The 57,671-nt window shown below is 41.4% G+C and carries 60 protein-coding genes; 10 read left to right on the forward strand and 50 right to left on the reverse strand.

All coding sequences use genetic code 11. The features are described from left to right. Positions 1 to 205: 205 nt before the first annotated feature. Entirely contained in the window at positions 206 to 751 is a 546-nt protein-coding gene (locus EBQ12_RS17875; protein WP_125590937.1) for a GNAT family N-acetyltransferase, read from the reverse strand. A 185-nt stretch (positions 752 to 936) separates the two neighbouring features. On the opposite strand from EBQ12_RS17875, the gene EBQ12_RS17880 reads away from it, so the two are divergent. Then, positions 937 to 1,239, forward strand: a complete 303-nt coding sequence (locus EBQ12_RS17880) for a hypothetical protein (RefSeq protein WP_007501268.1) — start codon at positions 937 to 939, stop codon at positions 1,237 to 1,239. 106 nt (positions 1,240 to 1,345) lie between these two features. Further along, on the forward strand, positions 1,346 to 2,461 hold the full coding sequence (gene ispG, locus EBQ12_RS17885) for a flavodoxin-dependent (E)-4-hydroxy-3-methylbut-2-enyl-diphosphate synthase (RefSeq protein ID WP_008342357.1): 1,116 nt from the start codon (positions 1,346 to 1,348) through the stop codon (positions 2,459 to 2,461). 48 nt (positions 2,462 to 2,509) lie between these two features. Here ispG and EBQ12_RS17890 read toward each other — a convergent pair whose 3' ends face one another. Next, the gene (locus EBQ12_RS17890) at positions 2,510 to 2,872 is read right to left on the reverse strand and encodes a DUF308 domain-containing protein (protein ID WP_008342359.1); all 363 of its coding nucleotides are present in this window, start codon (positions 2,870 to 2,872) and stop codon (positions 2,510 to 2,512) included. Positions 2,873 to 3,011: 139 nt separating this feature from the next. Between EBQ12_RS17890 and EBQ12_RS17895 the strand changes: the two genes are divergently transcribed. Beyond that, complete coding sequence (locus tag EBQ12_RS17895) at positions 3,012 to 3,590, forward strand: 5' nucleotidase, NT5C type (RefSeq protein ID WP_125590939.1); 579 nt, start codon at positions 3,012 to 3,014, stop codon at positions 3,588 to 3,590. Positions 3,591 to 3,817: 227 nt separating this feature from the next. Here EBQ12_RS17895 and EBQ12_RS17900 read toward each other — a convergent pair whose 3' ends face one another. The 5 genes from EBQ12_RS17900 to EBQ12_RS17920 all read right to left on the reverse strand — a co-directional run bounded on the left by EBQ12_RS17900 (position 3,818) and on the right by EBQ12_RS17920 (position 7,937). Next, positions 3,818 to 4,735 (reverse strand): ROK family protein, encoded by a 918-nt coding sequence (locus tag EBQ12_RS17900; protein ID WP_125590941.1) that lies wholly within the window; start codon positions 4,733 to 4,735, stop codon positions 3,818 to 3,820. A 141-nt stretch (positions 4,736 to 4,876) separates the two neighbouring features. Then, the gene (zur, locus tag EBQ12_RS17905; protein ID WP_003217433.1) at positions 4,877 to 5,305 is read right to left on the reverse strand and encodes a zinc uptake transcriptional repressor Zur; all 429 of its coding nucleotides are present in this window, start codon (positions 5,303 to 5,305) and stop codon (positions 4,877 to 4,879) included. Further along, positions 5,283 to 6,143, reverse strand: a complete 861-nt coding sequence (locus EBQ12_RS17910; protein WP_007501274.1) for a metal ABC transporter permease — start codon at positions 6,141 to 6,143, stop codon at positions 5,283 to 5,285. Before EBQ12_RS17910 ends, zur begins: the two co-directional genes overlap by 23 nt. Continuing rightward, positions 6,143 to 6,919 (reverse strand): metal ABC transporter ATP-binding protein, encoded by a 777-nt coding sequence (locus tag EBQ12_RS17915; RefSeq protein WP_017367616.1) that lies wholly within the window; start codon positions 6,917 to 6,919, stop codon positions 6,143 to 6,145. The genes EBQ12_RS17910 and EBQ12_RS17915 overlap by 1 nt, the downstream gene beginning before the upstream one ends. Positions 6,920 to 7,055: 136 nt before the next feature. After that, entirely contained in the window at positions 7,056 to 7,937 is an 882-nt protein-coding gene (locus EBQ12_RS17920) for a YitT family protein (protein ID WP_007501276.1), read from the reverse strand. 140 nt (positions 7,938 to 8,077) lie between these two features. On the opposite strand from EBQ12_RS17920, the gene EBQ12_RS17925 reads away from it, so the two are divergent. Beyond that, entirely contained in the window at positions 8,078 to 8,332 is a 255-nt protein-coding gene (locus tag EBQ12_RS17925) for a DUF2624 domain-containing protein (protein ID WP_099496609.1), read from the forward strand. A 49-nt stretch (positions 8,333 to 8,381) separates the two neighbouring features. Here the strand turns inward: EBQ12_RS17925 and EBQ12_RS17930 are convergent, their stop codons facing one another. Both EBQ12_RS17930 and EBQ12_RS17935 read right to left on the reverse strand, forming a co-directional pair. Continuing rightward, complete coding sequence (locus EBQ12_RS17930; RefSeq protein ID WP_017358005.1) at positions 8,382 to 9,275, reverse strand: deoxyribonuclease IV; 894 nt, start codon at positions 9,273 to 9,275, stop codon at positions 8,382 to 8,384. A 9-nt stretch (positions 9,276 to 9,284) separates the two neighbouring features. Then, complete coding sequence (locus tag EBQ12_RS17935) at positions 9,285 to 10,604, reverse strand: DEAD/DEAH box helicase (protein WP_024718822.1); 1,320 nt, start codon at positions 10,602 to 10,604, stop codon at positions 9,285 to 9,287. 155 nt (positions 10,605 to 10,759) lie between these two features. Between EBQ12_RS17935 and vrrA the strand changes: the two genes are divergently transcribed. Beyond that, the gene (vrrA, locus tag EBQ12_RS17940; RefSeq protein ID WP_125590943.1) at positions 10,760 to 11,479 is read left to right on the forward strand and encodes a VrrA/YqfQ family protein; all 720 of its coding nucleotides are present in this window, start codon (positions 10,760 to 10,762) and stop codon (positions 11,477 to 11,479) included. A gap of 156 nt (positions 11,480 to 11,635) precedes the next feature. Further along, on the forward strand, positions 11,636 to 12,580 hold the full coding sequence (locus EBQ12_RS17945) for a 4-hydroxy-3-methylbut-2-enyl diphosphate reductase (protein ID WP_007501283.1): 945 nt from the start codon (positions 11,636 to 11,638) through the stop codon (positions 12,578 to 12,580). A gap of 36 nt (positions 12,581 to 12,616) precedes the next feature. Here EBQ12_RS17945 and EBQ12_RS17950 read toward each other — a convergent pair whose 3' ends face one another. The 25 genes from EBQ12_RS17950 to rpsU form a co-directional block, all read right to left on the reverse strand. Then, complete coding sequence (locus tag EBQ12_RS17950; protein WP_125590945.1) at positions 12,617 to 13,738, reverse strand: Nif3-like dinuclear metal center hexameric protein; 1,122 nt, start codon at positions 13,736 to 13,738, stop codon at positions 12,617 to 12,619. Further along, a complete protein-coding gene (locus tag EBQ12_RS17955) occupies positions 13,731 to 14,447 on the reverse strand; it encodes a tRNA (adenine(22)-N(1))-methyltransferase (RefSeq protein WP_048001529.1) in 717 nt (238 codons plus the stop codon). Before EBQ12_RS17955 ends, EBQ12_RS17950 begins: the two co-directional genes overlap by 8 nt. A gap of 120 nt (positions 14,448 to 14,567) precedes the next feature. Further along, the gene (gene cccA, locus EBQ12_RS17960; protein ID WP_008342390.1) at positions 14,568 to 14,927 is read right to left on the reverse strand and encodes a cytochrome c550; all 360 of its coding nucleotides are present in this window, start codon (positions 14,925 to 14,927) and stop codon (positions 14,568 to 14,570) included. Positions 14,928 to 15,228: 301 nt separating this feature from the next. After that, positions 15,229 to 16,350 carry an RNA polymerase sigma factor RpoD gene (gene rpoD, locus EBQ12_RS17965; protein WP_008342392.1) on the reverse strand — a complete coding sequence of 374 codons (1,122 nt, stop codon included), beginning with the start codon at positions 16,348 to 16,350 and terminating at the stop codon, positions 15,229 to 15,231. Between the two features lie 203 nt (positions 16,351 to 16,553). Next, positions 16,554 to 18,383 carry a DNA primase gene (gene dnaG / locus EBQ12_RS17970; protein WP_008342393.1) on the reverse strand — a complete coding sequence of 610 codons (1,830 nt, stop codon included), beginning with the start codon at positions 18,381 to 18,383 and terminating at the stop codon, positions 16,554 to 16,556. Between the two features lie 33 nt (positions 18,384 to 18,416). After that, positions 18,417 to 18,917, reverse strand: a complete 501-nt coding sequence (locus EBQ12_RS17975) for a YaiI/YqxD family protein (RefSeq protein ID WP_008342395.1) — start codon at positions 18,915 to 18,917, stop codon at positions 18,417 to 18,419. A gap of 261 nt (positions 18,918 to 19,178) precedes the next feature. After that, positions 19,179 to 20,000 (reverse strand): pyruvate, water dikinase regulatory protein, encoded by an 822-nt coding sequence (locus EBQ12_RS17980; protein ID WP_008342399.1) that lies wholly within the window; start codon positions 19,998 to 20,000, stop codon positions 19,179 to 19,181. 25 nt (positions 20,001 to 20,025) lie between these two features. Further along, on the reverse strand, positions 20,026 to 20,664 hold the full coding sequence (gene ccpN / locus EBQ12_RS17985) for a transcriptional regulator CcpN (protein WP_024423017.1): 639 nt from the start codon (positions 20,662 to 20,664) through the stop codon (positions 20,026 to 20,028). Positions 20,665 to 20,830: 166 nt separating this feature from the next. Further along, entirely contained in the window at positions 20,831 to 22,876 is a 2,046-nt protein-coding gene (glyS, locus tag EBQ12_RS17990) for a glycine--tRNA ligase subunit beta (protein ID WP_017367621.1), read from the reverse strand. Continuing rightward, positions 22,869 to 23,756, reverse strand: coding sequence for a glycine--tRNA ligase subunit alpha (glyQ, locus tag EBQ12_RS17995; RefSeq protein WP_125590947.1), 888 nt, complete (start codon positions 23,754 to 23,756; stop codon positions 22,869 to 22,871). The genes glyS and glyQ overlap by 8 nt, the downstream gene beginning before the upstream one ends. A gap of 329 nt (positions 23,757 to 24,085) precedes the next feature. Continuing rightward, positions 24,086 to 24,856 carry a DNA repair protein RecO gene (recO, locus tag EBQ12_RS18000; protein WP_008342406.1) on the reverse strand — a complete coding sequence of 257 codons (771 nt, stop codon included), beginning with the start codon at positions 24,854 to 24,856 and terminating at the stop codon, positions 24,086 to 24,088. A gap of 35 nt (positions 24,857 to 24,891) precedes the next feature. Beyond that, positions 24,892 to 25,035 carry a YqzL family protein gene (locus EBQ12_RS18005; protein WP_008342408.1) on the reverse strand — a complete coding sequence of 48 codons (144 nt, stop codon included), beginning with the start codon at positions 25,033 to 25,035 and terminating at the stop codon, positions 24,892 to 24,894. A 147-nt stretch (positions 25,036 to 25,182) separates the two neighbouring features. Then, entirely contained in the window at positions 25,183 to 26,088 is a 906-nt protein-coding gene (gene era, locus EBQ12_RS18010; RefSeq protein ID WP_007501305.1) for a GTPase Era, read from the reverse strand. Next, the gene (locus EBQ12_RS18015; protein ID WP_008342410.1) at positions 26,081 to 26,479 is read right to left on the reverse strand and encodes a cytidine deaminase; all 399 of its coding nucleotides are present in this window, start codon (positions 26,477 to 26,479) and stop codon (positions 26,081 to 26,083) included. The genes era and EBQ12_RS18015 overlap by 8 nt, the downstream gene beginning before the upstream one ends. A gap of 112 nt (positions 26,480 to 26,591) precedes the next feature. After that, positions 26,592 to 26,978 carry a diacylglycerol kinase family protein gene (locus EBQ12_RS18020; protein WP_008342413.1) on the reverse strand — a complete coding sequence of 129 codons (387 nt, stop codon included), beginning with the start codon at positions 26,976 to 26,978 and terminating at the stop codon, positions 26,592 to 26,594. After that, positions 26,956 to 27,435, reverse strand: a complete 480-nt coding sequence (gene ybeY, locus EBQ12_RS18025; protein WP_007501310.1) for an rRNA maturation RNase YbeY — start codon at positions 27,433 to 27,435, stop codon at positions 26,956 to 26,958. Before ybeY ends, EBQ12_RS18020 begins: the two co-directional genes overlap by 23 nt. Next, entirely contained in the window at positions 27,436 to 29,550 is a 2,115-nt protein-coding gene (locus tag EBQ12_RS18030; protein ID WP_430384055.1) for an HD family phosphohydrolase, read from the reverse strand. Between the two features lie 114 nt (positions 29,551 to 29,664). Further along, positions 29,665 to 30,624 carry a PhoH family protein gene (locus tag EBQ12_RS18035; RefSeq protein ID WP_008342419.1) on the reverse strand — a complete coding sequence of 320 codons (960 nt, stop codon included), beginning with the start codon at positions 30,622 to 30,624 and terminating at the stop codon, positions 29,665 to 29,667. A gap of 3 nt (positions 30,625 to 30,627) precedes the next feature. Beyond that, positions 30,628 to 31,818 (reverse strand): sporulation protein YqfD, encoded by a 1,191-nt coding sequence (gene yqfD, locus EBQ12_RS18040; RefSeq protein ID WP_041090989.1) that lies wholly within the window; start codon positions 31,816 to 31,818, stop codon positions 30,628 to 30,630. Between the two features lie 18 nt (positions 31,819 to 31,836). Continuing rightward, positions 31,837 to 32,118: a sporulation protein YqfC gene (gene yqfC / locus EBQ12_RS18045; RefSeq protein ID WP_003217398.1), complete on the reverse strand. Its 282-nt coding sequence runs from the start codon at positions 32,116 to 32,118 to the stop codon at positions 31,837 to 31,839. A 206-nt stretch (positions 32,119 to 32,324) separates the two neighbouring features. Further along, positions 32,325 to 32,822 carry a hypothetical protein gene (locus EBQ12_RS18050; protein ID WP_125590951.1) on the reverse strand — a complete coding sequence of 166 codons (498 nt, stop codon included), beginning with the start codon at positions 32,820 to 32,822 and terminating at the stop codon, positions 32,325 to 32,327. 31 nt (positions 32,823 to 32,853) lie between these two features. Then, positions 32,854 to 33,846 (reverse strand): flotillin-like protein FloA, encoded by a 993-nt coding sequence (gene floA, locus EBQ12_RS18055; RefSeq protein WP_007501317.1) that lies wholly within the window; start codon positions 33,844 to 33,846, stop codon positions 32,854 to 32,856. Positions 33,847 to 33,873: 27 nt separating this feature from the next. Next, a complete protein-coding gene (locus EBQ12_RS18060) occupies positions 33,874 to 35,187 on the reverse strand; it encodes an NfeD family protein (protein WP_007501318.1) in 1,314 nt (437 codons plus the stop codon). A gap of 141 nt (positions 35,188 to 35,328) precedes the next feature. After that, positions 35,329 to 35,778, reverse strand: a complete 450-nt coding sequence (locus EBQ12_RS18065; protein WP_017358018.1) for a GatB/YqeY domain-containing protein — start codon at positions 35,776 to 35,778, stop codon at positions 35,329 to 35,331. A gap of 14 nt (positions 35,779 to 35,792) precedes the next feature. Next, entirely contained in the window at positions 35,793 to 35,966 is a 174-nt protein-coding gene (gene rpsU / locus EBQ12_RS18070; RefSeq protein WP_003152957.1) for a 30S ribosomal protein S21, read from the reverse strand. A 182-nt stretch (positions 35,967 to 36,148) separates the two neighbouring features. Between rpsU and EBQ12_RS18075 the strand changes: the two genes are divergently transcribed. Further along, positions 36,149 to 37,078, forward strand: coding sequence for a Na/Pi symporter (locus EBQ12_RS18075; protein ID WP_125590953.1), 930 nt, complete (start codon positions 36,149 to 36,151; stop codon positions 37,076 to 37,078). Between the two features lie 40 nt (positions 37,079 to 37,118). Here EBQ12_RS18075 and mtaB read toward each other — a convergent pair whose 3' ends face one another. From mtaB to gpr, 12 genes are all read right to left on the reverse strand, one after another. Beyond that, entirely contained in the window at positions 37,119 to 38,477 is a 1,359-nt protein-coding gene (mtaB, locus tag EBQ12_RS18080) for a tRNA (N(6)-L-threonylcarbamoyladenosine(37)-C(2))-methylthiotransferase MtaB (RefSeq protein ID WP_017367626.1), read from the reverse strand. Beyond that, a complete protein-coding gene (locus EBQ12_RS18085) occupies positions 38,477 to 39,247 on the reverse strand; it encodes a 16S rRNA (uracil(1498)-N(3))-methyltransferase (RefSeq protein WP_079919488.1) in 771 nt (256 codons plus the stop codon). Before EBQ12_RS18085 ends, mtaB begins: the two co-directional genes overlap by 1 nt. Before the next feature lie 23 nt (positions 39,248 to 39,270). Further along, positions 39,271 to 40,206: a 50S ribosomal protein L11 methyltransferase gene (gene prmA, locus EBQ12_RS18090; RefSeq protein WP_017358022.1), complete on the reverse strand. Its 936-nt coding sequence runs from the start codon at positions 40,204 to 40,206 to the stop codon at positions 39,271 to 39,273. A gap of 22 nt (positions 40,207 to 40,228) precedes the next feature. Continuing rightward, on the reverse strand, positions 40,229 to 41,362 hold the full coding sequence (gene dnaJ / locus EBQ12_RS18095) for a molecular chaperone DnaJ (RefSeq protein ID WP_008342467.1): 1,134 nt from the start codon (positions 41,360 to 41,362) through the stop codon (positions 40,229 to 40,231). 165 nt (positions 41,363 to 41,527) lie between these two features. Continuing rightward, a complete protein-coding gene (gene dnaK, locus EBQ12_RS18100) occupies positions 41,528 to 43,366 on the reverse strand; it encodes a molecular chaperone DnaK (protein WP_008342469.1) in 1,839 nt (612 codons plus the stop codon). Positions 43,367 to 43,390: 24 nt separating this feature from the next. Beyond that, positions 43,391 to 43,948, reverse strand: a complete 558-nt coding sequence (grpE, locus tag EBQ12_RS18105) for a nucleotide exchange factor GrpE (RefSeq protein WP_008342471.1) — start codon at positions 43,946 to 43,948, stop codon at positions 43,391 to 43,393. Positions 43,949 to 44,011: 63 nt separating this feature from the next. Continuing rightward, positions 44,012 to 45,043: a heat-inducible transcriptional repressor HrcA gene (gene hrcA, locus EBQ12_RS18110; RefSeq protein ID WP_008342473.1), complete on the reverse strand. Its 1,032-nt coding sequence runs from the start codon at positions 45,041 to 45,043 to the stop codon at positions 44,012 to 44,014. 81 nt (positions 45,044 to 45,124) lie between these two features. Further along, positions 45,125 to 46,264, reverse strand: coding sequence for a radical SAM family heme chaperone HemW (hemW, locus tag EBQ12_RS18115; protein ID WP_125590955.1), 1,140 nt, complete (start codon positions 46,262 to 46,264; stop codon positions 45,125 to 45,127). 114 nt (positions 46,265 to 46,378) lie between these two features. After that, on the reverse strand, positions 46,379 to 48,217 hold the full coding sequence (gene lepA, locus EBQ12_RS18120; protein WP_008342476.1) for a translation elongation factor 4: 1,839 nt from the start codon (positions 48,215 to 48,217) through the stop codon (positions 46,379 to 46,381). Between the two features lie 165 nt (positions 48,218 to 48,382). Then, positions 48,383 to 48,715 (reverse strand): YqxA family protein, encoded by a 333-nt coding sequence (locus tag EBQ12_RS18125; protein WP_017358024.1) that lies wholly within the window; start codon positions 48,713 to 48,715, stop codon positions 48,383 to 48,385. Between the two features lie 13 nt (positions 48,716 to 48,728). Continuing rightward, positions 48,729 to 49,937, reverse strand: coding sequence for a stage II sporulation protein P (locus EBQ12_RS18130; RefSeq protein WP_007501337.1), 1,209 nt, complete (start codon positions 49,935 to 49,937; stop codon positions 48,729 to 48,731). Positions 49,938 to 50,003: 66 nt separating this feature from the next. After that, on the reverse strand, positions 50,004 to 51,119 hold the full coding sequence (gene gpr / locus EBQ12_RS18135) for a GPR endopeptidase (RefSeq protein ID WP_008342483.1): 1,116 nt from the start codon (positions 51,117 to 51,119) through the stop codon (positions 50,004 to 50,006). 198 nt (positions 51,120 to 51,317) lie between these two features. On the opposite strand from gpr, the gene rpsT reads away from it, so the two are divergent. Beyond that, positions 51,318 to 51,584, forward strand: a complete 267-nt coding sequence (gene rpsT, locus EBQ12_RS18140) for a 30S ribosomal protein S20 (RefSeq protein ID WP_008342485.1) — start codon at positions 51,318 to 51,320, stop codon at positions 51,582 to 51,584. 134 nt (positions 51,585 to 51,718) lie between these two features. Here rpsT and holA read toward each other — a convergent pair whose 3' ends face one another. Further along, on the reverse strand, positions 51,719 to 52,738 hold the full coding sequence (gene holA / locus EBQ12_RS18145) for a DNA polymerase III subunit delta (protein ID WP_081114324.1): 1,020 nt from the start codon (positions 52,736 to 52,738) through the stop codon (positions 51,719 to 51,721). Positions 52,739 to 52,976: 238 nt separating this feature from the next. Between holA and EBQ12_RS18150 the strand changes: the two genes are divergently transcribed. Then, the gene (locus EBQ12_RS18150) at positions 52,977 to 53,111 is read left to right on the forward strand and encodes a YqzM family protein (RefSeq protein WP_008342491.1); all 135 of its coding nucleotides are present in this window, start codon (positions 52,977 to 52,979) and stop codon (positions 53,109 to 53,111) included. Positions 53,112 to 53,150: 39 nt separating this feature from the next. Here EBQ12_RS18150 and EBQ12_RS18155 read toward each other — a convergent pair whose 3' ends face one another. From EBQ12_RS18155 to EBQ12_RS18165, 3 genes are all read right to left on the reverse strand, one after another. Beyond that, positions 53,151 to 55,478, reverse strand: coding sequence for a DNA internalization-related competence protein ComEC/Rec2 (locus EBQ12_RS18155; RefSeq protein WP_125590962.1), 2,328 nt, complete (start codon positions 55,476 to 55,478; stop codon positions 53,151 to 53,153). Beyond that, positions 55,471 to 56,040 carry a ComE operon protein 2 gene (locus EBQ12_RS18160; protein ID WP_008342495.1) on the reverse strand — a complete coding sequence of 190 codons (570 nt, stop codon included), beginning with the start codon at positions 56,038 to 56,040 and terminating at the stop codon, positions 55,471 to 55,473. Before EBQ12_RS18160 ends, EBQ12_RS18155 begins: the two co-directional genes overlap by 8 nt. 65 nt (positions 56,041 to 56,105) lie before the next feature. Continuing rightward, positions 56,106 to 56,732 (reverse strand): ComEA family DNA-binding protein, encoded by a 627-nt coding sequence (locus tag EBQ12_RS18165; RefSeq protein ID WP_125590957.1) that lies wholly within the window; start codon positions 56,730 to 56,732, stop codon positions 56,106 to 56,108. Between the two features lie 90 nt (positions 56,733 to 56,822). On the opposite strand from EBQ12_RS18165, the gene comER reads away from it, so the two are divergent. Continuing rightward, positions 56,823 to 57,671: a late competence protein ComER gene (comER, locus tag EBQ12_RS18170; RefSeq protein WP_125590958.1), complete on the forward strand. Its 849-nt coding sequence runs from the start codon at positions 56,823 to 56,825 to the stop codon at positions 57,669 to 57,671.

Consider the following 57,671-nt stretch of genomic DNA (forward strand, 5'->3'; position numbering starts at 1 on the left):
ACCAATTGATCTAGCAAAACAAATTCGGCTTCGTGCTGAGAAGAATTTCTAGTGTGGAACATGAGAAAAACACCTTCCTTTAGTATGCTTTTCTCTATTATAAAATGGGATAGTGGAAAATTTAAGGGAAAAAATAAAGCTGTCGAGATTTTCTCGACAGCCTGAAGCTCCCTCATTTTGGGGAGCTTTTTTATTTGTTTTGACCCTATGACTCATCTGGATGGATGATCGCAAACCAATAGTGATCTTCCCACTTATCATTGATCTTTACTTTTTTACGATGAAGTCCCTCATTTTCAAACCCTGTCTTCTCAAGCACACGAATGGAACCAATGTTAGATGGTTTTACGCCAGCCTCAATACGGTGAAGGTACAGTTCATAAAAGGCATAATCGATAATCAAACGAATCGCCTCTGTCATATACCCCTTCCCGCCTTGCTTTTCATCAAGTACATATCCAAGCAAAGCCCCTTGAATCGGTCCTCTTTCAACAGAATGGAGTGAGATCGTTCCAATTAATGCATCTGTTTCATTTAAGAAAATACCGTGCATATAGGCTTCATCTTTTGCACGCCTTTGCATACTGCGGTTAATCCGTTCCTTTTGACGAGGTACAGTAAAAAAATCATCCTGAACCAAAGGTGTAAATTGCTGAAAATAAGTGCGGTTTTCTCGTTCAAGTGTTAATAGAGCTTCTGCATCACTTTCTGTTAGTGTTCTTACATATATATTCTGACTGATTTTCTTCATATACTCTCCCCCCTTTTTTTATTTTATCATAATAAAGAAAGCGCTTTGGCTTATCAAAGATTTTTCCGATTACAAGTCATAATAGAACTCACTAGAACCACCCTTCCTAGCTTTTTCACTCTTTTTGTTCTATCAACTCAGGGACAAACATACACTGAAGTAAACTCTTAAAAGCGGTGAGTAAAATGCGGCGAATTATTTTTTTACTAGTCAGTTTGTTTGTCCTCTTTATTATCTTTTTTGATTTGAAAAATGGAACGATCCCCGTTCAGGAAGGACCTGCTGTTCCCGCCAGCGCCTTTCAAACAGCTGAAAAACAGGCATATAAAACTGTCACTGTTAAACAAGGTCAAACCGTCGTCTCTATCGTACATACAAGTAAGCCATTAGATGAAGTGATCGAAGACTTTGAAGCACTGAATCAAGGCGTCAAAGCGAACGAAATTCGGGCAGGCAGCACATACAAGTTTCCGGTCTATAAGAGATAAAACGTTAATTCCTTGTCATTCATATAAAGAGACTGTTACAATATGAGATGTAAAACACGTCGTACACTGCAAACGAATTGCATGTACACTAAGGAGCGATTGACAAGTGAGTGAAGTCACACATCGTACAAAAACGCGTCCCGTCAAAGTGGGACCTTTAACTATAGGTGGAAACAATGAAGTCGTCATTCAAAGTATGGCGACAACCAAAACACATGATGTCGAAGCGACAGTAGCTGAAATTAAACGTTTAGAAGAAGCTGGCTGTCAAATCGTGCGTGTCGCATGCCCAGATGAGCGTGCAGCAAATGCGATTGCGGACATTAAAAAACAAATCAACATTCCCCTTGTTGTCGACATTCATTTTGACTACAAGCTTGCACTGAAAGCGATTGAAGCAGGTGCAGACAAAATTCGTATCAACCCAGGAAACATCGGAAGACGAGAAAAAGTCGAAGCTGTTGTGAAAGCGGCAAAAGAAAAAGGCATTCCAATTCGTATTGGGGTAAACGCCGGTTCACTCGAGAAAAAGATTCTTGATAAATACGGCTATCCAACAGCAGATGGTATGGTTGAAAGTGCACTGCATCACATTAAAATTTTAGAAGACCTAGATTTTCATGACATCATTGTCAGTATGAAAGCATCTGATGTAAACCTTGCGATTGAGGCATACGAAAAAGCAGCAAAAGCCTTTGATTATCCTCTTCATCTTGGGATTACAGAATCAGGTACGTTATTTGCAGGTACGGTCAAAAGTGCTGCTGGTCTTGGCGCAATCTTGAATATGGGGATTGGTAACACACTCCGTATTTCATTAAGTGCTGACCCGGTCGAAGAGGTCAAAGTGGCACGTGAATTATTAAAATCATTTGGTCTTGCATCAAATGCAGCAACACTCATCTCTTGTCCAACTTGTGGACGAATTGAAATTGACCTCATTAGCATTGCAAATGAAGTCGAAGAATATATTTCTAAAATCAAAGCACCAATTAAAGTAGCTGTTCTCGGATGTGCTGTAAACGGTCCGGGTGAAGCGCGTGAAGCTGATATCGGCATCGCTGGCGCTAGAGGTGAAGGCCTTTTATTCCGCAAAGGTGAAATTGTTCGGAAAGTGCCAGAAGAAACAATGGTCGAAGAACTGAAAAAAGAAATCGATAAAATCGCTGAAGAACATTATGCAAAAATGGAAGCTGAAAAAGCAAAACAAGCGAACGCATAACAAAGAACGCCTGACATCACTGTCAGGCGTTTTTCTGTTCCTGTCCTGTTAAAAGAACGGGGTGATAAAGATGCCGAGGATGACGGAAACGATTCCGATCCCGATTGACCACGCGCCAAGCGCATGTGCTCCTTTTCTTCTTGCAATATAACCAACGACAATTGCCGCTACCCCTAATAGCACCGGCAAGACAAATAATGAGATAATCGCAATCGCGAGTGCTGTATAGCCTATCCCCTTACTGCCTGAATCGTCACCTACATGGTCACGTTCTCTTCTGTCTTCACGATCTCTTGATGCTTGATATGGCTCTGCTATTTCAGCAGCTGTTTCCTCTAAATAGCCATCATCATTACTAAAGTGTGTGTCGATTTCACGATCATTTCTTCTGAAATCTTCGTCTCTTTCCATGATCAATTCCCCCTTTTGGTTAATAGAAAGGAGCTTTTTTAGTATGAGCAAAAATGTCTGTTTCATGTTTGCTAAAACTTGCTGGAATTGTGAATTGATTATGTTACACTTTAAGAGGATAAATATGAGGAGTGTGGGCATGTTACGTTTAGGAATTGATATCGATGGCACAGTCACGGCGCAGGACACCTTTGTCCCCTACTTAAATGAGTCGTTTCAATGTGACATCACACTAGATGATATGACGGAATATGATTTGACGAAGCTTTTAAAGATTTCAAATGAAGAATTTTGGGGCTGGATGAATGAGTACGAGCCTCTTATTTATAAACAGGCAAAGCCTGCCGAGGGTGCAAAAGAAATCCTCGATCAAATGAAACATCATCATCAATTGATTTATATCACAGCCAGAAGGCAGCATCACTCAGACATCACCTACAAATGGTTTGAGGAGAATCATGTCCATTATGACGATATCGAGCTTGTTGGCGGACATCATAAGGTGGAAGCTGTTCAAAAACATAAGATCGATGTGTTTTTTGAAGATCACCACGGCAATGCCACAATGATTGCAAAAGAAGCTGACATTCCAGTGATTCTGTTTAACTCACCGTATAATCAAATGCCAATTGATGAACGGATCATTCGCGTGAATAACTGGCAAGAAGCATCCCAATGGATCAAACAGTATGAAAAGCGTCTGCAAACTGCTTACTAAAACAGATCAAAAGCCGATACGTTTTTAATGTATCGGCTTCAGATTGTTGACAAAGGGCTAAAATGAACTTTATTTTAGCCCTTTGTCTTCGTTTCAGCGTGATAGAAAACCTTTGCAGTCTAGGAAGGACGAGTACTGGAGCGGAGCGAATTTGACATTCGTGAGCACCGGAACGCAGGACTGACAAAGAATGCGAGGGTTTGTTCTGCGCGCTGAAGCCGATACGTTTAATGTATCGGCTTTTTGATTGTACGATGATGTCCTTCTTTTATTAAAAAATGATAAAGTGCACCCATCATGCCTGCCTGATTGAAGTAATAGCACGTTTCCAGTGTCACCTGTATGTTTTTCCATGCATGCAAAGTATGTAAATGTTTCTCAATGTTTGGAATCAAATCGGGCCTTGCACTCACGCCCCCGCCAATGAGGATTTTCTCTGGATTGAGAACTGTTGCCACATTGTAAATACCAATTGCGATTCGTTTGTACCACTGATCGATCATCTTCTCAATGGCCGGATCATGCTTGGCTTTTTCAAAGATTTCTTGACCGTCGATTTGCTGACTTTGTGGAATGCCCTGCTGCTCTTTGTAACTTCGTATCAATCCAGCTGTCGAAGCACTGCTGTTGAGTGTGGTAAACTGACCATTTTCTGTTTCTGTGAGCATCATGCCAAATTCACCGCCGCGAAAAGAGGCACCGCGCACAAGCTCGCCACCAGCAAAAATACCGCCGCCGACACCAGTCCCAAGCGTCATACATATAAAGCTGTCACACTCTTTCGCATGACCACTAAATTTTTCAGCCAGAGCTGCACAGTTCGCATCATTTTCTACTTCTACACGAAGTGATGTTTTTTCTTCCAAAAGCGTTTTGACATTTTGGCCATTTAAAGCAATAATCGCTCCTGCAAATTCCGTATAACCCGTTTGACTGTCAACAAAACCCGGAAGACTCATCGCAATCCCTTTGATATCCCAAGTCCTTTGATACTCTTTCACCACGTTCTCCATGTCCTCTAAAAACGGCTCAAGCTGCCGGCAGTTTGTTTCGTAGTCGCCGCTCGTGATCAGCTCACCATGTCGATCCATGACCCCATGCTTTGTTTTTGTCCCGCCTACATCGAATACGATATAATACGCCACTTTTGACCCCTCCCCCTATTTCTAAAGACTCAAATCTGCTTCTATAGATGATCTGTTGTTCTCATTTTAATGAAACAGCTATCCTTTGTAAAACGTTTTCAACATGACAAAACAAAAAGCCAGCCCATCGGCTGGCTTCTTTCATGAATGAACTTCTTTTGGTTCGCAAGAAGGACACGTTCCGTAAATTTCAAATTTATGTCCGCTAATGTGATAATCCTCTAGATCAGCATCAAGCTTGTCCATAGGGCAAGCGTCGATTTCCTTTGTTTTACCACACGTCAAACAAATAAAGTGATGATGATGGTGGGAAAACGAACATTTAAAACGGAACAGTTTCTCCCCTGATAATTCCGTTGTCTCTAATATCCCAAGATCTTCATATAAAGACAGGTTTCGATAAATCGTATCAAAACTAAGCCCTGGGTAATCTTCACTTAATGCTGTTAATACATTTTTAGCGGTCAAGTATTTATCAGAATCAGAAAACAATTGAAGCATATCTTCACGTTTGCTTGTATATTTATAGCCTTTTTCCTTTAATAAATCAAGCGCTTCTTGTACGTTCATGATGATTCCCCCTTCTGAATTTCCCAATACTAATACACCCGATTAAAATCAAGATAGACAGCATCACAATGGTTCCACCCGGCGCTAAATCAAGATAATAACTTAAAATCAAGCCGACCATAACAGACAATTCCCCAAATAAGATGGAAAGGAAAATCGCCTGTTTAAACCCTTTGGCAATCCGAATACTTGCCGCAACAGGCAGTGTCATGAGTGCGGACACTAGGAGTGTACCGACAATACGCATCGATGCTGCGATGACAAGTGCAACGACTAAAATAAAAATAAAATGAATCCATTTAGCTGAAATACCAGAAGCCTTCGCATGTTCTTCATCAAAAGAAAGCAAAAACAATTCTTTATACAAGAGCACAACCACTAATACAACAACAAGTGAGATCCCAACAATAATCCAAAGATCGAGCCTTGAAACCGCACTGACACTTCCGAACAAATAACTGAACAAATCTGTATTAAAACCATTTGCAAGTGAAATGAAAATAACAGAGATCCCAATACCACCCGATAAAATAATGGGGATCGCCAGCTCCTGATAATGTTTATACACAGAGCGCAGACGTTCAATAAACAATGAGCCAGCCACAGAAAAAGCCATTCCTAAGTAAAGCGGGCTAACCCCTGTCAAAAGTCCAAACTTTTTATCAAGGAATAAACTTGCCGCTATCCCAGCAAGTGATACGTGACTAAGCGCATCTGCGATGAGAGAGAGCCTTCTCACGACAATAAATACACCAAGTAAGGGCGCAATAAAGCCGATCAGCATCCCTGCGATAAACGCATTTTGTAAAAATTCATAATGAAAAAATGGAAATAGCATTATTCATGTCCCCCATGATGGTGATGATCGTGATGAATCACTTGAATGTCATGCCCGTAAAACTGAGAAAGCGCCTGATCATCCATCGAATCAAACGTTTCCGCATCTCCATGAAAATGAAGTGTCTGATTTAAACAAGCCACATGCGTGACTTTGTCAGAAACGGTTCCTACATCATGTGTAACGAGAATTAAAGACATCCCTTTTTCTTTGTTCAATGTTTCTAACAGCTGATAAAAGCCCTCTACTGTTCTTTGGTCTACACCCACAGTCGGCTCATCTAAAATAAGCAGCTTCGGCTGACTGACGAGTGCACGAGCAATAAATGTACGCTGCTGCTGACCGCCTGAAAGCTCACCAATGTTTTGGTGTTTTAAGTCTTGTATGCCAACTGAGCGGATGGCCTCATCTACTTGAAGCTTATCTTGCTTAGTCATGCGTTTGAATAAACCAATCTTCGCCGTTAAACCACTTGCCACGACCTCGTATACAGAAGCAGGAAACCCTGTATTAAAGCTATTCGCCTTTTGAGAAACAAATCCAATTTGATCCCAGTCTTTAAATTTTTGAGCAGGTGTGCCAAAGAGCTTCAATTCTCCCTGCTGGGGTTTAATCAAGCCAAGCAGGCATTTTAATAAGGTTGTTTTACCAGATCCATTCGGTCCAACAAGTGCTAGAAAGTTTCCTTCCTCTACCGTTAAATGAATGTGATCGATGACATTTCGCTGTCCATATGAATACGAAATGTCCTTCATTTCAATAATTGGCTTTGCCATAAATCTTTCCACCTTTAATCCAATATAAAAAGAATGATTACGATTTATACAACAAAAAGAAAATGGCTTTTGCCATTTTCTTTGTCCATACATACATTTCATTATATAAAAGAAAGATAAAAAAGTAAAATAAAAGCTAATGAATGGCTGTTTTGAATTTACCGCCTTTTGTTTCATGCGTATCCATAATCGTAATAAAGGCTTGACCATCAATTTCAAACACAATAGATTTCAGCTTCGTAATTTCAAGTCTTGTCACGACGGCGTAAATGACATCTTTTTCTTCATCGGTATAACCGCCTTTTCCTCTAAGCTTGGTCGTTCCCCTGCCGAGACGATGAAGAATCGCATCTGAAATTTCATCATAATAATCCGAAACGATAATGACAGCTTTTGTTTCATCTAGTCCTTGAATGACAGCATCAATTGTTTTCATTGCCAAATAATATGTCATGACAGAATACATAGCTTGCTCCGGTCCGAAGACAAAGCCCGCCCAAATAAAAATGAACACATTGACGATCATGACAAACTCACCGACGGAGAAAGGAATTTTTTTCGTCAGAAGAATTCCTAAGATTTCCGTTCCGTCCATTGAGCCTCCATTCCGTATCACAAGCCCAACGCCAAACCCGAGTAACAGCCCCCCAAATACAGTAGCTAAAATCGGCTGCGTCGTAAATGCTTCTACATGATGGAGTGAAGATTCAATCACGGCCAAGCTGACAATCCCAATCACAGTGGAAATCAAGAAGGTTTTCCCAATATGTTTGTATCCTGATATCATAAATGGAATATTTAAAATGACAACAATCGTCGCAAAATTAATGAATGGGTTATCCGTAAAAAGATAATCCAGAATAAGCGAAATACCGATGATGCCTCCATCAATAATATTGTTTGGCACTAAAAATAATTCAATGCTGACTGCCGCACATGCAGCTCCTACTAGAATCAGAAAAATTCTCAAAATAAAATGAGGCACTGATTCCTTTTTATGCTGTTTACTATTTGCCATACGTTCTCCCTTCTACACATGTTTAGTTTTCAATGAACATTTTATTCACTTTACTATTTTATCATTTCACAGAGTAAAATAAAATTTTTTGCACATTTTCCGTTTTCGCCCATACATTGATACAGAGGGGAGGAATGGAATTGATTTTAATTCAAAAAATTGTGTTACAGCGTCTGAATCAGATCACAGCAAATGACTTGTTAAGGTATGCGAAACAGTACGGGGTCAGCTTAACATCCAATCAGGCTTCTGAGGTCGCCAAACTCATGAATGGGAAAAACGTCAATATTTTTAATGATGCAGAGCGCAACCGGCTGCTTAAGCAAGTGGAAGCGATTACGTCTAAACAGACAGCACAGACCGTCAATGATCTGTTTAATCAATTCACAAATTAGGCAAAAAAGGGCCGCATTTAGCGGCACCTCATCACATTGCATGCACTTTTTATTGACCCGTAATCTTATCTAGTAAACCTTCATCAAATTGCTTTTCTTTCAGCATCGCAATTTCGAATTTGTAAGGTGGTTTCTTGTTCTTTTTATCTTCACCTACATAAGGCGTTTCTAGAATCTTAGGCACATCTTGAAGCTGTGGATGATGAACGATATAGCTCAGGGCATCAAAACCAATTTCTCCAAAACCGATATTTTCATGTCGGTCTTTTCTTGCGCCTTGTACATTTTTACTATCATTAATATGAAGAACTTTGATTCGGTCGATCCCGACAATTCGATCAAATTCTTCTAATACTCCATCAAAATCACTCACAATGGGATAACCTGCATCGTGCGTGTGACACGTATCAAAGCAAACAGAAAGTGCTTCGTTATGTGTCACACCGTCAATAATTTGGGCAAGCTCTTCAAAGCTTCTTCCGCACTCTGATCCTTTTCCCGCCATTGTTTCCAGCGCAATTTGAACCTCCTGCCCCTTCACGATGACTTCATTGAGACCTTCAATGATTTTTTGAATTCCAGCATCTGCACCTGCTCCGACATGCGCACCTGGATGAAGAACAATTTGTCTTGCACCAAGCGCTTCTGTACGCTCTATCTCAGAGCGAAGGAAGTCCACTCCAAGCTCAAATGTCGCTGGATTCACTGTGTTCCCAATATTGATAATATACGGTGCATGAACGACGATATCTGTCATACCATGCTCTTTCATATGCGCTTGTCCAGCTTCAATATTGAGATCTTCAATTTTTTTACGGCGCGTATTTTGCGGTGCACCTGTATAAATCATAAAAGTATTTGAACCATAAGAGGCAGCTTCCTCACTCGCTGCAAGAAGCATATGTTTTCCGCTCATGGATACATGTGATCCAATCTTCAACAATGTGTCCCCCTACTTTCCGTTACGCTTTGACTTTCTACGTTCTTGTCTTTTGATCTTATCCATCTCACGTGTCATTTTCTTTTTATATCCAGGTTTGACGGCTTTCGGTTTTCTGACAAGGCGTTTTGCTTTTTCTTCAATTTCATTTGGTGCTTTTTTACGTCTTTGACGCTTCAAACGATCATCTGCATCTCGCCATTCGCCATGAACAATCGTTTTGTTTTCAAACACAACACCCATTTTTTCAATTTGAACGAGTGCATCCTCATCAGCGAGATCATAAATGGTCATTGCAATGCCAGATGAACCAGCGCGAGCCGTTCTTCCCACACGGTGAACATAAAAATCAAGATCGGATGGGAGCTCATAGTTAATCACGTGGCTGACGCCCTTAATATCAATCCCGCGGGCAGCAAGATCAGATGCCACAATATAGGTGAACTCCAAATCTTCAATTTGTTTCATCACTTTTTTACGTTCACGAGGCGTTAAACCACCATGAAGTACCCCAATTTTCATTCCTTTTTCTTGTAGAAATGAGGCAATCTCATCAACAGTTGATTTCGTATTGGCAAAGATGATCCCTAAATAAGGCTGTACATTCGTCACCATTTCATGAAGTAATTTTAATTTATCACGCTGTTTAGATGGAACTAAAATATGCTGAATGTTTTCAGCCGTAATGCGTTTCGGTTCAACATGTGCATATTTCGGATTATCCATATATTTTTTGAGGAAAGGTTTTAATTTTTCTGGAATAGTTGCTGAGAACACGAGCATTTGCAACTGTTCTGGCATTTGTGAACCAATACGATCCACATCTTCTAAAAAGCCCATATCCAGCATAAGGTCTGCTTCATCAATGACAAGAGATGTTGCTTTGTACACATTCAGCGCTTGCTCATGAATAAGATCAGCAATACGTCCAGGAGTGCCGACCACTAAGTGCGGCTGATTCTTTAGCTTTTGAATGGATTTCTGCTTGTCCGTTCCGCCAATGTAAAGCTTTGCCTTGATTTCTTCTTCTGGAGGCGTATTTTTTAAGATCGTTTGTGCTTCTTTAAAAATTTGATTCGCTAATTCTCGTGTTGGTGCAGTAATGACCACTTGTACTTGCTCTTTGCTTGGATCAATTGAATGAATAAGCGGCAATAAATACGCATGGGTTTTCCCTGTCCCTGTTTGAGACTGTCCAATCACGCTTTCACCTTTTAAAACAGCAGGGATGATTCTCTTTTGAATATCAGTCGGCTCATAAAAGCCCAGTTCATGAATAGCATCTATAATAAAAGACTTTAATTCATATGTCGTAAATTTCGTTTCTTTCATGTTTTCACTCCTTAAGGCAATGCCTTTTTGCTCATCTCCTCATTATAGCTGATTTTCAGCAAAAAAACCATGTCCGCTTTTCTCACAGGAAACCAAATGATACTTCCTTGCATAACCTATGAAGAGAAAGAGAATGCAGTAAGGGAGGTACAAGTATGTTAGGGCAAAGGCCTATGGGCGATTTTCAGCCGCATCGCCCCTCACGCCGGCACCTTGGAAATGGCGGACAGCCCGGGATTTTTCAACGGAGACAGCAGGCTCCGATCGAACAGCCTTTTCAAGGGCAAGGCAACCAATTTCAACAAATGATGCCTCGCTCTCCGTCTGTACAAGGCGGCGGTCTACGCGGGATGGGTGGCATTCCTGGAGGCGAAAGCCGTGCACTAGGCGGCGCCGGAATTAAGGGCATGCTGGCAAAATTTCTTCCTGGAGCTGGAGGTGCAGGAATCTCTGGAGCTGGAGGTGGTGCGGGATTACAAGGAATCCAGAGCTTCGCAAACCCTGCGAACCTTTCAAGCATGTTAGGAAATGTTCAAAAAGTACTCGGAATGGCGCAGCAATTCACGCCTATGATTCAGCAATACGGTCCTTTAGTCAGAAATTTGCCTGCCATGATTAAACTCTATAGCCAGCTTGGCAGTGCGGATGATGATGAAACAAATACGAATGATGCAGACGAAGAACCAAAAGAAATCACTGCAGAAACAGACGTTCCGCACGAACAAGCAGCACCGGTTGATGATGAAATAGAAGAAGGAAAAGAAGAAGAACCAGAGGACATCCTTGTCAAAAAAGGGACTGTACACACATCAGCTGCTCCTGAAGCAAAACCGAAAAAAAGATCGGGTAGTTCCATTCCGAAACTATATGTCTAGTGATCTTTTAAAGGCGAAGTGTTTCCCATGTATAACAATCTTTGATATATGCGCTTACTTTGGCTATAATGAAGGAAGAGAATGATCAAAAGCCGTTTTTCACGGCTTTTTATATTGTTCTTCTCTAGCAGCACTTCCCTACAGGAGGACGAATAAATGAATGTAATTAAAATTTCGCCGCGTGGCTATTGCTATGGCGTTGTAGATGCAATGGTCATTGCTAAAAATGCCGCACTTGATAAAAACTTGCCACGCCCAATTTATATATTAGGTATGATTGTGCACAACAAACATGTCACAGATGCCTTCGAAGAAGATGGAATTTACACACTGGACGGACCAAACCGTCTAGATATTTTAAAACAGGTTGAAAGTGGCACAGTGATTTTCACCGCTCACGGCGTATCTCCTGAAGTCCGTCAAATTGCAGAAGAAAAAGGCCTTGTCGCCATTGATGCGACGTGTCCAGATGTCACGAAAACACATGAACTCATTTCAGAAAAAACAGCTGATGGATATGACATTATTTATATCGGGAAAAAGGGGCACCCTGAGCCAGAAGGAGCCGTCGGTGTTGCACCTGACAAAGTGCACCTTGTTGAAACAGAAGCTGATATTAAAGCGCTCGATTTAACGTCAGATAAACTGCTCATCACCAATCAGACAACAATGTCTCAGTGGGATGTTCATGATCTGATGGAGCTCATTAAAGAAAAATATCCTCACGTCGAGTACCATCAAGAAATCTGCCTTGCGACACAGGTACGTCAGGAAGCTGTGTCACAGCAAGCAGGCCAAGCCGATCTGACCATTGTGGTCGGCGATCCAAAAAGCAATAACTCAAATCGTCTGGCGCAAGTGTCAATGGAGATTGCAGGAACGCAGGCTTACCGAATTGGTGATCTCAGTGAGCTAAAGCTTGAATGGCTCCAAGGGGTTAAAACAGTTGCCGTTACTGCAGGTGCTTCCACACCAACACCTATTACAAAAGAAGTCATTCGTTTCTTAGAAAACTACGAACCTGATGATGAATCAACATGGAAAATTGAACGGACGGTTCCTCTTTCTAAGATATTACCTCGCGTGAAAACAAAGAAATAAAAAAACGTCAGAGCTGCTATGCTCTGACGTTTTTGTTTACACAAATTGAAACGGGTTTGTGTTTGATTCTGATACAAAGAATTGCACATCATATTTTTTATCTGTACATAGCGATTCTAGCTTTGTCTTTACGCCCTCTTTCATGATCTTTTCTGCGTAATGACCTGGGTCCACTACATTCAGTCCGAGCATCATGGCATCGTGAGCGACATGGAAATAAAGGTCGCCAGTCACGTACACATCTGCACCCATTCTTTTCGCTTGATGGATATATTTATTTCCGTCTCCTCCAAGCACAGCTACTTTTTTCACGATCGCTTCCTGATCTCCTACAAAACGCGCTCCATTCACATCTAACTTCGTTTTCACAAATTGAGTGAAGTCTTTAAGTGTCATAGGTTCTTTTAATTCACCAATACGACCAAGGCCTTTTTGAATAGGAGGAAGATCTGTCGTGTGTACACTGTAAGCCACTTCTTCATAAGGGTGTGCTTTGATCATTTCACGAATCACTTGTTTTTCAATACTTGCTGGGAAAATGGTTTCAATTCGTACTTCTTTCACAAATTCCAATTTACCCGTCTCACCAATAAATGGCACAGCTTCTTCTGATGGCAAAAAACTGCCTGTCCCTTCATTTGAAAAAGCGCAATGACTGTAGTTGCCAATATGGCCAGCTCCCGCATTTCCTAAAGCCGTCCTGATGGCCTCTTCAAATTCCACTGGGACATACAAGGCTAGCTGCTTAATTGGATCTTCATATGTTGGAACTAGCACTTTTGTTTCCCCGAGCTCTAAAGCCTCTGCAAGCAAGTCATTGACTCCCCCATCAGCCACATCCAGGTTTGTATGTGCTACATACACCGCAATATCATGTTTGATGCATTTCTCAATGATCCGTCCTGCCGGCTGATCTGTCGCCACATGTTTTAATGGACGGAAAATTGGCGGATGGTGGGCAATAATGAGATCCACCTTCCGCTCAATTGCCTCATCTACCACATTTTCTAATACATCTAAGGTGATCATGACATTGGTCACTTTTTTATTCAGCGTTCCAATCTGGAGCCCGATTTTATCACCTTCCACCGCATATGCCTTTGGTGAAAATTGCTCAAATAATTGGATGATTTCATGCCCGTTCACTGTTTTAGCCAACAGTCAAAACCTCCTTTAGCATTTTTATTTTCGCATTCAGCTCTTTGAGACGTTCTTTGTTCTCTTCCGTCGGCGCTGCTTTTTGAATCTGGCCTTCTATATGCTCCATGTGCTGTAGCTCATTCATCCATTTGCGCCGGAAGACATCATTATGTTCTTTGGCAAGAAACGGACCAACGAGCATGCCTGTTTCAATCGACATGCCTTCATAAGCTTTATCTTTGTCGCCAGTTTCGGCAATGATGATTTCGTATATCTTGCCATCCTCTTCTAAAATCACTTCATCCATCAGTTCATACCCCTCTTGATAGAGCCATAAACGAATATGGTGAGCATGAATATTAGGCTGAAGAATAAGCCGCTCCTGCCCTGTGAGCTTGTGTTTACCTTCATTTAGAATGCTTGCAATGAGTGCTCCGCCCATTCCTGCAATCGTGACAGCATTCACCTCGCCTTTTTCAATCACTTCAAGGCCATTTCCTTTTCTGACTGAAATCTGCTCATCTAATTCAAGCCTATGTACTTGCTGCTTCGCAGATTGAAGCGGTCCATCAGTAATTTCACCAGCAATGGCTTTCAATGCTTTATGATGTAATATCGCATAACATGGCAAATAGGCATGATCTGAGCCAATATCAGCAAAGACCGCCTCTTTTGGTAAAAAGTCTGCGACTCTTTTTAATCGTTTTGACAAATTCATTTCATTCATCCATATCACTACTTTTCTTTAATGTTCATACTTGTCTATCTTATATAAATTATGGACTTTTTAAAAGTCGTTTTCAAATGAAAAAAGCTCTTCTGATGAAAAAGAGCTTTTTGCGCTTTATTATTTAATTTTGGATACCCATTCTGACATTTCATCGAGCTTTTCATTCGGAATTAGCCCGCCCGGCATCCCATTTCCGCCTTCTTGAATTTTCTTCTTGATGTCTGCTACTTCAAGCTTGTCGCCAACACCTTTTAATGCAGGACCAGCGCCACCTTCGTAGTTTTCCCCATGACAGCTAATACAGTTCTGCTTATACAATTCTTCCGGCGTTGCATTTGCGGTCTCTTCTTGCTTTTGCTCTTTGCCCCCAGAGGCAATTTTGTCTTCATCTTTCAGCCCCTTCATTGATAAGAAAAAAGTGAGTCCAATACCTAAAATGGCAATCAATAAGAATGGTATAAGTGGATTCCGTTTCATTTCTTTCATCCTCCCCTTTGTGAAAAACCCCTTTGAGACTATGCAAACAATTCTAATTCTACTTTAATTTTACAAAAAGTAAACGAATTATGATACAAAACTTTGGTCAAGTTCACAGATTAGACAAAAATGATTCAAAATGAGAAAAGAAGCCTTCAGCACATTTAGATGTATTTTTTATACATCTTTTCTCTAAGAACGTTGCAAATTCATTTGTTATTCAGTAAAATATAATCAGATCAAAAAAGCGTTTTCATTTTGATGAAGAAAGAACGGATCTCTCTCAAGATCCGTCCGGTTTCTATTCTAAGAAGTCTTTTAATCGTTTACTTCTGCTTGGGTGTCTTAATTTACGAAGAGCTTTCGCTTCAATTTGGCGAATACGCTCTCTTGTTACGCCAAACACCTTTCCTACCTCTTCTAATGTGCGTGTTCTTCCGTCATCTAGTCCGAAACGCAGTCTCAGCACATTTTCTTCACGGTCCGTTAGCGTATCTAATACATCTTCAAGCTGCTCTTTTAAGAGCTCATAGGCAGCATGGTCTGATGGAGAAGTCGCCTCTTGGTCTTCGATAAAATCACCAAGATGCGAGTCATCTTCCTCACCAATAGGTGTTTCTAAAGATACTGGCTCTTGCGCAATTTTAAGAATTTCTCTTACTTTCTCTGGTGTTAAATCCATGTCTTCCGCAATTTCTTCTGGCGTTGGTTCTCTACCTAGATCTTGTAGAAGCTGTCTTTGAACACGGATTAATTTATTAATGGTTTCCACCATATGAACCGGGATCCGGATTGTTCTCGCCTGATCGGCAATCGCACGTGTGATCGCCTGTCTAATCCACCAAGTCGCATATGTTGAGAATTTGTATCCTTTGCGGTAATCAAACTTCTCAACCGCCTTCATGAGCCCCATGTTTCCTTCTTGAATCAAGTCAAGGAACAGCATACCACGACCAACATAACGTTTCGCAATGCTGACAACGAGACGAAGGTTCGCTTCCGCTAATCTTCTTTTTGATTCCTCATCGCCTTCTTCAATCTTTTGAGCATACGTAATCTCTTCTTTCGCAGATAGCAAATTGACGCGCCCGATCTCTTTTAAGTACATACGAACAGGATCATTAATTTTGACACCTGGTGGTACGCTTAAATCATTCAGGTCAAATTCCTCTTCTGCCTTAGCCAGCTGCTGAACATTTGGGTCTTCAGTCTCTTCGTTTTCACTGATGAGTTCTACACCCTGTTCGCCTAAGTATTCATAGTATTCATCCATCTGGTCTGATTCAATTTCAAAGCTAGACATACGCTCTGCAATTTCTTCGTATGTTAAAACGCCCCGTTTTTTACCCGTTTCAGTGAGCTTATCTCTCACCTGTTCAAAGGTTAATTCAGTTTCAGTTTCGTGGGCTTGTTTATCAGCCATTATGGATCCCTCCTTCCAAAGCTTGCAACGAATTCTAAAGTAACTTGCGATTTGCTTCTGCTCTGCCTTTCTCTCTCTATCAAACAGAATGAGCAAATAGGAATAAAATAAATAATGATGAAGGCAAGATGCTTGCGGTCTTATGCTCCTCCCATTAAAGGATTCATTGCCAGCCGTAAGTCTTGTCATAAATAGTAGACGTATTACTTCAGCGAACGGTTCAACTGAATAATTTCTTTTGCAAGTGTTGCCGCTTTGAAGAAATCTTTTTGCCTCTCCGCCTCTGCACGTTCTAGTTCTTTTTCCTTTATCATTGACAAATTCCGATGATTCAACACTTTTTTTACATAATCACTTAATTCAGCTTCACTTAGTTCGTCTCCAACTTGAATCATGAATATATCCGTCAGGAGCTGATTGATCACATCATCTTCTATACGGTTCATCAGATGCTGCGGGGTCGGCTCCTTGCCTTCTTCATACAATGCATAAATGTATGTTGCCAGCGCTCTGTGCGAATCTATATTAAATTCAAACCCTATCCTATCAAGCACTTTTCGGATCACGTCATCATTTTTCAACATATGTGCAAGGAGCATTCGCTCTGCGTTTTCATATGCCGGCCTTAGACGTTTTCGTCTTACCTGTGTTGACAGATGTGCACGCCGCTTTTCAAGCCCATTTTCTTCTTGCGAGCTCTTGGCCTCTTGTCGCTGCTGCTTTTCAAAAAGCTCCAATTGCTCCTTTAATGAGTCAAGTGAAATGGAGAACTCCCCGGCCAGCTGCTTCATGTAAATCTCTTGTTCCAAGGAACCGTTTAATCGGCTGATTTCTCGGAGAACCTGCTTCATGTAAGTCAGGCGGTCTCCTTCGTCAGACAAATTCTTTCCTCTTCGGAAAAAATTCATCTTAAATGTCATTAATGTCACACTTGCATCTATGATGTCATTCCTAAATTTCTCGCCGCCATATTTACGAATGTAATCATCTGGATCAAGTCCATCTGGTATCATGGCAACGCGAACTTTACATCCTCTTTTTCCAAGCAAATCTGATGCTTTCATGGTCGCTTCATACCCAGCCGTGTCAGAGTCATAACATAAAATGATCTCTTCTACGTTCCGCCTAAGAAGCTTTACGTGCTCTTCTGTTAAAGACGTACCCATTGTTGCAACACTTTCGCCAACACCACTTGTGACAGCCGAGATGACGTCAGCAAATCCTTCGAAAAGGACTGCACGTTCGCGTTTTCTAATATGCATACGCGCGTCATGAAAGTGATAAAGCAGCTTACTTTTATGAAAAAGTGGCGTTTCAGGACTATTCATATACTTTGGCTGCTGATCACCAAGTGATCTTCCAGAAAAAGCGACGACCGTCCCGTGATGATCATGAATTGGAAACATGACACGATCTCTAAAGCGGTCAAAAAAACCTGTGCCGTTTTCTCGTTGAATCAAAAGACCAGCCTTCTCCATCATCGCAGGATCAAACCCTCGTTTTTCTAAAAACTTGGTCACGAAATCCCACGAGTCGAGAGCATATCCGATCTCAAACTTGGCAATTGTTTCATCCGTAAAGCCCCTGGACCTTAAATAATCGAGTGCGTTTTGACCTTCCTTTGTATTTACCAGCAAATGGTGGTAAAATTTCTTAAGAAGCTCATGCGCCTCAATCATTTTATGATCTGCTGTATCCTCTTGCTGTGAGGAACTGATCTGCGCATTCGCTACATGATCCGGCAAATCAATATGGTACTTATCAGCAACATGTGAAACGGCTTCAATAAATGAGTAGCCTTCCATTTGTCTGAGGAACGAAAATACATTGCCTCCTGCACCACAGCCAAAACAATGGAAGATTTGCTTATCTGCTGAAACAGAGAATGAAGGAGTATTTTCACCATGGAATGGACAAAGACCGAAGTAATTCCGACCTTGTTTTCTAAGCTGTACGTATTCTCCAATCACTTCGACAATGTCTGCGTTTTTTTGGATTTGCTCCAAAAGTTCATCTGGTATACGTTTGCTCATCCTAATAACACTCCGTCGTACATTATTCGCCTTTTAATTCAAAAATCCTTCATGATTCGACAGGATTTTTTGTAGTTGGGCAATAAATCGCTTTTTATCCTCTTCTAAAAGCTTTTTGGGACCTTTTCCGTATACACCTTTTCTTCGCTGTTTACTGGAAACATGCCTGCGTTCCAAATCAAAATCAATTGTTTCGTTTGTGTACATTCGTCCTCTTTCAGACAGAACAATGACTTGTCTTGGAAGCAGTAAGGAGGCCAGACCAATATCCTGGGTGACAACAATATCGTGCTTGACAGCTAAGTTCGCAATGACTAAATCTGCTGCTTCCTTATGTGTATCAACAAACCGCCAATCTTCAAGTGGTGATCGTTTGGTTTGAAAATGCTCATATGAAGCAATGAAAGTCACAGGTACTTGAAATTGAGATGCGACAGAAAGGATTTCGTCTTTTACAGGACAAGCATCTGCATCGACATAAATCGTCCTTTCTTTTTTACGTTCATTCAGGTGACTAATTCTCCATCCCTCCACCTTATTCCTGCTTTAGAGAAGCAAAAAGACCATACTTTTCCCCCATAAAGCAATCAACAGTAAAACTCATTTTGTCGAAAAGTTATGTTCAGAATCACTTGACTTCTGCCAATATTAGTTTATTCGTTCTTGACTTAACTTAAACCTAAAATCAATCATTTTATCACAATTTTTTATTATAATACAAATGCAGCAAATATGCTATTGTTTTTGTTTACCCGTTTCCCACCATAGGAAAAACCCAGGAGGAGCATCCTGAGTTTATTCGGAACCTCTTTTGGTCAGCATTTGATGAATGACATTTGCTGTCTCCTCAACTGCTTTATTCGATACATCAACAACTTGACAGTTAATGCGGTCAACCACTTTTTCAAAATATTCTAGTTCCTCTTTAATCCGCTCGATATTCGCATAAATGGCACGGTCATTTAAACCGAGTGATTTTAAACGTTCTTTACGGATATGATTTAGTTTGTCTGGACTAATTTTCAGGCCGATGCATTTTTTTGGATCAACTGAGAATAACTCCTCTGGCGGATCAACTTCAGGAACAATCGGAACGTTTGCTACCTTCAAGCGTTTATGTGCTAAGTATTGAGAAAGTGGTGTCTTAGACGTACGCGATACACCAATCAGCACAATATCAGCCTTTAGAATACCTCTTGGGTCCCGGCCATCATCATATTTCACAGCGAACTCAATGGCTTCTACCTTTTTAAAATAGTCCTCATCTAATTGACGTACACGACCTGGCTCATGTTTCGCTTCATTTCCATATGCCGTCTCCATTTTATCAATAAGTGGACCGATAATGTCATAGTACACGACGCCATTCGCTTCTGCTTCTTCTATTAAGAATTGGCGCATTTCTGGCACAACAAGAGTAAAGCAAACGATCCCATTATCTGCTTTCGCCAATGAAATCACTTCTTTAATCGTACCGACATCCTCTACATATGGGATTCTTCTAATATTTGAATGGTCGGATGAGCCGCCATCAAATTGGCTAAGTGCCGCTTTGACCACGAGCTCTGCCGTTTCTCCTACTGAATCTGATACAACAAAAATTACGCGATTACTCATAACATCCCCTCGCAGTCTTCTGTAATTAGATAATTTCGTTCTCTGATAAGCTAACAAGTATTTTCGTCATGTTTGTTTTCGTAATTCTGCCGACCACTTCAAAGCCTTTATCCGTATCTTTTATAACAGGAAGTGCATCTATTTGCTTTTCAATCAAGTGCTTGGCCACATCCATAATAAAATCTTCTTTGCGGCAAACGGTAATGTTCGGCATTCTTGTCATAATAATATGGACAGGTATAGATGGAAGCTCTTGTTTCCCAATACTTGCTCGAAGGAGGTCTTTTCTTGATAACACGCCTGTTAAAATAGAGTGATCGTCCACAACGAATAATGTGCCCACATCCTCTAAAAACATCGTACAAATCGCATCATAAACCGAAACATTCTCGTGTATCACGACCGGAATGGACTGAAAATCTTTCACTTGAAGTTTTTTCAGCTTATCTGCCAGAAGCTGCGTGCCTGTTTTGCCTGTAAAAAAGTAGCCGACCCTTGGTCTTGCTTCTAAAAAGCCAGACATCGTTAAAATGGCTAAATCCGGTCTGAGGGTAGCCCTTGTTAAGTTCAGCCGATCGGCGATATGCTCTCCAGTGATCGGACCATTCTCTTTGACAATCTGTAAAATCTGCTCTTGCCGTTTATTTAACTCGATTGTACTCACCACCTTTAAATAGAGAGAGCGAATCCTTACTTTATGTATATCAATTTCATAACTCATCATATTATAGCGCATCTTTGTCCGAATGAAACAAAAATCCACTCAAAAACCGTGAATTAAATGAGTAAAAAACGATTGCCCTTCGAAAAAGGCAACCGTTCTTAGGTATTTATTTTACAATTAAATTGTTCATATTCGCAAATGATTGAATGACTTTTGCAAGTTTGACCATTTGTGCCAAACGATTTTGTTTCAGTTTTTCATCATCGGCATGAACCATTGTATGGTCGAAATAATGAACAATTGGTGCCTTTAACGTATCTAACGCTTCAAGTGCTGAATGGTACTGTCCACTTGCCATATGCTCGTTGACGGCTTTTTCCGCTTGCTGATACGCTTCAAATAGCTTTTGTTCGTGTTCATTTTCAAACAGTTCAGGCTGAATCTGTGCGTCTTCCCCTTTTTTACTGATTGAAATGACGCGGCCTAGTGCCTCAGCCGTTTCTTTGAAACTCTCCTGTTTCACGCTCTCTTCAAGAACAGCTGCTTTTTTCACAACCGCATATGGTTCAATATTTTCAACATCAAGGACTGCTTCCACCACGTCATGACGGATATGTTCTGCTTGGAGAACATATTTCAAACGGTGTGTTAAAAATTCAATGAGAGCAGCTTCATGTTTAGTCTCTACTTGAGCTAGTGCTAAAAGCTCTTTAAATGAAAGATTCCATTGGCGGTCGAGCAGGATTTGAACGATACCGCTCGCTTGTCTTCTTAATCCATAAGGATCTTGAGAGCCCGTTGGAATGACATCAATTGAGAAGAATGAACAAATAGAATCTAATTTATCCGCCACTGCAACAATCGCCCCAATAAGTGTTGACGGCGCATCGTCACCAGCAAAACGCGGCATATAGTGCTCGTTGATACTTTTTGCCACTTCTTCATGCTCGCCAAGTGCTCTAGCATATTTTTCACCCATGATTCCTTGCAGTTCTGGGAATTCATAGACCATCTGAGTCACAAGGTCAAATTTAGAAATACTGGCTGCTCTTGCAGCGCGTTTAGACGTTTCTTCATCTGCACCCACATGACTAGCAAGGCGAACGGCAATGTCTGTTACTCTTTTCAGCTTGTCGCCAATCGTGCCAAGTTTCTCATGGAATACGACTTTATCAAGCTTTTGAATGTTGTCTTCAATGACGAGTTTTTCGTCTTCTTTATAGAAAAATGCCGCATCTGATAAACGTGCACGAAGGACCTTTTCGTTCCCTCTTGCCACATTTTCAAGTGCCTCACTGTTTCCATTTCTGACCGTAATAAAGTGCGGCAGTAATTCCCCTTGTTCATTTTTCACAGGGAAATAACGCTGATGCTCTTTCATTGTCGTAACAAGCACTTCTTCCGGTAGCGCAAGAAATTCTTCTTCAAAAGAACCAAATAGAACGGTTGGATATTCAACGAGATCGTTCACTTCTTCTAGAAGCTCAGGATCAACTGGAATGACCCAGCCTTTTTCGGAAGAAAGGGCATGTAATTGCTCAGTAATTAATTGTTTTCTTTTATCTGAATCTACAATGACAAATTGATCTCTTAATGTTTGCTCATAAGAAGCTGGTGTGTCAATGCTGGCTGTCGTCCCTAGGAAACGATGTCCTCTAGTCTCCCGTCCGCTTTTCACTCCTGCAATTTCGACAGGAATGATCTCTTGACCAAATAAACAAACAATCCATTTAATTGGACGGATATAGCGTAAATCTTCGCTTCCCCATCTCATGTTCTTTGGAAAACTCAATGAAGCTGCAATGTCCCCCAATGCTGGAAGAAGGTCTTTGACTTGCTTACCTTCTTGAAACTTTTGGACATGGACATAATCCACACCTTTGATGTCTTTGAAATACAGATCATCAGTTGAAGCGCCTTGTCCGCGGGCAAAACCTTCGGCAGCTTTTGTCCAATTGCCTTCAGCATCTTGAGCAATCTTTTTAGCCGGTCCTTTTGCTTCTTCTTTGATGTCCTCTTGTTTTTCTGCAACACCTTTGACGAGTACAGCTAGACGTCTTGGTGAATTAAATAAAGCAACGTCTTCGAATGAAATATTTTGCGCTACGAACCAAGCTTTTACTTTGTCACCTAGTTGCTTTGTGCTTTCTGGCATGAAACGAGCCGGCATCTCTTCTAAGCCGATTTCAAGTAATACATCTTGTTTATTCATGAGAAGCCGCCTCCTCTTTTAGCATAGGGAATCCTAGTTTTTCTCGTTCTTCGTAATATGTTTTGGCTACTTTTCTCGCTAACTGACGTACTCTTCCGATATAACCTGTTCGCTCAGTCACAGAAATCGCGCCTTTGGCATCAAGCAGGTTAAAGGTGTGAGAACATTTGAGTACATAATCATATGCCGGGTGAACAAGCCCTTTGTCCATTTGACTATGTGCTTCTTTTTCATACGTTGTAAATAAATCGAACAGCATATCCGTATTAGATGTTTCAAACGTATACACAGTATGCTCGTATTCAGCCATTAAGAATAAATCTCTTACAGTAAAGCCATCTGTCCATTCAAGGTCAAACACATTTTCTTTGTCCTGAATGTACGAAGCAAGACGCTCAATTCCGTATGTGATTTCAACAGAAACTGGCTTACATTCTAAACCGCCGACTTGCTGGAAATACGTAAATTGCGTAATTTCCATTCCATCTAGCCAAACTTCCCAACCAAGTCCTGCGCAGCCAAGAGATGGGTTTTCCCAGTTGTCTTCAACAAAACGAATATCATGTTTCAGCGGGTCAATTCCAAGCGCCTTCAATGATTCTAGATACAGTTCTTGAATATTGTCAGGTGATGGCTTAATGATCACTTGAAATTGATGATGTTGATACAATCTGTTTGGGTTTTCTCCATATCTGCCGTCAGCCGGACGTCTTGAAGGTTCTACATAGGCTACCTTCCATGGCTCTGGCCCAATGCTTCTGAGGAACGTGTATGGACTCATCGTTCCAGCACCTTTTTCTGTGTCATATGCCTGCATTAATACGCAGCCTTCATTTGACCAATGCTTTTGCAGTGTCAAAATCATGTCTTGAATATTCAATGATCGCACCTCCATCTTTTTTACACCATCCGCTATGTATGGCGGTGGGGCCTAGAACCTTTTTGCAAAACACAAAAACTCCCGTCTCTATGCTCACAAGGTTCCTTGCAAACATAGGGACGAGAGTTTTTCCCGCGGTTCCACCCTATTTGCTGGTGTCGTAGCACCCAGCCGCTTTGTTTTACGTTGCTCAAGAATGCCTTTCGTTACGTGTCCATCCTTAGCTCACACCGCCCTAAGGTCGCTTTTATGGCTGATACGTAAGTACTTCTTTCTGTCAATGCAACATATTTGATCTTAGATGATCTTACAAAAAGTCACGAGAGATGTCAACTTTTGTTTTCACCATCCATTAGCTTTTTCATGGATTCCATTTGATTCATGAATTTTTTTGATTTTAAATAAAGACCTGAATACTCTTCATAATAATGATCGAGCACTTGACGAATTTCTTGTTTCGTTTGTGGTTTCACGTCAACCTGACCAAGCCTTGATAAATCAAAATAATGAAACAAACGGAGCAGTCTTGCTGCTGCTGGGGATAAGGGCAGTTTATATGGATCTTTAGAAAAGCATTGCTTACAGATGAATCCGTTATCTCTAATTGAGAAATGGAACTGCCCTTCTTTTTGACCGCAGTGTACACATTGGTCCAGTTCAGGCTTCAACCCCATCACTGACAGCATTTTAACCTCTACGATAAATAAAATAATATCAGCATCTGTGCCTTCATTGAGATGGCGTAAAGATTGAAGAAGAAGTTCAAACAAGTAAGGGTTTGGTTTCTTTTCTTCTGTTCCTTTATCAAGTAATTCTGTCATATATGCGGCATATGCGGTCAGAAATAAATCTTCCCGAATGGTCCGCATGCTTTCCATCATTTCACCTTGCTGGAGCGTTCCAAGTCCTGTTGATGATTGGATCAGGAAGGTTCCGTATAAAAACGGCTGGCTTATGGCTGACAGGCGGCTGTTCGATTTCTTAGCGCCTCTTGCCATCACACCAATTTTCCCATGTTCTCTAGTGAGCAGCGTGACAATTTTGTTTGTTTCGCCATAATCTGTTGTTCTAAGGACGATTCCTTCACTTTTAATGAGCATTTGTCTACACTCCGAGCATTGGAGGGGGTCAAGAATTATAAGATTGGAAAATCAAGTCGTGCTATTTCTTCTTCAAGTACATCGGGTCTTTCCAGGTTCTCCTTTTCTAACTCTTTGAAAAGCAGATACGTGTCAACGCTTCCTGTTTGTGAAAATACGTTCCATGTAAAATTCAACATAAAAACCCCACCTTTCTTTATTAGAAGCAGCAACGCTACATCCAACATATTAATTTTATCTTGACCAGGCTACCTCCATTTCATGATAAACAATTTTTACTAATCGAACCGCACCATTGTCAGATCTACTAACAACTGTATCGGTTTTTAATATTCGTCTTCTCTAAATCCGAAATCACGAAGATGTGTGGATTTATTACGCCAGTCCTTCTGCACTTTTACCCAAAGCTCTAAATACACCTTTGAGCCTAAAAGTGCTTCAATGTCTCTGCGCGCTTTTTGTCCCACTTCTTTTAATAAGCTGCCGCGCTTACCAATCACAATCCCTTTTTGTGAATCACGTTCTACGACGATGGTCGCTGCAACATGAATCTTGCCGTTTTCATCTGGCTTGATCGATTCAATTGCAACCGCAATACTGTGAGGGATCTCTTCTCTCGTTAAATGCAGCACTTTTTCACGAATTAATTCAGAAATAATAAATCGCTCTGGGTGATCTGTTACTTGATCTGCCGGATAAAATTGAGGGCCTTCTGGAAGATAACCTTCAATTTGCTGAAGAAGCGTATCAATGTTGTTGCCTTCAAGTGCTGAAATTGGCACAATTTCCTTAAATGGGTAACGTGTACGGTATTCATCAATTAAAAGGAACAGTTCATCCGGATGAATTTGGTCAATTTTATTGACGACAAGGAACACCGGTGTCGATGTTTGCTTTAGTCGTTCAATGATGAATTCATCACCTTTTCCATAGCCTTCCTGTGCGTTGATCATAAACAAGATCAGGTCGACTTCCTTGAGTGTATTTTGAGCCACCCTCATCATAAAATCGCCAAGTTTGTGCTTCGGTTTATGAATTCCTGGTGTATCGATAAAAATCGTTTGTGACGTGTTCGTTGTCAGAACACCTTGCACTTTGTTTCGAGTCGTTTGGGGCTTATCACTCATAATCGCAATCTTTTGTCCAATTACACGATTAAGAAAGGTCGATTTCCCTACATTTGGTCTTCCAATAATTGATACAAATCCTGATTTGAAGCTTTCGTTAGTCATTTAAATCCTCCGGTGAAAATGCGCCTGGCAATAGTTCGTTTACTGTCGTTTCGTATATATGACCTTTTAAGTTCGTTAGAATCACTGGCATATCAGGTGCACATAGCTCTGAAATGACCTGTCTGCATGCGCCGCATGGTGAAACAGGTCGATCTGTATCAGCCACTACTGCAAGCATTTGAAAAGATGTGATGCCCTCTGAGTACGCTTTAAAAAGTGCTGTTCTTTCCGCACAATTACACATACCATATGCTGCATTTTCAATATTGCAGCCGCCATACACTTTTCCGTCATGCGATAATAATGCTGCACCGACTTTGAATTTAGAATAGGGTACATATGCAAAATCTCTTGCTTTGACTGCTTCTGAAATCAACTCTTGTTTGTTCATTCTAGTTCCCACTTTCAGAAGAAATGGTACCACTGTCACATTTATATTTTACATAATTCACGTGACATTTTCACGCCCATTTCTAAAAATGTTAATAAATAGTAATATTGTTCTATTGCATGATCTTCGGTAAGAAGATGATCAACCCAATCATAACCGAAATGGCGGCGTAAACGCAAACAGCGCCTGCTGCGGCGTCCTTCGCTCTCTCAGCAAGAGGATGCTTCTCTTCTGTGAAAAGATCTACTGTATGTTCAATCGCTGTATTCACAAGTTCTAACGCAAACATCCCGCCGCATAAAAGCAGAATGATCATCCATTCAACCGGATGAATGTGAAACCAAAAGCCGCAAATCACCACGATGATGGCTGCGACTGTGTGAAACCGAAAATTCCGTTCATTCAAGAAAGTTCGCCATATTCCTCTAAATGCATAATAAAAACTCCGAAAAAAACGGACAAGCGGCGTTCGCTTCTTACGATGATCTCGAAAGGCCATAATCATCCAAGATTTTTGTCTGTTTGGCGAACATTTCTTTTTCATCTTCTTCTGTCATATGATCATAGCCAAGCAAATGAAGAAAACCATGAATCGTTAAAAATCCTAGCTCTCTCATGAAGGAATGTCCATATTCCTCTGCTTGCTCTTTCGTACGATCAACACTAATGATAATGTCACCAAGTACAGGCGGAATGTCATCAGCTCCAATGATTTCAATTTCCCCTTCGCCTTCTTCCTCAAGGGCAAATGAAATTACATCTGTTGGTGCATCTTTTCCTCGGTATTCTTTATTAATTTGATGAATTTCTTCATTTGAAACGATCGATACTGATACTTCCGCTTGATCTTTTACCTCAAGGGCATCCGCAGCAAATTGAAGAAGCTTTTCCACTTCTTCAAGCTGCTCTTTCGATACTTGTCCTGTTTCATCTATTAAATCGATTAACAATGTCATTTACTTCACCTTCTGCTTCGGGGCATCTGGATATTCAATCCGAGAATGGAAAATCCCCTTTAATGTTGTACAAATTGTTTGGCTAATAATATTTAATTCTTTAAATGTCAGATCACATTCACTAAATTGCCCATCCTGCATCTTATCTGAAATAATGCCTTTGACCAGCTTTTCAATCCGCTCAGGGTTTGGATTATGCATCGAACGAACCGCCGCTTCCACGCTGTCAGCCACAGAAATAATGGCCGCTTCTTTCGATTGCGGTTTTGGACCAGGATAACGAAATTCTTCTTCTGTCACCTGATCATCCCGTTCTTTTGCCTTATAGTAAAAGAACTTCAGCAGGGACTTTCCGTGATGCTGTTCTGCAATGTCCACAAGTTCCTCTGGAAACTTCTTTTCTCTCAGCATTTCAGCACCATCTGTCGTATGGGCAATAATAATATTCTTGCTCAGCTGAGGAGAAAGCTTGTCGTGCGGATTATCAATGTTCATTTGGTTTTCAATAAAGTATTGGGGTCTTTTCGTTTTTCCAATGTCATGATAATAAGCCCCAACCCTTGCTAACAATCCATTTGCACCGACTGCTTCACATGCAGCATCCGCTAAATTCGCCACCATGACACTATGATGATATGTACCTGGCGTCTCTGTTAAGATCTTTTTCAGCAGCGGATGATTCGGGTTTGATAATTCAATAAGCTTCATGGTCGAAAGTATGCCAAACATGCTCTCAAAGACTGGCATTAACCCGATAACCAAAATAGCCGATGCAAACCCTGACACAATCGCCATGATGAGGTTTACACCTATTTCAAGCCCTGATGGAGAAGAATTTTGAATCAGCATAATGGACAGCACAACAAGTACATTCACCAAAGCTACCCAAAGCCCCGCCTGCAAAATTTTTGATCTCGCATTATGTTTTCTCAAAAATAAAATCCCCGCCATCCCGCTTATTAAATAATAAGCACAGATGACATAGTTAAAGACGCCTGTTACTCCTTGATTAAACATCATACTGCCGCAAAGGGCAAATACAAGGCCGGAGAAGATCGCCAGCCGCTCATTGATCAGCAGCTTAATCAGCATCGTGCCAAGTGCCACAGGCACGACGTAGCCGATGGTTGTATATTTGGTTTCCTGGAAGAGACTGAATACTTCCATGATGATTAAAATAATGGTGAAAATAAGCGAGTACAGCAGTAACGATTTATTCTTATGGACGAGCGACTTTTTCCTCGATTCCAGTGAGTGGACAATCGCCGCTAAGAAGAGACCAATTAAGATGATAAGACCGCTTACAGGCTTAAACAAATTGGAGCTGTTTAAAAGGCCGGTCAGTTCTAATTTGCGATACACTTCGCGGTCAATGAGCTCTCCTTCTTCCACTAAAATTTGCCCTTGCTTAATTTGAACCGGCTGGATATTATCAGCTGCTTCTTGTCTTTTCTTCTCTGTTGCGACCGGGTCAAATACATAGTTTGGAATAATCGCAAATTCACCAATTTCTTTCGCTGCATTTAAATATTTTGACGGAATCGAATTGTTTTCAAGCTCTGCTTTCACTTGTTTCTTTTCATCTTGCAGCTTAGAAGCTGTGATTTCTTTACCCATGAGCGAATTGACCACTGTGATGATGGAGTCCTTTGTAAAAGAAAGGTTTTCGTCGCTTGCTTGGAGCAGTGCTTTAATCGATTGATCCGAAACAGCTTCCTGCATATCCGTCGTGAGTTTCTCTTTTACATGCTTCACCATCTCTTGATCTGTTGGCGGGTTCTCTTTGTCATCAGCTGCTGCTTTCTTCTCTTCTTTAATGGCTTCAAAGAGGGATGAAATGAGGTCAACACGATTATCAGAATACGCTTTTTTGAGTGTATATTGGTCTTCCACTTGATCCGTTGCTTCTTGTTTCTTTTCTTCTGTTGCTTCTTGGTCATCAACGGTAGACGGAGAATAGATGGTCTGTTCGCTCACTGAAAACAAATCTAGGTCGAGCGATTCAGGCTTTACATGGAAGAAGAGCACCACAAACATGATGGCCGCTAAACCAGCGTATAGCAGTACGTTTAAATAGCGTGAGCGCTCCATTTTCTGAGGTTCTTTTTTAGACAGCAGCCTTTTGCGCTTACTGCCTTTCTGATTCTTTCTCAAGGAAAGTACCTCCTTTTTTACTTTAAACCACGATCGAAACAAAATGACCCGATTAAGGCGATCGGGTCACTCAGTTCATTTTTGCTTTTCGTATGCTCCAATGATCTTCGCCACAAGCGGGTGTCTGACCACATCTGTCTGATCTAATTCAATGAATGAGATACCCTTGATCTCAGCAAGCATGTCCTTTGCAGCTGCAAGGCCTGACTGCATACCTTTAGGCAAATCAATTTGTGTAATATCTCCTGTAATGACCATTTTAGAACCAAAGCCTAGTCTCGTCAAAAACATTTTCATTTGAGCTGGCGTTGTATTCTGCGCTTCATCTAAAATCACAAATGCATCATCAAGCGTCCGCCCTCTCATATAGGCAAGAGGGGCAATTTCAATCACTCCGCGCTCAATTAAACGTTCCGTATGATCACTACCAAGCACATCGTGCAGAGCATCATATAGCGGTCTTAAATAAGGATCGACTTTTTCTTTTAAATCTCCTGGCAAAAAGCCAAGACTTTCTCCTGCTTCAACAGCTGGCCTTGTCAGGATAATCCGTTTGACATGTCCATTTTTCAGGGCATGTACGGCGTTGACCACTGCTAAATACGTTTTACCTGTACCAGCAGGTCCAATCCCAAAGACCAGATCATCTTTTTTCATTGCCGCAGCATATTCACGCTGGCCGATCGTTTTGACTCTGATCGACTTGCCTTTGGCATTTTTCGTAATTTCATCTTCATACATATTTTCAAAATAATTGAGCTTGTCTTTTTGCGCCATTTTAATGGCATAGACGACATCCCGCTCAGAAATCTCAATTCCTTTACGGATGAGATGTAAGAGAGATGTAATCAAACGGCTCACAGTATCTCTTGATGCTTCCTGACCAGAAACATACACTTTCTCTCCACGTGTGATAATGGAGACATTCAGCTCGTTTTCCATCAGTTTCAGATAAGCATCTTGATTGCCAAATAAAGCAATGGCTTCATTTGGGCTATCCAATTTTTGTTGAATCTCAAGTAAATGTTCTGTCATTCTCTAGTCTCCCTGAACAATAGGTGTTGGTTGAACAATATCTTCTATTACTTGGTAAAGGATGATTAACTTAACTTTACCATTCCCTGTTGTCTCGTGCAAAACTTTTTCACTTTTCACCTCACCTGTTTGACCTAGCTTTTCTTCTAATTCTTTTTTACCCATTTTAATCCCTGCTTGAACCGCTTCTTTATTTGTGTATTCTCGATTTATTTTTTCACTTTCTCGTGTGATTTCCTTTTCATAGGAGAACGGCAATTGCATATTCAAAAAATGAAGCGGGTGAACTTCTGTTTCTGTTTTCGGCTGCTGAAAATCATCTTTTTTAAAGGAAAATCCCCAAAATGGGATGGAGCCTCCAAATAAGGAGAGCTTGTGCTTTGTCTTCATTTTACCCGTAAAGACATCAAAAGATGTTCGGAGAGGGACAGAAACTTCAGATCGGTACCATGTTTCACCATAGATTTTCGCTTTGGCTCCGACCGTTTTTTTCTGATCTTCACTCCCGATTAAACCTGAGACGAGCATCTGCCCTTTTTTCACATGCTCATCGACCTGGGCAAGCGGTTCCCCCTTTTCTACATACATTCTCGTGATGACCGCCTTTTTCTTGGCAACGATGTGCTGAGGACTTGTATATTTCTCCTTTTCAGGTTCATTTTTTTCGACCACTTTCATTTGAAACGTCGTTCCGTTCAGTTCAACTCCGACCCATGTAATGCTCTGAATATTGGTCGTCAATGACTTTTGTATTTTTTCAGGTGTCCCCATGAGAAACTGAAAACGCCCTTTTTGTACCCCTATTTCGTCCAGATGCTTTCTCATTTGGTGTTCTGTTTCTGGATTCGCACCTTTAATCTCAATTTTCCACACCATATTTGAAAGAGCCAATATCGTCACTAGGAAAAAAGCCATCCCGAGGGTGAATCCAATATTTCTTCTCGACCATAGAAGAAGAAACGGGAACCCTTTCTTTTGATGAAATGAACATTTCACCTCATGATGTCTGCGCACTTTTCTAAAGGCATGTACATCTGAGAGGCGAATAAATAAGCGCACGCTGTCTTGACGGCGGCTCACTTGAAAAATTGTGATCCCCTGTCTCGTGCACTCATTGATTAGCCGCTCAATACCGCTTCCTCTTATCTCCACTTCCACTCTGCCAATAAAATAGGCAAACCATTTGTTCTTCACGTTTCTCCCCTCCGTCAGTTAAGAATCAATATAACGGACCTCATCGATTTTCCCCTCTAATAAGATCTCTTCTGGCAAAATCGTTTTAATCACAAAGTCTTTTCCTGAAATAATGCACTGTCCTTGCTTGAGCATCAGCCTTACCTCTTGATCACTGAAAAGTAAAAGCCCTTTATGGTTCTCTATGTAAATATGGAGTCTGCCAACCATCGTAATACGGGGAAGATCCATCATCACGTCCGGAGGGATTTCAAGTGTTCTTGTCAGCCATGCTTTAAGTTGATTTTTTCTTTTTCCCATTCAATAAGAACCCCTTCCCACCTCATGTGTATGAGATCAAACTGAAAGATGGTGAGACTGATGAGAAAGCCTCTATATCATCCTATTCCTCAGCGGTTCATATCATGCTAATGAATCCCGTAAAACAGCCGTTTCATCATTTTGACTAAGAAAAATCTCCATTACACAACAAAAAAGCCCCCTTAAGGATGAGGGGGCTTACTTCTTTATCTTTTATATGGTCGTTTCATCGTTCGATGCGGCTTTTTCGCACGAGGCTCTCCAAATACTTCACCAAGGATCATCCCTTGAACGACCGTATCTTGGTTGAGTTTCTCAATCATTTTCGGCTTCATTCCAACAGATGCTGCCTTTGGCCTTGTAAGTTCTCTTTCAAGCGATTGAAACTCTTTATTCAGCTCGCTTTTTCTTTCTTCCATTTCGGCAAGTGTAGCTGTATAACGATCCTGTAAGGACTGTGAACCTTGTTTCTTCATCCCGCCATGATCATGTACATCGCCAAAATCGTCGAGCTGGTCCGTCACGACTGGATCTGGACTTGTTTGTTTTGTTTGCTTTTGCGGCACTGGTTTACGTTGAGGAGCCGGTTTGTTTTGCTGGTTCTTTTGTTCGTTCTCCTCTTGTTTGCCGATTTTCCCAAAGACCGCAGAGATAATACCGATGATAATCGCTATTAGTAACGGATTTTCAAATAGAATGTCCAATGGGCTCCCTCCTTAAAGCGTGAGAGGATGCTTATTTGTTTTCATTATCAGATGGACCTTTTGTCATTTTGCCAAATGAATCTCTCATATCCGTATCAGCATCGATATTCTTAATGTTCATGTAGTCCATAACTCCAATATTACCTTCACGTAGTGCTTCGGCCATTGCAAGTGGTACTTCAGCCTCTGCTTCTACTACTTTCGCGCGCATTTCTTCAACTCTCGCACGCATTTCTTGTTCTTGTGCAACAGCCATCGCGCGGCGTTCTTCTGCTTTCGCCTGTGCAATGTTTTTGTCAGCTTCTGCTTGGTCTGTCTGCAGGATCGCCCCGATATTCTTACCGATATCAACATCTGCGATATCAATCGAGAGAATTTCAAATGCTGTACCTGAATCTAATCCTTTACCAAGAACCGTTTGAGAAATCATATCAGGATTTTCAAGAACCTTTTTATGATTATCTGATGAACCGATTGTCGAAACAATCCCTTCACCTACACGAGCAATGATCGTTTCTTCCCCTGCACCACCGACAAGTCTGTCAATGTTTGCACGAACTGTAATACGTGCTTTTGCTTTTACTTCAATCCCGTCCATCGCAACACCTGAGATAAATGGTGTTTCAATGACTTTAGGGTTTACACTCATTTGGACAGCTTCAAGTACGTCACGGCCTGCTAGGTCGATTGCCGCACAGCGAGCAAAGTTCAATTCGATATTCGCACGCTGAGCTGCGATCAGTGCGTTGACAACGCGGTCTACGTTACCACCTGCAAGATAGTGGCTTTCTAATTGGTTAATCGTCGCATCAAGACCTGCTTTATGCGCTTTGATGAGCGGGTTGACCACTCGGTTTGGAATCACTCGGCGAAGTCTCATTCCTACAAGTGTAAAAATGCTCACTCTTACGCCAGCCGCTAAGGCAGAAATCCACAGCATCACCGGTACAAAGGTGAAGAAGATCGATAGAACGATCAAACCTGCTGCGATAATCACAAATAATAGTAAAGTAGATGGATCCATTTTATTCCTCCTATAAAATCAGTATATCTATACTTTCCTCACGACAATGCGTGAGCCTTCCGCTTTCACAATTTTTACTTGTTCATCCTTATCGATAAAAGCACCTTCTGACACAACATCAATGCGCTCGTCTCCGAATACAATCGTACCAGATGGACGAAGTGCTGTTGCTGTCACTGCGATTTGTCCTACAAGATCATCTCTTGTTTCATTTGAGACATAACCACTTTCTTTATTGGTTGAATCGGTTAAAATGAACTTTTTAAAAAATTTCATACGTTTCCCCAACACCTTTGTCAATAAAATAACTGCTATGATTGAAACAGCAGTGGCAATCAAGATGGAAATCGCCATTTCTGTAAAGCTTCCAGCTGCTAAAAATAAGCTGACAACGACACAGATTAGTCCAATGACACCCACGATTCCCCCTGGCAAAAATAATTCCAGAATGATCAACACAATCCCTGCCAAAAACAGGAACAATGTCTCATATCCTGCAAAACCTGCCACGAGATGACCATAAAAGAATAGAAGAAGCGCTGTGACTCCCATGGTGCCTGGGACCCCAAAGCCGGGAGAATATAATTCAACAATTAACCCTAAGCTCGCGATGGATAAAAGGATAGGAATGACGATCGGATGCGTGAGAAAACGCGCAACCTTTTCAGCAAAGCTCACTTCATCGTATTGAACAGAAGCATCTGCTAAGTTCAACTTCTGAAGCAAGTCATCCATATTTTTCGCTTCTCCTTCTGCATAACCGAACTGAAGTGCCCGATCTGTGTTAAAGGTCAGCAATTCTCCTTTTGGTGCACCAGCTTCTTTTGCGTCTATATCTACATCTGCCATCGCAAGAGCATATTTTGGATCACGCCCCTGCTTTTCAGCAGCGTCACTCATTTCAGCAAGCCATAGAGATTCAGATTTTTGATCGGCAGCGTTGCCTTCACCATCAATAATCGCAGCAGCCCCCATCTTTCCGTTTGGGGTCATATAAATTTGATCGGCATTTAAGGCAATGAATGCCCCGGCTGAAAGCGCTCTATGATTCACAAACGCTGTCACTGGGATATCGGATGCACGAATGGTATCGGCTATTTCAAGCGCCGCATCGACTGCACCACCTGGTGTATTGATGTCGAGAATGATGTGCTTCGCCCGTTCCGACTTTGCCTGCTCAAATGATCGTTCAATGAATTTAGAAAGTCCTTTTTCTACTGTATCTTCAATTGGGATAACATGAACTTTCTGATCTGCTGATTTCGCGGTCAATTGAACCCCTAATAACAAGCATATTATAAAACAACTGAAGAGAGCAATAGAAATTTTCATTTTTTTCATCTATTTGGTGATCCCCCCTCTCTTTCTTTCATTTTACCGTTCCTTTACATACGTTACAAATGTATCATAGGTTTCATTTTTATATGACAGGTTTATGGAGGCATAAAAAAAGTACCCTTCTAACATGAGAAGGATACTTTTTTATTGAGACAGTTGCTCGCTGACAAGTCTGTTAATCACAGCACCATCAGCTTTACCTTTTACTTTTGGCATAATAGCGCTCATCACTTTACCCATATCAGCTTTCGATGAAGCACCGGTTTCGGCGATTGTTTCTTTCACAACCGCCTGCAGTTCTTCTTCAGAAAGCTGTTCAGGTAAATAAACGTCTAAAATGTCAATCTCTTTTTGAACTTTATCTACTAAATCTAAGCGATTAGCTTTCGAAAATTCATGGAGGGAGTCTTTACGTTGCTTAATCTCGCGGGAAAGGACGGTTAGTTCCTCATCTCCGGTCAAACTGTCTTTCTTAAGCTTTATTGCTTCATTTTGCAGTGAAGCCTTTACCATACGAATGACAAGAAGCTTGTCTTTCTCTCGGTTTTTCATAAAAAGCTTCATATCAGAATTTAATTGCTCAAGAAGACTCATAAAATCCACCCTCTTTAGAATTTACGTTTTCTAGCAGCTTCAGACTTTTTCTTACGCTTTACGCTAGGCTTTTCATAAAATTCACGCTTTCTTGCTTCTTGCAATGTTCCAGTTTTGGATACACTGCGTTTAAAGCGACGAAGAGCATCTTCAAGCGATTCGTTTTTTCTAACGACCGTTTTTGACATTCTCTTTCCCTCCCTCCGAATACACCAATCGACTGCATTAAAAAAAGATATACATGCAAAACATGTACCTAGACATTATAATATAAGCCTAGGTTGAGGTCAACTAAGTGATTTGGAAATATATTTTCGTCATGAGCAGGTAGACAAGTCCATATATTCATTGGTAAGAGGAGGACTTTTCTATGATGGCGATCATTTATTTTTGTGCACTTATTTTCATTTTTTTATGGGCAATGGGTTTGCTTAGGAAAGGATTAATGACGCTCACGTCGTCTCGTATTGAGAAATCTCTTCTTCTCTTTACAGATCATCCAGTCAAAGCATTCTTGGTCAGTATTGTGTTTACAGGGGTTCTTCAAAGCAGTTCGGCGTTTATGGTCATCGTTATCGGCTTTGTGAGTACAGGCATTCTCACGTTTAAAAAATCCATACCCATGATTCTTGGAACGAATATCGGCTCAACATTTACGACAGAATTTATTGCCATTAAGATGGACGTGTTTATGTGGGTTCTGATTGCAGCCGGTCTTTTATGTATCATTTTGGGCAGGAAGTCTTTTCGATATGCAGGAAAAAGTTTATTTGGGCTTGGCATGATCTTTTTTTGCATTCAAGGTTTTTCAAAAATTGCAGGGATGATGACCAGTCAGCCAGAGACGCTGCGTTTCCTTGAAATGATGCAGCATTCCGATTGGACAGCTCTTCTCTCTGGTACAGTTCTCACCGCGATTGTTCATTCAAGCTCTGTATGTATCGGTATTTTGATGGGATTTATGAATGAAGGGACTGTCGCTCTAAAAGAAGGCATCAGCTTTGTTTTAGGATCCAATATCGGAACATGTATTACTGCCGTGATGGCTGCTATCTCTGGCGGTTATGCAGCCCGTCAAACCGCGTATGCACACGTCGTGTTTAATGTTCTAGGTGTTCTTTTATGTCTTCCTTTTCTCACCTTTATCACAGAGTTTGTTGCGCTTTTAGCAAGCTCTCCTGCCCAGCAGATTGCGCACTTTAGTCTGCTGTTTAATGTTGCAAGTTCTCTCCTCTTTTTCCCGTTCATCCGCCCTTTTCACGCCTTGATTTTGTTCCTTCTTCCGAATCGGTCAACATAAAAGAAACCGGCTTGCCTAATGGCTGCCGGTTTTTCATTCATTATGAGGTCATTCTCACTTGATCCGTCTGCACGTCATCACTTATACGGACGAATTGTCCTTCGTTATAAGGATAACCTGCTTTCGTAATCTTCACTTTCACCAAACGGCCGATCATGTCTTCTGTTCCTTCAAATACGACCTTCATGTAGTTATCAGTATATCCTACATAAAGATTGTGCGTTCCGTCTTGTTCTTTGAAGGATTCTTCTGGAATAATCTCTAAGACGTCGCCTTCATATGCCGATGCATATTCTTTCGCAAGCTGATCAGAAAGAGCGATTAGACGGTGAACGCGTTCGTTTTTCACATTCTCATCTACTTGATCTTCCATCCTTGCAGCAGGCGTACCTGTCCGTTTGCTGTAAGGGAACACATGGAGCTCAGAGAATTGATGGTCTTTGACAAAATTGTATGTTTCCATAAATTCTTCTTCTGTTTCTCCTGGGAATCCAACGATCACATCTGAAGTGACAGCAAGACCTGGCAATGCTTTTTTGAGCTTCGTTAAACGCTCTGCAAAGAATTCCATTGTGTATTTACGGCGCATTCTTTTCAGTACAGTATTAGAGCCAGATTGAAGCGGAATGTGCAAGTGTCTCACAATTTTATCTGACTGATCGAGCACTTCAATCACTTCGTCTGTAATTTGACTTGCTTCAATGGATGAAATGCGGATTCGTTTTAATCCCGCCACACGTTCATCTAATTCTTTCAGAAGCTTAGCAAAGTTATAATCCTTTAAATCTTCACCATATCCACCTGTATGAATACCTGTTAATACAATTTCTTTGTAGCCAGCATCGACAAGCTGCTGCGCTTGATTGATGACTTCTTCTGGATCGCGAGAACGCAGTAATCCGCGAGCCCAAGGGATAATGCAGAATGTACAGAAATTGTTACAGCCTTCTTGGATTTTTAACGAAGCACGTGTTCTGTCAGTAAACGCAGGAACATCTAGTTCTTCAAAGACCCGTGCTTTCATGATATTGCCAACTCCATTGATCGGCTGTCTTTCTCTTCTGTATTCTTCAATATAACCAAGCAGTTTATGTCTGTCTTGTGTGCCAACCACAATATCAACGCCAGGAATCGCCATGATTTCTGCCGGAGACGTTTGTGCGTAACAGCCTGTTACACAAATGACACCATCCGGATTATGACGAATGGCTCTTCTAATGACTTGGCGGCTTTTTTTATCGCCTGTATTGGTGACGGTACATGTATTAATGACATATACGTCTGCTTTTGATTCATAATCTTTTCTTTCATAGCCAGCTTCTTTAAACAGTTGCCAGATGGCTTCTGTTTCGTAGTGATTGACCTTACAGCCAAGTGTATGGAACGCTACTGTTCCCATCATGATTCACCTCTTAATAACTCTGTTTGATAAGATATAGCAGAAAGCGCGTAAAGAGGAGCTGTTTCTGTTCTTAAAATGCGTGGTCCAAGCCCGCAAATGACTCCACCATGCGCTTCAAGTTCTTCAATCTCCTTTTCTGCTAAACCGCCTTCTGGACCAAAAACCACTAATAAGGTTTGTCCGCCCTTCATCTGTTGGAGCACCGTTTGAAACCGGCTTTGCTCGCCTTCTTTCGATGATTCTTCGTATGCAACGACACATTTATCGAATTCACCGGCCAGTTGAATCAGCTCTTTAAATGTTGATACTGGATGAACGCGCGGAATGATATTCCGGTAAGACTGCTCGGCAGCTTCTTTCGCAATTTTTTCCCAGCGATCTCGTTTTTTCAATGACTTTTTTTGGTCAAGTTTTGTAATCGAACGAGTCGCTTGAAACGGAATAAAAGCACTTGCGCCAAGCTCGGTGCCTTTTTGGATAATCCATTCAAGCTTATCCCCTTTTGGCAGACCGCTTGCAATCGTCACCTTAATCGGAAGTTCTCGATTCTGATTCGTCCAGCCTTCAAAGTGACAAATCACTTCTTCCTTTGTTATTGTATCAATTTTACTGAGCGCTTCAAAGCCGTCTGTCGTTAAGCAAAGGATGTCTTCTCCTGCTTTCATCCGCATGACGTTTGCAAGGTGATGAACATCTTCACCCTTTATGACGATGTTTCCCTTTTCCGTCACTTCTTCTTTTGTGAGGTCGATAAAATATCGTTGCATACGTGTCCTGACACCTACTCGCTTTATTTTTTCGCTATGATGCTGACCCAATCTTCCATTGACAGCACTTCAACAATCTCAAAACCGGCTTCTTCTAAAGCAGTTTTGACTTGTAATTTCTTTTGTCCGATAATGCCTGATGTAATAAAGTAACCGTCTTTCTTCAATAGATCATACGCTTGATCTGTAAAGCGCATGATGACCTCTGCGAGGATGTTGGCCACAATCACATCGCGTTCACCTGAAATCCCATCAAGTAAATTATTTTGTTTTACCGTTACTTGCTCGCTCACACCATTTAATTCGATGTTCTGCTTTGCACTTTCCACTGCAACGGTGTCGAGATCAAATGCATGAATGTCTTTTGCACCGAGCATTGCAGCAGCAACACTTAAAATGCCAGATCCTGTTCCAACGTCAATCACCGTGTCGTTTTCCTTCACATAGCGCTCAAGCGCCTGAATGCAAAGAACCGTTGTTGGATGTGTACCGGTTCCAAATGCCATTCCAGGGTCCATTTCGATGATCAATTCATCAGAATGAACGGGTGTGTACTCTTCCCATGTTGGGACGATGGTAAATTTCTCAGAGATTTTCACAGGATGATAGTATTTCTTCCATGCAGTCGCCCATTCTTCTTCGTTTACTTCACAAATTGACAGTGTATTTCGTCCAAGGTCAATATCGTATAGAAGAAGATTATTGATGGCTTCTTTGATCTCATCTACCGTTTCCATCAAAAAGCTATTCATCGGAAGGTAGGCTTTGACGATGACCCCTTCCTCAGGATAATCATTCGGATCGAGCTGGTAGATCTCACCGTATACATTTTCACGTTCCTTGACTAAATCAAGCGGGTCCTCAATCACGACACCACTTGCACCTGCTTCATGCAAAATATTGGTGATCGGTTCCACCGCTTCATTTGTTGTATGGACGCTTATTTCTGACCACTTCAATACTACCAACTCCTTATCCGTCTTACTCGCCTTTAAATGCGCGTTTCACCTTATCGAAAAAGCTCATTTCTTGTTCGTCCGGTTTATTTCCGCTCACTTCAGCAAATTTTCTAATGATATCTTTTTGATTTTCAGTTAAATTCGTCGGTGTTACGACGCGTACAACGATATGCTGATCGCCTTGACCATAACCGCGTACATTTTTTACACCTTTTCCTTTGAGTCTAAACTTCGTACCCGTTTGTGTGCCCGCAGGAACTTTTAATTTGACTTTCCCATGTAATGTCGGCACTTCAATTTCATCACCTAGTGCAGCCTGCGCAAAGGTAAGCGGCATTTCGCAGTAGATGTCATCTCCATCTCGTTCGAAGAATTCATGCGCCCTCACATGGAAAACAACAAATAGATCGCCTGGAGGTCCTCCATTTACACCTGGTTCACCTTGACCAGATACTCTAAGCTGCTGACCATCGTCCACACCTGCTGGGATCGTCACATTGATTTTCTTACGCTTACGCACTTTACCAGATCCACCACATGTTGAACACTTATGTTCAATTTGTTTACCAGTTCCGCTACAATAGTTACATACTCTGCGGTTGACTACTTTACCAAATGGCGTGGATTGCTCAACATTTAGTTGACCTGATCCGCCGCAATGTGAGCATGTCTTCGCCTGTGTTCCAGGTTTAGCACCTGATCCATGACACGTTTCACATGATTCCTCGCGGGGAATCTCGATCGTTGCTTCTTTCCCAAATGCCGCTTCTTCAAATGAAAGGGTCATTGTATATTGAAGGTCCGCTCCTTGACGCGGTGCATTTGGATCTCTTCTTCTGGCTCCGCCGCCAAAAATACTAGAGAAGATGTCATCAAAGCCTCCGAAGCCGCCAAAGTCTCCTCCACCGCCAAATCCGCCGCCACCAAATCCTTGGTTTGGATCGGTGTGACCGAACTGGTCATAATGTGAACGTTTTTGATCGTCAGAAAGGGTTTCATAGGCTTCTTTTACTTCTTTGAATTTATCATCTGAGCCAGCTTCTTTATTAATATCAGGGTGATACTTTTTTGAAAGCTTGCGGTATGCCTTTTTGATTTCGTCCTTTGAGGCGCTCTTACTCACGCCAAGCACTTCATAGTAATCACGCTTACTCATCTCTTCACACTCCCGATTTTCTCACATAAATACGATTGTATCATTTTAAATTGATCTTTTTCAATTCCTTTTCATCGTTGAAAAGAAAAAAGTCAAAGCCAAGAGATCCTGACTTTGACTTTCTGACGAGTACGTTTCAGCAGTCTTTTTCAAAAATAAAGGTGATTATTTTTTCTCTTGATCGTCGTTTACTTCTTCGTATTCTGCATCCACTACATTGTCATCTGCTTTTTGAGCACCTTCAGCGCCTTCTTGCTGAGCTTGTGCTTGTTTTGCAGCTTCTTCATAGAGCTTTGTCGTTAATTCTTGAACGATTGTTTGTAGCTCATCTTTTTTCGCTTTGATGTCTTCAAGCTCGCCTTTTTCGATCGCAGCTTTTAGCGCATCTTTTGCATCATTCGCTTTTTTCACTTGCTCTTCATCGATTTTGCCTTCAAGATCTTTTAATGTTTTTTCTGTTGTAAACACTAATTGATCTGCTTCATTGCGCACTTCGATTTCTTCTTTTTTCTTTGCATCTGCTTCAGCATTTTCTTCTGCTTCTTTGACCATTTTTTCGATCTCATCATCAGAAAGACCTGAAGAAGATTTGATTGTGATGTTTTGCTCTTTGCCTGTACCCATATCTTTCGCACGTACGTTGACAATACCGTTTTTATCGATATCAAAAGATACTTCGATTTGTGGTACGCCGCGTGGTGCTGGCGGGATATCAGTCAATTGGAAACGACCTAATGTTTTGTTGTCTGCTGCCATTGGACGCTCACCTTGTAAGACGTGAATGTCTACAGCAGTTTGGTTGTCAGCAGCCGTTGAGAATACTTGAGATTTACTTGTTGGAATGGTTGTATTACGTTCAATCAGCTTTGTGAATACGCCGCCCATTGTTTCAATTCCTAAAGAAAGTGGTGTGACGTCAAGAAGAACAACGTCTTTGACATCTCCTGTGATAACTCCACCTTGAATTGCCGCACCAAGTGCAACCACTTCATCAGGGTTTACGCCTTTATGAGGCTCTTTACCTGTTTCTTTTTTGATTGCTTCTTGTACTGCAGGAATACGAGTTGATCCACCAACAAGGATGACTTTATCAATCTCGCTAGCAGATAGACCAGCATCTTTCAGTGATTGACGTACAGGTGTCATTGTACGCTCTACAAGGTCTGCAGAAAGCTCTTCGAATTTAGCACGCGTTAGCGTTAATTCTAGGTGAAGAGGACCTGCATCTCCAGCTGTGATAAATGGCAGTGAGATTTGTGTAGAAGATACACCAGAAAGATCTTTTTTCGCTTTTTCAGCAGCATCTTTTAAACGCTGAAGCGCCATTTTATCTTTAGAAAGATCAATGCCGTTTTCTTTTTTGAACTCAGCCACTAGATGATCGATGATGACTTGGTCAAAATCGTCTCCACCTAGACGGTTGTCCCCAGCAGTTGAGCGTACTTCAAAGACGCCGTCTCCAAGCTCAAGGACTGATACGTCAAATGTACCGCCACCAAGGTCATATACAAGGATCGTTTGATCTTCATCTGTTTTATCTAAACCATAAGCAAGTGCAGCTGCTGTTGGTTCGTTGATGATACGTTCTACTTCAAGACCAGCAATTTTACCAGCATCTTTTGTTGCTTGGCGCTCTGCATCGTTGAAGTAAGCAGGAACTGTAATAACCGCTTTTGTTACTTCTTCGCCAAGATAAGCTTCAGCGTAAGATTTAAGGTGTTGAAGGATGATTGCAGAGATTTCCTGCGGCGTGTAGTTCTTGCCCTCAACTTCTACTTTATAATCTGTACCCATATGTCTTTTAACAGACATGATAGTGTTTGGGTTTGTAATTGATTGACGTTTTGCTACTTCACCTACTTGGCGCTCTCCATTTTTAAAAGCGACAACAGATGGTGTTGTACGTGCTCCTTCAGCATTTGCAATAACTTTTGGCTCGCCGCCTTCGAGTACTGCAACACATGAGTTTGTTGTTCCTAAGTCAATACCAATGATTTTACTCATATTCGATGACCTCCCATTATGTAGTTATTGATTTACTTTTACCATTGATGGACGAATAACTCGGTCTTTGAGTTTATAGCCCTTTTGCAATTCTTCTACAACGATGTTTGAATCGTAGTTTTCATCTTCAACTTGCATGACGGCTTGATGAAGGTTTGGATCGAACTCTTTGCCGACAGCTTCAATTGGTTCAACGCCTTCATTTTTCAACGCTTCTACCAGCTGGCGGTAAACCATTTGCATACCTTCTAACAAACTTTTCGTCTGCTCATTGTCTGGATCGATTCCAAGCGCTCTTTCAAAGTTGTCGAGAGCTGGGAGAAGGTCGCTGACAACATGTTGAGAACGATATTTTTGCACGGTCTCCACTTCAGTTCGAGCACGGCGTTTATAGTTTTCAAAATCTGCTTGAACACGCAGAATTTTGTTTTCTTTTTCATCTAGAAGCTGCTGCAATTCATCAATCTTCTCTTGGAAGGCAGACTGTTCATCGTGCTTTACTTCCTCAGTTTCTGCTTGAACTGCTTCTTCTTGTGCTTCAACCTCTGCTGCTTGCTCAGGTGTCTGTTTTTCTTCTGACATTGTGTTCACCTCCCTCAAAAGATTCAATTATACGAAGGGGCTGTGCCCCCACCTTTTATCACCCTACTCATCATACAAATTGGAAAGTGCGTTTGACAAGTCTTTTGATACATGATGCAAAAGACTAACGACTCGCCCGTAATCCATACGGGTTGGACCAATGACAGCGATGGAGCCGAGTGATTTTTGATCAATCGCATAAGTTGCTGTGATTAAACTGCAGTTCTCCATTGCTTCCAAATTGTTTTCTGAACCGATTTTAATGGTGATTCCTTGCTGATTTGGATGAAACAGCTGCATGACATCGTTCTTTTGTTCAATCAGCATCATGAGTGAACGAATGCGGTCAATGTCATGAAACTCTGGCTGGTTCAACATATTAATCTTCCCGCCAAAGAAAAGTTTTGATTCATTTTGTGTTGAAGTGAATGTGTTACCAAGTGCATCTAAAATATGATCATAGTCTTTTAAATGCGTGCGAAGGAGCATCACTACTTCTTTATACATCCTGTCCTTCAGCTGATCCATCGGGACTCCGGCTAAGCGGCTGTTTAAAATATTCATCAGCTTCTCAATATCGGAGACATCAAGATGCTCAGAGAAGGTAATGGTTTTGTTTTCAACATGCCCGCTGTCTGTAATCATAATCGCTACTGCTTTATTAGGCTGGACAGGGACAAGCTGAATTTGCTTCAATCGATTTTCACTTAGCTTTGGACCAAGGACAATCGATGTGTAGTTTGTGAGATCTGATAAAATTTCCGCCGATTTTTGAACTGTTTTTTCCAGCTCAAAAATTTTCTCCTGAAATACTGACTGGATGAGCACAAGCTCTTTAGATGACAGTTTTCGCGGAGAGAGCAAATGATCTACATAATAACGATATCCTTTTTCGGAAGGAATTCTTCCTGATGAAGAATGGGTCTTTTCAATAAAACCGAGTTCCTCCAAATCAGCCATTTCGTTTCTAATCGTCGCAGAGCTGAATGTAATGTCTTCTTTTTTGGAAAGAGTCCTTGATCCAACTGGCTGCGCCGAACGAATAAAGTCATTAATAATGACTTGTAGAATCAAAAGCTGACGATTTGTTAACATCATCATCACCCCTGTTAGCACTCTCTTTCAACGAGTGCTAATTGTATAAACAAAATTACCAAACTCAAATTAAAATGTCAATTATAACTCACCGAGAAACGCTTGAAATACTTCATTCCCTAACAATTTTCCTTTTCTTGTTAAACGAATGCCAATCTCATCCTGTTCAATGAGACCTTTTTCTGCTAATTCTTCAAGAACGGCGGGAAAGAGTGCTTCTGGTGATGCTCCAAATTTCGCTTGAAAGTGAGCACTTTTCACGCCTTCAATTTTCCGCAAACCTAAGAACATTTCCTCTTCGATCTGATCTGCTTTTGTCACCTGATGCGTTTCCTTATATGGAAGCCCTGTTTGTTCAATGAGCTCTAAGTAATGCTTCACTGGTCCAGCGTTCACATTGCGGACGCCATCTACATACCCGTGCGCTCCTGCGCCAAAACCAAAGTAATCTTCGTTGCTCCAATAGGTGAGGTTATGCTGGCTTTCAAAACCTGGTTTGGCGTAATTGCTAATCTCATATTGTTTGAGTCCGTGCCGCTCCATTTCATCCATGACGAGCTCATACATTTCAGCCTCACGTTCTTGCGGTGGTAAATGCAGTTTCCCTTTTTGCATCAAATTGTAAAAGACCGTCTTTGGCTCGACAATCAGCGAATAAACCGAATAATGTTCTGCACCTAATGAAAAAGCGGTCTCTAGTGAATGCATGACATGATGCTTCTCTTGATGAGGCAAACCAAACATAAGATCAAGACTAATGTTGTCAAACCCAACTTCTCTTGCTCGCTCGAAAGATGTGAGAACATCTTTCTTTTGATGAACCCGTCCGATTTTTTTGAGCAGGTCATCTTCAAATGTTTGAACACCAAAGCTCAGCCGATTAACGCCTGCTGATTTTAAGACATTCAATTTCTCAAGCGATAGTTCGTCTGGGTTTGCTTCTACTGCAAACTCGATTAAGTTTTTGGTTGGTTTTAATACGCGGTGAATGCTGTCCATAAGCTGATCTAACTGGCTGGTTGTCAGTGATGTCGGGGTTCCTCCGCCAATAAAGATCGTCTTTAGTTCTTGCTCCCCTTTTTGATCGATCGTGTGCTGCATTTCTTTTTCAAGAGCGACTAAGTATTCATCGACCGGCTGGGTTTTAATGAAAAATTTATTAAAATCACAATAGTGACAAATGTGCTCACAAAATGGAATGTGAATGTATGCTGCTTTCATTTGTTGACACCTTCTTTACAGGTAAAGAGCCGCAGTTTATCGCTGCGGCCTCTTCGTTTGTTTTCGACTATAAACGTCAAGGCGAGCATTGTAAAGCAGGTTGCCTTGAGGATGTTATTTTTTCGGTGTGCTGTCGTCCATTTTCAGCACGGCCATAAATGCTTCTTGTGGGACTTCTACAGAACCCACTTGCTTCATGCGCTTTTTCCCTTCTTTTTGCTTCTCAAGAAGCTTTCTTTTCCGGGAAATATCTCCACCATAACACTTCGCTAGTACGTTCTTGCGCATTGCTTTAATGGTAGACCGAGCAACAATTTTTTGACCGATCGCTGCCTGAACTGGTACTTCAAAATGCTGGCGCGGAATCAGTTCTTTCAGCTTTTCTACAATGATCTTTCCGCGTTCATATGCATAATCGCGGTGAACAATAAAGGAAAGTGCATCGATTTTTTCGCCATTAAGCATGATATCCATTTTCACTAGAGTGGATGGGCGATAGCCGATCAGCTCGTAATCAAAGGATGCATACCCTTTTGTATTGGACTTTAATTGATCAAAGAATTCGTATACGATCTCTGCCAGAGGAATTTCGTACACAATGCTCACGCGGTTTGCATCAAGATATTGCATATCAATGAAATTGCCGCGCTTTCCTTGGCAAAGCTCCATCACAGAACCAACATAATCATTTGGCACCATCATTGTTGCCTTCACGTATGGCTCTTCAATTCGCTCAATCTTTTGCGGATCAGGCAAATTGGATGGGTTATCTACAACGATTTTTTCTCCGTCTGTCATATACACATCGTAAATAACACTTGGCGCTGTGGTAATGAGGTCGATTTTAAATTCACGTTCAATCCGTTCTTGGATGATTTCCATATGAAGCATGCCAAGGAAGCCGCAGCGGAAGCCGAAGCCAAGTGCTTGGGATGTCTCTGCCTCATATTGAAGTGAAGAATCATTTAATTCAAGCTTTTCTAACGCTTCACGCAAGTCGTTATATTTCGCTGTGTCAATTGGATAAAGGCCGCAGTACACCATTGGGTTCAGCTTTCTATATCCAGGTAGAGCTTCTTTCGCAGGGTTTACCGCACTTGTGATCGTATCCCCTACACGTGTATCGCCGACATTTTTAATAGCAGCTGTTAAATAACCAACATCTCCAACAGTGAGTTCGTCTGTTGGCATTGCTTTCGGTGTAAATACGCCGACTTCAAGCACTTCAAATTCTTTGCCTGTCGCCATCATCTTAATTTTTTGACCCGGTTTTACGGTTCCTTCAACAATTCGTATGTAAGCAATGACGCCACGATACGCATCGTAGAGAGAATCAAAAATGAGGGCTTGAAGTGGTGCTTCTGGATCTCCAGCTGGTGCCGGCACCTTTTCGACGATTTGTTCTAAAATATCCTCGATCCCGATGCCCGCCTTAGCAGAGGTGAGAACAGCTTCAGATGCATCCAACCCGATGACATCTTCAATTTCTTGTCTTACACGTTCAGGTTCTGCACTCGGCAGATCAATTTTGTTAATGATCGGCAGGATTTCTAAGTTGTTATCAAGAGCTAAATAAACGTTCGCAAGTGTCTGTGCTTCAATGCCTTGTGCTGCATCCACCACAAGAATTGCACCTTCACAGGCAGCTAGGCTTCGAGATACCTCATAGGTGAAGTCGACATGCCCTGGTGTATCAATCAGGTGCATAATATATTCTTCTCCATCCTTCGCCTGATATTTCAGCTGGACAGAGTTTAATTTGATCGTAATGCCGCGTTCACGCTCTAAGTCCATGGAATCAAGTAATTGTTCTTTCATTTCTCGTTGCGTAATCGCCGCTGTTTTTTCCAAAATACGGTCAGCCAATGTGGATTTCCCATGGTCAATATGGGCGATAATGGAGAAATTTCGAATTCTTGATTGCCGTTCTAATCGTTTTTCTTTATCTGTCACAATCTATCACTCCTACTATAAAACGCGGGTTGCGCTAGGTTAGATTATATCAATAGGGCTGTAAAGATTCAATCGAAATCAAGAAAAGCCGCTCATCGGTTAGCGGCTTTTGCGAAAAGGTGTGATATCTTATGAAATAACATCCAACATGATGCTTACAACAGTTTATTTACCATTCACCCAATCATAAAGTGTACGGGCTGCATGCGTCATACCATCTGATAATGCTTTTCCGGCCTTAGAGAAGGCATTAAAGCTCTCCATTTCTTCTAGCTGCTTTTGTTTTTCTGCTAAGTCCTTTTGTGTGACAGCTGTTCCGAGGATAGAAGCTTCTTTTTCTTGATCATCATTCGTTTGCACAGTGAAGGCCCCTTTTAATTGTGGATCATGATACCCTTTCATTTGCAGCATGCCATTATTGGCTTGCTGCATTCCTAAAAAGACACCGAATAGCAATACGAGCGATAAAATAATGGTTTTTCCGATAAATGAGCCCATGTCCTCCACCACCTTAAGACCGTTTTTTCTCATCCTTTGCTTTGCCGTCTACCTTTTCTGCGTCCCAGAAAATTTCACTGAACACATCAGCTGCTGCATTGGATGCGTTTTTCAGTTCTTCCATATTATTATCCACACCGCCAAATTCTAATAGGAGGGCTTTGTCAGATAAATCTTGATTATAGATTCCATTATCACCAATTTCTCCTTTGGCAAACACACCGACACTAAGTCCTTTATATTTTTTCTCCATCAAATGGTGGAACTCTGTCGCCAGCTTTAAGTTTTTCTCATAGCTTTGATTCTTCTTCCCTACAACAAACGCGATTCTCGCATATTTCTTGCCTTTGATTTCTACTGTCGTATCTTTCTTTCTTCTTGAATCCCGGTGAATATCGATTAAGTAATCTAGGTCATCATTTTTAGCGAGAGCTTCTTTTACAACCAATCTGGATTCATTATATGATTGAGGATACTTCAACCCTTTTTTCAGCAGTCTTTTTTCAATTTCTGTTTTATCCACTGTGTTGCCGATTCCTTGCTGATCGAGCGCTTTACCAAACATCTCCCCGACAAGGGTGACGTTCACTTTTGAGTGGCGCGCATTGTTTGGGTTTGTTTCTCCTTTTAAAAATGGTAAATATGATTCCGTATTATGTGTGTGATAAATGTATACAGCTTTTCGTTTTCCTGTCGACTGGTCCGGCTCTTTTGCAGGCGTTTTCGGTTCATCTTCATCAAGCTTGTCCAGCTCAGCTAGATTTGCTTCTTTTTCATCTTTGATGACTTCACTTGGAGGCGGCGATTCCATTGGCATATTCGTATAGTCTGTACCTTCACCTGCTAGGATGATTTTTGTATCAAAGTGTTCAAAGCCTGGCAGCTCTCTTCCTAGAAAACTGCGGGGGTCTTCTAAATTGATACTTGTGGCAAGTTTGAGTGACAGCCCGGAGAAATGAAATCCTTTTTGATCTTCAGGGACTGCTGAGGCAAAATATTGATTTTCCATCCCCATTAGAGTTGCAAAGAATGCCCCTGACAGCTCATCTGCCACACCATATAATGACGCTTGAGGCCTAAGCTCAGGTTTTAAAGACGTCAAAGCCCCTGACATGACAAACACAACCACCAGAGAGACAATAAACAAAAAAATACTCTTCACTACTTTTGTTCCATTAATCGCAACGACCAACTGTCGAGGACGGCGAGGTCTTTTTTTCATGATTTACTCCCTCCAGCACGCTTTCTAGTAATTACACTATGAGCGAGCTAGAGAAAGTAGAACTGATTAATGATTATAGGAACCCATGTTGTCTTGAGAGATTTTTTGATGAAGTGCTGTATTTAACCCATTGGCGAGTACGTTCGCCATGTCATCAATGAATGTATCCACTTCCTTCGGTGTGACCATTAGATTTTGTCCTAGCGGTGCAAGTACCTCATGGATCAACTGTCTTTTTTCTTCTTCAGGAAGCGTTCCGACGATTCCTAAAAAGGATTGACGCGTTTCATCATCTGGCAAATCCTCTTCATTCAGCACTTTTTTCTTCCCAAATGTCAGACCCGCTGGTACTAAAGATCGGGAAGGTCTATCATCTTTCAGTTCTCTACCAAAATGCTTTAACACGTAATCAATCGTGTCACTTGCGATCGTGACTGCATCGACCACTGTCGGTACACCAATGGCAATGACTGGAATCCCCAAAGTCTCTTTGCTTAATTCTTTTCGTTTATTTCCGACACCCGATCCTGGATGTATACCTGTATCAGAAATTTGAATTGTCGTATTCACCCGTTCTACTGCACGTGCAGCCAGTGCATCGATGGCGATCACAAAATCTGGTTTAGATCGTTCAATGACACCTTGTATAATGTCACTTGTTTCTATACCAGTCAGCCCCATGACCCCAGGCGATAATGAAGACACTGGGCGATAGCCTTCCTGCACATTCTCAGGCTGTAATTCAAATAAATGGCGTGTCACCAGCAAATTTTCAACTGTGAGCGGCCCTAAAGCATCCGGCGTGACATTCCAATTTCCGAGTCCTACGACAAGACAGCTCGCATCCGCCTGAATGCCGTGATCTTTTAAAAATTGAGCAAAATGATGGGCAAAAACTTCAACCACTTTTTCTTGCATCTCAGAGTCTTTCTCCCGAATTCCTTGCGCCTCAAGCGTCAAGTATGTCCCTGCCTTTTTTCCGGTCAACTCTTCTCCTTCTGTCGTAATCTCCACAGTGCGGATGCGGATGCCGTGCTCTTCCTTCTCCTTCTCAACAATTCCTTGAATACCGTCCTTTTTGACCACATTCGGATCGTTCTCTTGTTCTAGTATCTCTTTTGTTTCAACGGCCAAATCGGTCCGGATTTGATAAGCGCTTAAATCAAGTTTCTGTTTCTTCATGAAAAGGCTCCTTCCATCAAGTAATTAACAGTAGTCTTTCCATCTCTTTCAAGAAACATTCGAGCGCTTCATCAATGAAAAATACTTTACATTTATATTGCATTCTAAAGGTGTGTTTGATAGAATACAATTTGTTCTATTGTGAAGATTTAACCTTAAGACAATTGTGTTTAGGTTGTATCTTAGGAGGTGAAACACATGCCAAATATTAAATCAGCGATCAAACGTACAAAAACGAATAACGAACGCCGTGCACACAACGCAACAATCAAGTCTGCGATGCGTACTGCGATTAAACAAGTTGAAGTTTCTGTAGCTAACAACGATGCTGAGCAAGCAAAAGCTGCTCTTTCTTCTGCTGCAAAACGCATTGACAAAGCCGTTAAAACTGGTCTTGTACACAAAAACGCAGCTGCGCGTTACAAATCAAGACTTGCGAAACAAGTAAACGGACTTTCTGCATAATGTTTGCAACGCCTCAGTGATGAGGCACCTGTTTAACTGTACGTCCGTCCTGAACGGCTCAGCCATAAGGACAGACTGGCAATTATACATCTAAACAAAAACGACCCTCTTTTGAGAAGGTCGTTTTTTTATGTTCAAGCCCCTAATAACCGAAGCAGGAACAATTCTAATAATAGCTGCTTGTCCTTTTTACCCGTTTTCATTTCATAATCAATCGTGGAGAGCTCTTTGACGATGTACTTTAGCTCTTCTTCTGAAAACAGTCTTGCCTGATCCATCGCGAGTTTGACCCGAAAAGGGTGGACTTTCAGGTTTGACGCAATTTGTTTTTGCCCGTATCCCTGCTGAGCAAAGTACTTTGTCTGCAATATCAACCGAAATTGATTTGAAATGAGTGCCAATATTTTAATGGGTTCCTCATTTTGCTTTAGGAGGTCATAAAACATTTGCATCGCTTCAGACCGGCGCCTGTTCACGATTTGGTTAATCAGTTCGAAAATATTCTGCTCCAAACTTCGTGCAACGAGCTGATTGACATCCGCCGGCTCAATTTCCTCTCGCTGCCCAATATATGTACTTAGCTTTCGAACCTCTTGAAAAAGTGAGGACAGGCTCCCGCCACATAACATGACAAGCTGTTCTGCCGCTTCAGCCGAGATTGTTTTTCCTTCTGTTTTCACCAGCGTGATGGTGAAATCTGTTGTTTCTTTCGGATTTAACTCTTTCGCCTCAACTACAGCCGCTTTCTTTTTTAACAATTTGGTGATTTTCTTACGTTCGTCCAGTTTTTCATATGGGGCCAATAACACGAGAATCGTGTAGGGTGCTGGCTTTTCTAAATAAGCTTCTAACACAGAAAGCTGATGCTCGATCTTTTCTTTTTTCTTTTCTGCAGTGAGGAAATAAGGGTTCTTGATCACAACGAGACGCCGCTCTCCCATAAACGGAAATGTTTCTGCGTCCGTCACAGCCTGCTCAAGCGGCACCTCTTCCATATCGAAGACAGAGTAATTAAAATCCTTTGTTTCTTCGTCGACGACAGCTTGTCTCAATTTTGCAGCTGTCTCTTGAAGTAAATACGTTTCTTTTCCATATAAGCAATAAACGGGGTGAATATCCCCTTTTTTTAAATTGTTCCATACTTCAAAGACCATTCGCTTAAATCCCTCTCTTTCACTTCCTCCTCTATCCTAAAGTGTGTAGAGACATTAGTAAAGAGGAAGCTGAAAGTGCCGCCTCCTCATTTATAGTAAACGTCTCACGTAAGCTCCCGGGTCAGCTTACAGTCAGACGATATTCACAAAATGATCATGAAAATGGAAAACGGTTACTTTACCTTCTAGCAATTCCAAATGAGTTCAAGTATACTAAAAATAGCCAGGAGGGATGAAAATGAATGAATTTGAAAAGAATGTTCAAAGCAAGCGGAATGATGTGACCGACTCAGCTGTTGGTTTTATCGTCACATTCGGATTTTTCGCCTCAATGTTTATTTTGGCAACTGTGATACACCTCGTTGGATCTTAACTACATGAATGCAAGATGACTGCCGTTTTGGCAGTTTTTTTATTGATTTTGTAAGATATCATATGGAGGATGAGCGTAAAATGTTCCATCCTCTTCAAGAAATTCATAGGTCACACTTCCATCGATATCTGTACGATACACCCTTGTTTGATGATCATTTAATTTTTTCAAAACTTCTTGATGAGGATGCTGATACCGATTTCGTTCACCTGCTGAAATCAGTGCATATGACGGATTCAAATGCTGAAGCCATTCTTCACTTGTTGATCCTTTACTCCCGTGATGCCCAACCTTCAAGACATCCGCTCGTAGCTTGGGGTAAGCTTGAATGATGTCTCGTTCCCCTTCTTGTTCAAGCTCCCCAGTCAGCATAAAACGCTTGCCGCCAAGCGTAAAGGTGAGGACCAGTGAATCATTATTTTTACTCGTCACCTGGTCACGTGCTGGATGCAGAACGTCAAATTTTTGTCCTCCAATTCTCAGCTGATCCCCTCTTTCCAACTCATCTACAGGAATCCGTTGATCAGCCGCTTCCTTTAAAAGCTGCGCATCCTCTGGATTTCGAGCAAAGCCTTTTGGGATTGCAAGACGTTTGACTTTATTTCGCTTTATTAACCGCATCGCTTCTCCCATGTGATCTTGATCTGCGTGGGTAAGGATGAGGACATCAAGTTTTGCTATGCCTTTAGAATGCAGAAATGGAATAAGGGTTTGATCCCCAATTGTAGATACTTTACGTCTTTTTTTCCATGGCTCTTCTTCAAAAGAAAGCCTGCCTCCTGTATCAACTAATATATGCCCGGTTCGATAAGGTAGCTGAATAAACAAACTATCCCCTTGTCCTATATCTAACATCGTGACCTCTCCTTTTTGAAGAAAATTCGGCGTGAAATAGTGTACAGCCAGCACACAAACGAGAATCAAAATCGGCACAAGATAAGATTTGATAGAAGTTTTACATTCCATCACAATGAATAGAAAAACAATGGAGGAAACCTCTAGGAGCACATGCCACCATGTCGATTTCATAAAAATGAGAGTAAGACCATCATAAGCAGCCATGTGTGCAGACAATTGATGACTAAACTGGATCACCCAATCAAGCAGCTGAAACAGTGTTTGTCCAAGCGGAAGATAAATGATAGATAAAAGAAAAAAGAATAAGGACAGAGGCAGGACAACCATTGTATAAAAAGGAACAAACATCATATTTAAAGGAACACTCAGCAAGGAAAATTGCTGAAAATAATATAAAAGAACAGGAAGCGAAGCAAGCTGTGCAATCAAGGAAATGAGGAATAACTGCATCACCGAACTTTTTGCTTTTGATAAAATACTAGTGGATAGCAAAATAAATAAGGTCACCACAAATGACAGCTGAAAACCGACATCAAATATATAAAGTGGTTGAATGGCTAATAAAAGCAAGAACGCTGCACTTAACACGACCGCAGAAGGCTGTTTCATTTCTTTTGGCAGGCTTGTGATGACTAAATAAATTCCAGCCATGAGACAGGCTCTTAACACAGACGGTGCAGCACCTGTTAAACAAGCATAAACCGGCAAAAAGGATAATAAAAGAATACGCGCTGTCTCTCTTGTCACGCCAGCGCGGAGTAGACACCAAAATAGACAAGCGAGCAATGTTTGAACATGAAGTCCTGAAATGGCTAATAAGTGAATGATGCCAAGCATTTGATAATCTCTTAATGTATCAGGGTCTATTAAATCACGATCGCCAAAAATAAGTGCCTGCACAATCCCAACAGAATTCTTCGGAACGTGATCTTCTAGAAATTTCAACCCCTTCTGCCTAATAGATGAAAGGTCATGTGAAGGGCTGTCATGTTTCGTGCAGCTTTTCATAGACTGCGTTAAGAAAATAGCATCAATGCCTTTTGTTTTTAGAAATTGATCATATTGAAAGCCATTCGGTATGGTTGCTTGTTTAGGCAACCGCATCTCACCTGTCATATGACAGCTCATACCTGGCCCAACATCTTTTAGCGCTTCTTTTTCACGCTCCGTTTGAATCGTATAAAATGCCGCTAGTCGACGATTCTCTGATGAAACAGTCGCTGAAAAGCGATTGCCATCTATTTTCGGAATCGTTTCAATCACAACCGAATGAGAAAATACTTTTTCTTGCATGGGATGATCCGTTTCAAAAGACTGATGCACCATAAAAATGAGTATATAGATCGTTCCACACAAACTGACCATTAGAAAGAGCTGGGGTGTTTTTTTCAGCAGACTGAAAAGAAGACATACAAGAAGAAAAAGGAGAAAATACAGATGAAGATGATATGCGGCCAGAGCAATTCCAGCAGCTGCTGAAATCGCCCCGAACGGCAAATACTTAAACATAGGAAGTAAATAATTGATTCGCCTTTTCATGCATTTGACGAATTTCTGTTTCGCTACGTCCTGATTCACTTAGTTTACCTATTAAATCCGCAACAAAGGCTAATTTTTCTTGGTTTTTTAAGTCAATAATCATCTCATCTAGTTCGACCTGTTCTGTTTGAACTCCGGCCTGTTCAAATAAATCAACAGCATATGGATGATTTTTATAATCCTTCGCATAATACACTGTTCGAATACCTGCTTGAATAATCGCTTTACAGCACTGCAAGCAAGGAAAATGCGTCACATATATTTCAGCATCAGCCGTTGGTGCACCAAATTTGGCACATTGTAAAATAGCGTTCATCTCTGCATGGATTGTACGAACGCAGTGATGATCTATCACATAGCATCCTACATCTGCACAATGCACGTCACCGGCAATGGATCCATTATATCCACCTGCGATGATGCGCTTGTCTCTTACGATCGTTGCCCCAACAGCTAGCCGCTCACAGGTGCTTCGCAAGGCAAGCAAATGGCTTTGAGCCATAAAATATTGATTCCATGAAATTCTCTCCACGAGCTGATCCCTCCAGAATGATGTATGTTATTAAGTGTACATGCCTTTCTTCTATACCGTCAATTCTACTTGACCGTCAGTTGATTTTTCAGCCGTTCAATGGTCTTCTCTCCAAAACCCGAAATATTCCGCAAATCTTCAATTTGCTGAAATTCTCCATGTTCTTCTCTATACGTAATGATGGCTTCCGCTTTGGATGGGCCTATTCCGTTAATGGTCTGCAATTCCGCTGCATCAGCTTGATTGACATTCACCCCTTGACTCTGTTCATTTCCCGGCGTATCAGCCGCTGCTGTTTGTCCCTGCTTGTCAGCCTCTCCCTTCTTTCGTACATAAATCATCATACTGTCCTCTAATTTTGCTGCTTGATTGATGTCAACTGTATCTGCCTTGCTCGTAAAACCACCTGCTCTTTTAATGGCTTCTTCAACTCTGTCCTCAGCCATAAATACATAAACGCCCGGCTTCCGTACAGCTCCTTTGACCTCTACTACGATGGATGTTGGCTCTTTTTCTGCACTCTCTTGTTTTTCTTCTAATGTCACTTGCGTTTCATGTTGTTCTTTCAATACACCTGGCTCGGTGCTGCCTTTCTCTTTTCCTACTAAAAAGCAGAAACAGATGATGAGGAGAATGATGATTCCCGCTATCAGATAAAGACTGTATTTTTTCAACGAAATGAGCTGCTTCACTTGTTCACGCTTCTTTCAATCATATTTTCACGCTGCTTCACATACTGTTTAGAAGATAACAGATCCTATGCGTCTAAGGAGGGAGAACGTTTGAATATAGGGTTAATCGGTACAGGAAACATGGGTACCATACTTACTGAGGCATTTATTGAATCAAAAGCAGTCAATCCCTCATCCATCACCATTACAAATCGGACCATCGAAAAAGCGTTCAATATAAAAAAGAATCACCCAGAGGTCGAAGTGACGAAACAGCTTTCAGGAGCTGTAACGGATAAAGATTTCATCTTTGTTTGTGTCAAACCACTTGATATTTACCCACTTTTAAAAGAGCTGATCCCACTTTTAACAAAGCAGCAAACCATTGTCATCATTACAAGTCCGGTTCATCCTGAACAGCTTCAGGATATTGTTCCTTGCCAGACAGCCAGACTAATCCCAAGCATCACCAACCGCGCGTTATCAGGCGCATCACTTTTAACATTCGGTTCATCATGCAATGTCACGACAAAAGCAGCACTCAGACAACTCGCTTCCCGCATTTCAACACCAATCGAAATTCATCATTCAATCACACGGGCAGCCTCAGATATTGTCAGCTGCGGTCCTGCCTTTATTAGCTTTCTTGTTCAGAAAATGATTGAAGCCGCTGTTGAAGAAACAGATATTTCAAAAGAAGAAGCCACCACCCTATCAGAAGATATGCTTGTAGGACTTGGCCGTTTGATTGAAAAAAGGGTGTATACCCTGCCTACACTGCAAGAGAAGGTGTGTGTAAAAGGCGGCGTCACCGGCGAGGGCATTAAAGCACTTGAAGCAGGTGTTCAAGATATGTTCCATCAGCTTTTTCAGAACACTCATGACAAGTTCGATGAGGATGTAGAAGCGGTTGCGCATCAATACCCACCGAGTGTGTTTACTGATGATCTCAGAAATTAA

The sequence above is a fragment of the Bacillus sp. 2B09 genome, assembly GCF_003946835.1.
Classification (GTDB): Bacteria; Bacillota; Bacilli; order Bacillales; family Bacillaceae; genus Bacillus; species Bacillus altitudinis.

What these genes read in the sequence shown, in the direction of transcription:
- EBQ12_RS17875 (WP_125590937.1), bottom strand. Translation starts at nt 751, where the DNA reads ATGAAGAAAATCAGTCAGAATATATATGTAAGAACACTAACAGAAAGT.
- EBQ12_RS17880 (WP_007501268.1), top strand. Translation starts at nt 937, where the DNA reads ATGCGGCGAATTATTTTTTTACTAGTCAGTTTGTTTGTCCTCTTTATT.
- EBQ12_RS17890 (WP_008342359.1), bottom strand. Translation starts at nt 2,872, where the DNA reads ATGGAAAGAGACGAAGATTTCAGAAGAAATGATCGTGAAATCGACACA.
- EBQ12_RS17895 (WP_125590939.1), top strand. Translation starts at nt 3,012, where the DNA reads ATGTTACGTTTAGGAATTGATATCGATGGCACAGTCACGGCGCAGGAC.
- zur (WP_003217433.1), bottom strand. Translation starts at nt 5,305, where the DNA reads ATGAACGTACAAGAAGCGCTTGATTTATTAAAGGAAAAAGGCTATAAA.
- EBQ12_RS17910 (WP_007501274.1), bottom strand. Translation starts at nt 6,143, where the DNA reads ATGCTATTTCCATTTTTTCATTATGAATTTTTACAAAATGCGTTTATC.
- EBQ12_RS17915 (WP_017367616.1), bottom strand. Translation starts at nt 6,919, where the DNA reads ATGGCAAAGCCAATTATTGAAATGAAGGACATTTCGTATTCATATGGA.
- EBQ12_RS17920 (WP_007501276.1), bottom strand. Translation starts at nt 7,937, where the DNA reads ATGGCAAATAGTAAACAGCATAAAAAGGAATCAGTGCCTCATTTTATT.
- EBQ12_RS17935 (WP_024718822.1), bottom strand. Translation starts at nt 10,604, where the DNA reads ATGAAAGAAACGAAATTTACGACATATGAATTAAAGTCTTTTATTATA.
- vrrA (WP_125590943.1), top strand. Translation starts at nt 10,760, where the DNA reads ATGTTAGGGCAAAGGCCTATGGGCGATTTTCAGCCGCATCGCCCCTCA.
- EBQ12_RS17945 (WP_007501283.1), top strand. Translation starts at nt 11,636, where the DNA reads ATGAATGTAATTAAAATTTCGCCGCGTGGCTATTGCTATGGCGTTGTA.
- EBQ12_RS17955 (WP_048001529.1), bottom strand. Translation starts at nt 14,447, where the DNA reads ATGAATGAAATGAATTTGTCAAAACGATTAAAAAGAGTCGCAGACTTT.
- cccA (WP_008342390.1), bottom strand. Translation starts at nt 14,927, where the DNA reads ATGAAACGGAATCCACTTATACCATTCTTATTGATTGCCATTTTAGGT.
- rpoD (WP_008342392.1), bottom strand. Translation starts at nt 16,350, where the DNA reads ATGGCTGATAAACAAGCCCACGAAACTGAAACTGAATTAACCTTTGAA.
- dnaG (WP_008342393.1), bottom strand. Translation starts at nt 18,383, where the DNA reads ATGAGCAAACGTATACCAGATGAACTTTTGGAGCAAATCCAAAAAAAC.
- EBQ12_RS17980 (WP_008342399.1), bottom strand. Translation starts at nt 20,000, where the DNA reads ATGAGTAATCGCGTAATTTTTGTTGTATCAGATTCAGTAGGAGAAACG.
- glyS (WP_017367621.1), bottom strand. Translation starts at nt 22,876, where the DNA reads ATGAATAAACAAGATGTATTACTTGAAATCGGCTTAGAAGAGATGCCG.
- recO (WP_008342406.1), bottom strand. Translation starts at nt 24,856, where the DNA reads ATGCTCATTAAAAGTGAAGGAATCGTCCTTAGAACAACAGATTATGGC.
- EBQ12_RS18005 (WP_008342408.1), bottom strand. Translation starts at nt 25,035, where the DNA reads ATGTTGAATTTTACATGGAACGTATTTTCACAAACAGGAAGCGTTGAC.
- era (WP_007501305.1), bottom strand. Translation starts at nt 26,088, where the DNA reads ATGACTAACGAAAGCTTCAAATCAGGATTTGTATCAATTATTGGAAGA.
- EBQ12_RS18015 (WP_008342410.1), bottom strand. Translation starts at nt 26,479, where the DNA reads ATGAACAAACAAGAGTTGATTTCAGAAGCAGTCAAAGCAAGAGATTTT.
- EBQ12_RS18020 (WP_008342413.1), bottom strand. Translation starts at nt 26,978, where the DNA reads ATGGCCTTTCGAGATCATCGTAAGAAGCGAACGCCGCTTGTCCGTTTT.
- ybeY (WP_007501310.1), bottom strand. Translation starts at nt 27,435, where the DNA reads ATGACATTGTTAATCGATTTAATAGATGAAACAGGACAAGTATCGAAA.
- EBQ12_RS18035 (WP_008342419.1), bottom strand. Translation starts at nt 30,624, where the DNA reads ATGACAGAACATTTACTTGAGATTCAACAAAAATTGGATAGCCCAAAT.
- yqfC (WP_003217398.1), bottom strand. Translation starts at nt 32,118, where the DNA reads ATGGGAAAAAGAAAAAATCAACTTAAAGCATGGCTGACAAGAACACTT.
- floA (WP_007501317.1), bottom strand. Translation starts at nt 33,846, where the DNA reads ATGGATCCATCTACTTTACTATTATTTGTGATTATCGCAGCAGGTTTG.
- EBQ12_RS18060 (WP_007501318.1), bottom strand. Translation starts at nt 35,187, where the DNA reads ATGAAAAAAATGAAAATTTCTATTGCTCTCTTCAGTTGTTTTATAATA.
- EBQ12_RS18065 (WP_017358018.1), bottom strand. Translation starts at nt 35,778, where the DNA reads ATGAGTCTTCTTGAGCAATTAAATTCTGATATGAAGCTTTTTATGAAA.
- rpsU (WP_003152957.1), bottom strand. Translation starts at nt 35,966, where the DNA reads ATGTCAAAAACGGTCGTTAGAAAAAACGAATCGCTTGAAGATGCTCTT.
- EBQ12_RS18075 (WP_125590953.1), top strand. Translation starts at nt 36,149, where the DNA reads ATGATGGCGATCATTTATTTTTGTGCACTTATTTTCATTTTTTTATGG.
- mtaB (WP_017367626.1), bottom strand. Translation starts at nt 38,477, where the DNA reads ATGGGAACAGTAGCGTTCCATACACTTGGCTGTAAGGTCAATCACTAC.
- EBQ12_RS18085 (WP_079919488.1), bottom strand. Translation starts at nt 39,247, where the DNA reads ATGCAACGATATTTTATCGACCTCACAAAAGAAGAAGTGACGGAAAAG.
- dnaJ (WP_008342467.1), bottom strand. Translation starts at nt 41,362, where the DNA reads ATGAGTAAGCGTGATTACTATGAAGTGCTTGGCGTGAGTAAGAGCGCC.
- dnaK (WP_008342469.1), bottom strand. Translation starts at nt 43,366, where the DNA reads ATGAGTAAAATCATTGGTATTGACTTAGGAACAACAAACTCATGTGTT.
- grpE (WP_008342471.1), bottom strand. Translation starts at nt 43,948, where the DNA reads ATGTCAGAAGAAAAACAGACACCTGAGCAAGCAGCAGAGGTTGAAGCA.
- hrcA (WP_008342473.1), bottom strand. Translation starts at nt 45,043, where the DNA reads ATGTTAACAAATCGTCAGCTTTTGATTCTACAAGTCATTATTAATGAC.
- hemW (WP_125590955.1), bottom strand. Translation starts at nt 46,264, where the DNA reads ATGAAAGCAGCATACATTCACATTCCATTTTGTGAGCACATTTGTCAC.
- EBQ12_RS18125 (WP_017358024.1), bottom strand. Translation starts at nt 48,715, where the DNA reads ATGGGCTCATTTATCGGAAAAACCATTATTTTATCGCTCGTATTGCTA.
- EBQ12_RS18130 (WP_007501337.1), bottom strand. Translation starts at nt 49,937, where the DNA reads ATGAAAAAAAGACCTCGCCGTCCTCGACAGTTGGTCGTTGCGATTAAT.
- gpr (WP_008342483.1), bottom strand. Translation starts at nt 51,119, where the DNA reads ATGAAGAAACAGAAACTTGATTTAAGCGCTTATCAAATCCGGACCGAT.
- rpsT (WP_008342485.1), top strand. Translation starts at nt 51,318, where the DNA reads ATGCCAAATATTAAATCAGCGATCAAACGTACAAAAACGAATAACGAA.
- holA (WP_081114324.1), bottom strand. Translation starts at nt 52,738, where the DNA reads ATGGTCTTTGAAGTATGGAACAATTTAAAAAAAGGGGATATTCACCCC.
- EBQ12_RS18150 (WP_008342491.1), top strand. Translation starts at nt 52,977, where the DNA reads ATGAATGAATTTGAAAAGAATGTTCAAAGCAAGCGGAATGATGTGACC.
- EBQ12_RS18155 (WP_125590962.1), bottom strand. Translation starts at nt 55,478, where the DNA reads ATGTTTAAGTATTTGCCGTTCGGGGCGATTTCAGCAGCTGCTGGAATT.